Source organism: Cupriavidus sp. GW822-FHT02D05, from assembly GCF_058802485.1.
On the sequence record NZ_JBXAOE010000013.1, the window covers coordinates 113,950 to 168,253 of the forward strand.

The following is a 54,304-nucleotide window of genomic DNA, read 5'->3' on the forward strand; positions in this document are numbered from 1 at the left end:
GTTTCCTTGCGCGGGAACCGCGAAGCCTGGGCCGACAGGCCCAGGTCGTGCCGCACCACGTTCATCAGGTCGGCGGCGTCGCCGCGATCGCAGATGGTGAAGCTGGGCGACAGGCCAAGCGTTTCCGCGTACTCGCGCAGCAGGCGCGCGCCGATGGCGTGGAAGGTGCCGGACCATGTGAGTGCCGCGCGCCCCGCCCCGCAGGCTTGCATGCCCAGCGCCTGGTCGACGATGCGCTCGACCCGCCGCCCCATCTCCGACGCCGCGCGGCGCGAGAACGTCAGCAGCAGGATGCGGCGCGGGTCTGCGCCGCCCAGCACCAGATGGGCAACGCGGTGCGCCAGCGTGTTGGTCTTGCCCGAGCCGGCACCGGCGATGATCAGCAGCGGCGCGGCGGGCTCGTGCGTCACGGCCGCGCGCTGTTCCGGGTTCAGGGTGGACAGGTAAGCCGGCGTCTCGGGGGCGGCGGCATCCACGGTATCGGGCTGCTTGACGGCGGGTGCGTCGCAAAGCACGGCGCTGGGATCGGGATCGAGTAACACGGAGCGGGGGCCTTAGGGGATGCCGGGCGCAAGTGCGCTGGCCGGCATGGGCGGGGAAAGCTGCTGGCAACTGTATATCCATACAGCCGTGCTGCGCAAGCCGGGCATTGCGCGACGGCGCCCGGCAATAAAAAAAGGTGCCATGGAAGGCACCTTTCTGGGCGGAGGCGGCGGGCCAGTCAGTGGGCCAGTCAGTGGCTCAGGCCGCCTTGGCGAGCGCGCCGTCGAGCAGCTTGTGCAGCGCGTCCCACTCGGGCTCGCCCACATAGCGCTTGAGGATATGGCCGTCCTTGTCGATCACGAAGGTGGTCGGGGTCAGCTGCACTTCGCCGAATGCCTTGGCGGCCGCGCCGTCGGAATCCATTGCCACCTTGAACGGCAGCTTGCGCGTTTGCGCATAATTCATCACGTACATGGGCGGGTCATAGCTCATTGCCACGGCGACGAACTCCAGGCCCTTGTCCTTGAACTTGTCATAGGTGCGGACCATGTCCGGCATTTCCTTGACGCAGGTGACGCAGCTGGTGGCCCAGAAGTTGACCAGGTAGACCTTGCCCTTGAGATCGGCGGTGCTGACTTTTTCGCCGGACAGCAGCGTGAACGTGGCGGGCGGCGCCGCATTGGCGGGGGCGATGGCGCGATAGCCGAACCAGCCCAGCACGGCAACCAGCAGCACGGCGGCGATCACAGGCCACAGCTTGCGCGAGGCGGTGCTTGCCGGGGTGGGTGCGGTGGGGGAAGCGGAGGTCGTCATGATGCTCGCCGACAGGTCAGACAAGCCACTATTCTACTGCCGCTGCCGAGGCGCTGCCGGCTGCATTCACCGAGCCGCCGCGGATGCGACGATTGGCCGCAGTCGGGTGCGCCATTGTGCGCCTCAATGCGCCTTGCTTGCCAAGGCCGAGCGGGCCTGGTCCAGCGCCTGCTCAAGGTAGGCGCCATAGAAATCGGGCTGCATGCCGCGCAGCGGCGTGGCCAGGGAGCGGCCGCGCGCGTCGAGGAAGAGCACCGTGGGTGCTACCGCCACATTGCGGCTGCGGGCCCATTCCCGCGCGGTGGTCATGCTGCCATCGGTGTTGCGCAGCGGCGTGTCGGCGGTCATGTCGAGCTCGCGCGCCTCGATTTCTCCCGCCGCGGCTTGCGGGCCGAGATAGTTGCGGCGCACCGTTTCGCAGTACACGCAGCCCGGCAGTGTCACCAGCACCACCAGGGGCTCGCCCCGGCTGGCCGCAGCGGAGGCCTGGGCGGCGAGATCGTTGACGGGGGGCAGGTGGGCCGTGGCGGCCAGGGCGCTCGTGCTTGCCGCGACCAGCATGGCGCCGAGCATCGCCGCGCCGGTACGGCGTGCGGTGCCAAAGACACCCCGGGGGGATGGCTGCATTGGCTGGATCGATGGCTGGGTTTGCATTGGCGGGCAATGTGGATGAGCGCTGGCACGCGGGTTCTACGATAATAGCGGCTTATTTCCGCATTCGCCGCCCTGATGCCCCACGCCTGGTTTCCACGGTTCTTCCGCTTGCCGCAGTCCCTGCTTGCCAAAGCCATCGTCCTGGGCGCGCTCGGCGCCGGGCTGATCGCCTGTTCACCCCGCTATGACTGGCGCACCATCCAGTCCAACGAAGGCGCCTACGCGGCGCTCTATCCCGGCAAGCCATCCGGCGCTGCGCGCGAGGTGGCGATTGCCGGGCGCAAGCTGCCCATGACGATGGACGCGGCCCGGGTCGACGAGACCTTGTTCGCCGTGGGCGTGGTGACCTTGCCCGCCGATGACGCCGAGTTGCGGCAGGCGGCGCTGGATTCCATGCAGAAGGGCTTGCTCGGCAACCTCGGGCCGCATCCCGCCGAAGCGGTCAAGACCCGCAAGGTAACGGTGATGTCGGCCGCATCGCCGGCCGTGGCGCTCGAGGGCGTGGAGGTGCAGGTAGCCGCGGTATCGCCGCAGGACCAGTCGCCACGCAGGCTGACGGCGCGGCTGGTAGCGTCGGGCGTGCACGTCTACCAGGCGGTCGTGCTGGAGGCGGGAGAGGCCGCGCGCGACCAGCGCCAGGCGGAACAGATAGACCAGTTCCTGACGGGCTTCCATCCGTTCTGACCTGGGCGCTCCAGGCTTCCAGGCTTCCAGGCAGATTCAAGACAGTTTATTTTCAAGGAGTAACGCAATGCGTTGGGATGTTTGGCTGGCCTATTTCGCGGCCTGTTGGGTGATTGCCGTGTCGCCGGGATCCGGCGCGGTGCTGTCGATGAGCCATGGCCTGTCCTATGGCCTGCGCAAGACCACCACCACGATCTTTGGCTTGCAGACCGGGCTGGTCATCATCCTGCTGGTGGCTGGCGGTGGCCTGGGCGCGCTGCTGGTGGCCTCCGAGCACGCCTTTGCCGTGGTCAAGACGATCGGTGCGCTCTACCTGATCTATATCGGCGTGCAGCAATGGCGCGCGCGGGTGGACGGCGGCCGGGACGATGCCGTGCCGGGTACGGAAGCGCCGCGCGTCGCCGCGCTGAGTCCGCGCCGGCGTTTTGCCACGGGCTTGCTAACCAATGTGACCAACCCCAAGGGCATCATCTTCATGGTGGCGGTGTTGCCGCAGTTCATCGATCCGGCCCATGCGCTCGGGCCCCAGCTTGCCATCCTGGCCGCGACCATGTGCGGCGTGGACCTGGTGGTGATGCACGGCTACGCGCTGCTGGCCTCGCGCATGCGCGGCCTGTTCCGCAATGCGCGCGCGGTGCGCTGGCAGAACCGGATCTTCGGCAGCGTGCTGGTGGCCGTGGGCGCGGCGTTGTTCTTCGTCAGGCGCCATCCGGCTTGAGGACTTGGGGCCGGCTCCGCGCCGTCCCGATCCGTCCATATGTCTATCTATCGCTGGCTTCCAACGAGTGCGTTTGCTTCAATAAGGTAAGACGAAGACGACCCAAGCGGAGGCAAGCGATGCGAAGCTCTTCCCCCCAGCAGGCTCCATTGCAAGCGCAGCCGGCCCACACCGTGCCGCCGGCCGAAGATCCGCTGCCGCCGGGCGTGCCGCCAGACCTTCCTCCGATCGAGGAGCCCCCGCCGCCGTCGGAACCTCCTGTGACCGTGCCGCCGCGCCGGGCGTGAATGGCTACGGTGTGCGCAAGGCGCGCCGGTACTGGATAGCCTCGCCCACATGGCTTGGCTGCAATTGCTCGGCGCCCGCAAGGTCGGCAATGGTGCGGGCAATCTTCAGTACGCGGAAATAGGCGCGCGCCGACCAGGCTAGTTTGGCCATGGCGCCGCGCAGCAATGCCTGCGCCTCGGGCGCGAGCGGGCAGTGTTCGTCGATCTCGCGACCGGACAGGGCGGCATTGGGCTTGCCCTGCCGGGCCTGCTGCACGGCCCGGGCGGCCAGCACGCGCTGGCGCACGTCGGCGCTGGGCTCTCCGGGCGGGCCGTCGAGCATTTCCTGATGATCCTGCGCCGGCACTTCCACCTGCAGGTCGATCCGGTCGAGCAATGGTCCCGACAGCCTGGACTGGTAGCGCAGCACCTGGTCAGGCGTGCAACGGCAAGGACGGGAAGGGTGCCCCTGATAGCCGCAAGGACAGGGGTTCATCGCGGCGATGAACTGGAAGCGCGCCGGGAAGTCGGCCTGCCGCATGGCGCGCGAGATGGTGACGCGGCCCGATTCCAGGGGTTCGCGCAGCACTTCCAGCACCTTGCGGTCAAATTCAGGCAACTCATCCAGGAACAACACACCTTGGTGGGCCAGCGAGATCTCGCCCGGCCGGGGATTGCTGCCACCGCCCACCAGCGCCGCCGCCGACGCGGTGTGGTGCGGCGAGCGGTAGGGCCGCTCACGCCAGCGGGCGGGATGGAAGCCGGCGGCGGTCAGGCTCTGCACCGCGGCGGATTCTAGCGCTTCGTCCAGCGTCATGGGTGGCAGCAGGCCGGCAAAGCGCTGGGCCAGCATGGACTTGCCGGTGCCGGGCGGACCGACGAGCAATGCCGAATGCTGGCCCGCCGCCGCGATCTCCATGGCGCGGCGCGCTTGCGCCTGGCCCCGCACGTCACGCATGTCCGGGCCGGCCGGGTCTCCTGCCGCGATCTCCACCAGCGGCTCCGCGCGTGCCAGGCGGTCCGTGGGCAGGGGGCCAAGGTGAGCACAGACTTCCAGCAGGGAGCGCGCCGCATATACCGTGACGCCGTCAATCAGGGCCGCCTCGGGCGCGTTTTCCGCCGCCACCACGAAGCTGCGCGCCGGGCCTTCGCCAGCGGCTTGCCGTGCCGCGTTGTCGCGCCCCAGGCCCATGGCCATGGCCAGTGCCCCGCGCACGGGGCGCAATTCGCCGGACAGCGACAGCTCGCCGGCGAACTCGCTGGCATCCAGGCCATCCAGCGGGACTTGCCCGCTTGCGGCCAGGATGCCGAGCGCGATCGGCAGGTCAAAGCGCCCGGACTCCTTGGGCAGGTCGGCTGGCGCCAGATTCACCGTAATGCGCCGGCTGGGAAACTCGAGTTGGCTGTTGAGGATCGCCGCGCGCACCCGCTCGCGGCTCTCGCGCACTTCGGTATCGGCCAACCCGACGATATTGAAGGCGGGCAGGCCGTTGGCCAGGTGCACCTCGACCGACACCAGCGGTGCCTCGAGTCCGGTCAGCGCCCGGCTACGCAGGAGGGCGAGGCTCATCTCACTCCGAAAAGCATCAAGGAAGTGTTAACGAGAATGGCCGCCGGAATACGGCGGCCATTCTGGCGGTCGAGGGCTGCGCCCGGGGTCATCGGGCCCCTGGAGCAAACACGGGACGCGGCAAGGGCTTCAGCCCGAAACAGGCGTGTCGGAGCCGCCTGTCGAGCGGCTTTCCAGCGCCTGCACGCGGGCTTCCAGTTCCTCCAGGCGCGCGCGGGTGCGCGCCAGCACCTGCGACTGGACGTCGAATTCCTCGCGGGTGACCAGGTCGAGCTTGGAAAACCCCTGCGTCATCATGCTGCGAACGTTTTTTTCGATGTCCTTGGCCGGCGAATTGCGCAGGGCTTCGCTGATCTTGGCCTGGAAATCGTTGAAGAGATCGGTGGGTTTCATACTGGTTCTCCTTTTGCACCGCCTTGGTGCGGATAACTGGGTGGGCGGGATTCGGCGTGCTGCATCGCGGTGCACCGAAACGGGGTGTGGGCAAACGCGGTGCGTGCACGGCACTTGCCGCCAGCATGGGCCGATTATCACGCTTCAAGCGTCCCCGGGAAAGCGCCAGCGCGGGCTGGTAACACCTTTTAACGTCAGTAAGTTCGCTGGGAGACAGTCGGCCTCGTCCAATTTGATGTCTTTTTGCGCACAAAATGACGCTTTCACGCCACGGTTCCCTCCTGGCACGGCAGTTGCAGTAATGGTGGCAGGAGCCTCGTTTTACAAACTACTTTCAAACACACGAGTACCGAGCCAGAGGAAAAGGAGAACAAACCCATGAAGAAGTTGGCCCTTGCAGTCAGCGCCAGTGCAGTTGTGCTTTGCGGGCTCGCCCCCGCCGCCTTCGCCCAGAGCAGTGCGCAGGAGGGCGGTGCACCTACCGACGCCGCCGCCGCCGCCGAGGCTTCGCCGCACACCTTCACCGCCAACGTGACCCTGGCCAGTGAGTATCGCTATCGCGGTTTGATGCAGACCAACCGCCGCCCGGCCATCCAGGGCGGTTTCGACTACTCGCATTCGAGCGGCTTCTATGTGGGTAACTGGAACTCGAGCATCAGCTGGCTCGGCGACAGCAATCCGAAAGTCTCGGCACCGATCGAGATGGACTTCTACGGCGGCTTCAAGAACACGGTGACGCTGGCCGGCCTGGAGTGGAACTATGACGCTGGCGTGCTGCAGTACTACTACCCGGGCGATTACCCGAACGGCTTCACCCGCCCGTACACCACGGAACTGTATGTCGGCGCCGGCGCTGGCCCGGTGTTCTTCAAGTACTCGCAGGCGCTGACCAACCTGTTCGGCTTCGCTGACAGCAAGTACAGCTACTACGCCGACCTGTCGGCCAATGTGCCGCTGAACTTCTGGGACCTGACGCTCAATGCCCACGTCGGCTACCAGAACGTGAAGCACGTGAACAGCGCCTCATACACCGACTGGAAGCTCGGGCTGACCAAGGACCTGGGCAAGGGCTTCGCACTGGCGATCGCCTATATCGACACCAATGCGCACAAATCGGCCTATACCAATGTACCGGGCCGCTACGTCGGCAAGGCTACAGCCTGGGCTTCGATCACCAAGACTTTCTAAACACGCATCAGGTCGAGCGGGCGCCGGACGCGAGGCCGGGCCGTCCCGCTCAGAGGAGAAATCGGATGAAACTGATCATCGCCGTCATCAAGCCGTTCAAGCTCGACGAGGTGCGCGAAGCGCTCTCGGACGTGGGCGTGTCCGGCATCACCGTGACTGAAGTCAAGGGCTTCGGCCGCCAGAAGGGCCATACCGAGCTGTATCGGGGCGCGGAGTACATCGTGGATTTCCTGCCCAAGGTGAAGATCGAAGTGGCCGTCCCGGACGACGTGGTCGACCGGGCCATCGAGGCGATCGAGAAATCGGCGCGCACCGGCAAGATTGGCGACGGCAAGATCTTCGTCGCACCGATCGAGCAGGTCATCCGCATCCGCACCGGCGAGACCGGCGGCGACGCGCTGTGACGCACAGCCCAACGATAAGAGGTTAATCACAATGAAATCCTGGTTCAAGCGCATCCTGACAACCGGCGCCATGGCGCTGGCCTTGGGCACGGCCGGCATCGGCCTGTCCACCCACGCCATGGCGCAGGACAAGCCCGCGGCCGAAGCCTCCGCGCCGGCCGCCGCCACCACGGCCGCACCTGCAGCTGCCTCCGCTCCCGCGGCAGCGGCGGCGGCAGCTGCGCCAGCAGAGGCTGCCGCCCCTGCCGCAGCACCGGCACCGGTGCCCAACAAGGGCGATACCGCGTGGCTGCTGGTCTCCACGGCCTTCGTGATCCTGATGACGCTGCCTGGCCTGGCGCTGTTCTACGGTGGCCTGGTCCGCTCGAAGAACATGCTGTCGGTGCTGATGCAGTGCCTGGTGATCTTCTCGCTGGTGTCGCTGTTGTGGGCCATCTACGGCTACAGCTTCGCCTTCACCGAGGGTAACGCCTTCTTTGGCGGCACCGACCGGCTCTTCATGAAGGGGCTCAATGTCGATGCCGTGGCTGCCACCTTCTCCAAGGGCGTGGTGGTACCGGAACTGGCTTACTTCGCCTTCCAGTGCGCCTTCGCAGCCATTACCTGCGGCCTGATCATCGGCGCTTTCGCCGAACGCGCCAAGTTCTCGGCGGTGCTGGTCTTCGTGGTCCTGTGGTTCACCTTCTCGTACATCCCGATGGCCCACATGGTCTGGTTCTGGCCTGGTCCTGACCTGTACACCGACGCGGCAGCCGGCGCGGCAGCCACGGCCAAGGGTGGCTGGCTGTTCCAGAAGGGCGCGCTCGACTTCGCTGGCGGCACGGTGGTGCACATCAATGCAGCCGTGGCTGGCCTGGTGGGTGCCTTCATGTTCGGCAAGCGGATCGGCTTTGGCCGTGAGGCCCTGCGTCCGCACAGCCTGACCTTCACCATGGTGGGCGCCTCGCTGCTGTGGTTCGGCTGGTTCGGCTTCAACGCCGGCTCGGCGCTGGAAGCCAACGGCTCGGCCGCGCTGGCTTTCGTCAACACTCTGCTGGCGACCTGCGCCGCCGTGCTGTCCTGGACCTTCGGCGAATGGATCAGCAAGGGCAAGCCCTCGATGCTGGGTGGCGCTTCGGGCGCAGTGGCTGGCCTGGTGGCCATCACCCCGGCGGCCGGCTTCGTCGGCCCGATGGGCTCGATCGTGATCGGCATCGCCGCCGGCCTGCTGTGCCTGTGGGGCGTGACCGGCCTGAAGAAGCTGCTGGGCATGGACGACTCGCTCGACGTCTTCGGCGTGCACGGCGTGGGCGGCATCCTGGGTGCGCTGCTGACCGGCGTGTTCGCCGCGCCGAGCCTGGGCGGCACGGGTGTCTATGACTACGTGGCCAACAAGGTCTCGGACGATTATTCGATCGCGGGCCAGGTGTGGATCCAGTTCGAAGGCGTGCTCACCACCATCGTGTGGTCGGGTGTGGTGGCCTTCGTCGCCTTCAAGCTGGTGGATATGCTGATCGGCCTGCGGGTGCCGGAAGAAGAAGAACGCGAGGGCCTGGACATCACCTCGCACGGCGAGACCGCGTATGAAGCCTGATCGTAAAGGTGTTGTGCTGGAGAGCTGATTGGGAATCTTCTCTCAGGAGTTTCGCCCGGCCTTGTGCCGGGCTTTTTTCATTTCAGGCGTCCGCCGCGGGCGGCCGGGCCAGGCGGAAAGCGGAGCCGGCGGCTTTTTCGCAAAGTGCTTAAATCCGATCTTAAAAAGCTTCAATTGTTTTTGAGGGGGGGCGCACATACAGTGCCAGTGAGGCAGTTTCCTCCACCTGCAGAACGCTCCCCGTATCTGTCAGGCCATTTGAAAGCGCGGCTCCGGTCGCGCTTTTTTTTGCCTCCCGGCCTTGCTGGCAGGCCGCCCGGAAGTGCTTCGGATTCCTCTTAGGGCCTCCCCCTTTTATTCCGGGCCCCCATCCCCATATCCGTATCCCTTATCCCTTATGCCGGCGCTCGCATATGCTTATTCAGGCGGCGCCAGCAGCCAATTGGCCGTTCCTCTACAATCTGGGCGAACGATAAAGACGATCAATAGGATGTTTATGGTCCCGCATCTCATCACCGCGCTGAACGGTCCACTGCTCGAGCTGGAAAAAAAGATCCTGGATGCGACGCCGTCCATCGAGCGCTGGTTCAGGCTGGAATGGCAGGAACATACGCCTCCGTTCTACTGTTCGGTCGACCTGCGCAACGCCGGCTTCAAGCTGGCCCCGGTCGATACCAACCTGTTCCCGGGCGGGTTCAACAACCTGGCGCCTGAAATGCTGCCGCTGGCAGTCCAGGCGGCGATGGCGGCGATCGAGAAGATCTGCCCCGACGCCAAGAACCTGCTGCTGATCCCCGAGCGCCACACCCGCAACATGTTCTACCTGCAGAACGTGGCGCGGCTGTCGCTGATCATGCGCCAGGCCGGCCTTAACGTCCGCCTGGGCTCGCTGTCCGAAGACATCACCGAACCCACGCCGATCGAGCTTCCCGATGGCCAGACGCTGGTGGTGGAGCCGCTGGCCCGCCTTGGCGCGCGTGGCCGCCGCCTGGGCCTGAAGGACTTCGATCCCTGCTCGATCCTGCTCAACAACGATCTCTCCGCCGGCATTCCCCCGATCCTGGAGAACATCAACGAGCAATACCTGCTGCCGCCGCTGCACGCGGGCTGGTCCACGCGCCGCAAGTCGAGCCATTTCTCGGCCTATGACGAAGTCGCCAAGAAGTTCGCCAAGCTGATCGACGTGGATCCGTGGATGGTCAACCCGTACTTCGCCAAGTGCGGGGGCATCGATTTCCATGAGCGCATTGGCGAGGAGGCGCTGGCCGACTCGGTCGAAGGCGTGCTCAAGAAGATCGCCAAGAAGTACCGCGAGTACGGCATCAAGGAAACGCCGTATGTCGTGGTCAAGGCCGATGCCGGCACCTATGGCATGGGCATCATGACCATCAAGGATGCGTCCGAGATCAAGGGGCTGAACCGCAAGGAACGCAACAAGATGAGCGTCGTCAAGGAAGGCCTTGAGGTCAACGACGTCATCATCCAGGAAGGCGTGCACACCTTCGAGAAGGTCAACGAGGCGGTGGCCGAGCCGGTGGTATACATGATCGACCGCTATGTGGTCGGTGGCTTCTACCGCGTCCATACCGGCCGCGGCAACGACGAGAACCTGAATGCGCCGGGCGCGCATTTCGTGCCGCTGGCGTTCGCGCCCAACGGCATTCCGGACAGCCATGCCAAACCGGGCGCGGCCGTGCCGAACCGCTTCTATATGTATGGTGTGGTGGCGCGGCTGGCTTTGCTGGCGGCGTCGCTGGAACTCGAGAAGACCGACCCCAATCCGATTCTCTGAGACAAACGCTGCGACCGGGACGAGCCAACATGCGCATTCTGTTTATTACCGACCCGCTGGACACCTTCAAGACCTACAAGGACTCGACCTACGCCATGATGGTGGAGGCGGTCGAGCGCGGCCATGAGCTGTTTGCCTGCCTGCAGTCGCAACTGTCGCTGTCGGCCCATCAGGTCGAGGCGGTGGTGCGCCCGCTGCAGCTAACGGGCGACGCCCATGACTGGTACCGCGCGGGTGAGCCGGGCCTGCAGCCACTGACCGGCTTCGATGCGATCGTGATGCGCAAGGATCCGCCCTTCGACATGGAATATGTGACCAGCACCTGGCTGCTGGAGCTGGCCGAGTCGCAGGGCGCCAATGTGTTCAACAAGCCGCAGGCGATCCGCGACCATTCCGAAAAGCTGGCGATAGCCCGCTATCCCGAATACATCACGCCGACCCTGGTCACCCGTGACGCGGATCGTATTCGCGCGTTCCACGCGGAGCATCGCGATGTGATTTTAAAGCCGCTTGATGGCATGGGCGGGATGGGCATCTTCCGGGTTGGCGCGGATGGCCTGAATCTTGGCGCCATCATCGAGACGCTGGGGGAGAACGGTGCGCGCACCCTGATGGTGCAACGTTATATTCCCGAGATCAAGGACGGCGACAAGCGCATCCTGCTGATCGGCGGCGTGCCCGTGCCGTACTCGCTGGCGCGTATTCCCAAGGACGGCGAAGTGCGCGGCAACCTGGCGGCGGGCGGCACCGGCCGTGCCCAGGAGCTCTCGGCACGCGATCGCGAGATCGCCGAGGCGCTGGCCCCGGGCCTGTGGGAACAAGGCCTGCTGCTGGTTGGGCTGGACGTGATCGGCGACTACCTGACCGAAGTCAATGTGACCAGCCCGACGTGCTTCCAGGAAATCACGCAGCAGACCGGGTTCCAGGTGGCTGCCATGTTCATCGACGCCCTCGAGCACGCGGTACAGGCGCGTTCGCGCTGAATCACGGGCGGGCTGCCTGCTACAATCGCGTCAATCCAACGGATTCACCACCATGGCAGGCATCCTGATCATCGCGCACGCCCCGCTGGCTTCGGCATTGCGCGAGTGCGCCGCCCACGTCTATTGCGGCCAGCCCCAACGGCTCGAGGCGATCGACGTCATGCCGGACGCGGAGCCCGCCGCCGTGCTGGCCGAGGCCCGGCGCCGCCTGGCCGAAGTCTGCGAAGACAACGGCGCACTGGTGTTGACCGATATCTTTGGCGCCACGCCGGCCAACATTGCCGCGCGCCTCGCCGAGCCGGGCCGCGTCAAGGTGCTTGCCGGCGTCAACCTTCCCATGCTGGTGCGCGCCATCTGCTACCGTGCCGAGAAACTCGACCAGCTTGCCCTCAAGGCGCTGGCGGGGGGCTCGCAGGGTGTGCTGCAGGTAGGCTCCACCACCGTCCAGAACCAGATCGCAAATCATCCCGACAAATATGCTGCAGAGGGACACCAACATAATCAATAAGCTTGGGCTGCATGCCCGTGCTTCCGCCAAGCTGACGCAACTGGCGGGCAACTTCGTCAGTCAGGTCAAGATGTCGCGCAATGGTCGGCAGGTCGACGCCAAAAGCATCATGGGTGTCATGATGCTGGCCGCCGGCATCGGCTCCACCGTGACCATCGAGACCGACGGACCCGATGAGCAAGAGGCCATGGACGCGTTGCTGGCGCTCATCGCCAATCGCTTCGGCGAAGGGGAGTAGGAGGCCGGGTACGGGATGAAAGGCGGCAGTGCCGAGCGTGGCGGCGGGCCTGGCCGGGGTCGCTTCGCCGCATCCTGAAGCCGTTTCCAAGGTGGCTGGCCCTGGCCAGATTTTTTAAACGTTCCTGACGGAGCGGTACATGCCATTTGCCCTGCACGGCATCCCGGTTTCGCGCGGCGTCGCCATCGGGCGCGCGCATTTGCTGGCGCCTGCCGCGCTTGATGTCTCCCATTACCTGGTCGACGAAGACCGGCTTGATGCCGAGGTCGAGCGCCTGCGTTCGGCGCGCGCGGCGGTGCGGGCCGAGCTGGTCACGCTCAAGCGGGATCTGCCGCGCGAGGCGCCGGAAGAACTGGGCGCCTTCCTCGACGTGCATGCCATGATCCTGGATGACGAGGCGCTGGCGCGCGAGCCCGAGGCGCTGATCCGCAACCGGCGCTACAACGCCGAATGGGCGCTGACCACGCGGCTCGAAGAGCTGATGCGCCAGTTCGACGAAATCGAGGACGAATACCTGCGCGAACGCAAGGCGGACATCCGCCAGGTGGTCGAGCGCATCCTCAAGGTGCTGGCCGGCGCGGCCGTGTTGGCCCCGGCCCCGGTGCCACCTTCCTCCCTGGCTCCTGACGGCGAGCCCGCGCCCGGCGTGATCGTGGTCGCCCACGACATCTCGCCGGCGGACATGCTGCAGTTCCGCCACACCGTGTTCCACGGCTTTGTGACCGACCTTGGCGGGCGCACTTCCCATACCGCCATCGTGGCGCGCAGCCTCGACATCCCCGCCGCCGTAGGCGTGCAGAGCGCCAGTGAGCTGATCCGCCAGGACGATTGGGTCATCATCGACGGCGATGCGGGCCTGGTCATCGTGGATCCTTCAGCGATCATCCTCGAAGAGTACCGCCACCGGCAAAGCGAGCGCGCGCTGGAAAAGAAGCGCCTGCAGCGCCTGCGCCATACGCCTGCGGTGACGCTGGACGGGCTCGAGATCGACCTGCTGGCCAACATCGAGATGGCGGAAGATGCCACCGCGGCGCTGACCGCGGGTGCGGTTGGCGTGGGCCTGTTCCGCTCCGAGTTCCTGTTCATGAACCGGCGCGGCGAGCTGCCCGACGAGGAGGAGCAATTCGAGGCGTACCGCGGCGCCGTGGACGCCATGCACGGGCTGCCCGTCACGATCCGCACCATCGACATCGGTGCCGACAAGCCACTGGATGGCCGCGACGGCCGGGATGGCCGCGGCGACGATTTCGAGACGGCCCTCAATCCGGCGCTGGGCTTGCGCGCGATCCGCTGGTCGCTGTCCGAGCCGGCCATGTTCCTGACCCAGTTGCGCGCGCTGCTGCGTGCCTCGGCCTTTGGCCCGGTGCGGCTCCTGATCCCGATGCTGGCCCATGCCCGCGAGATCGACCAGACCCTGGACCTGATCGCGCAGGCCAAGCGCCAGCTCGACGCGCGCGGCCAAGCGTTCGACCCCAACATCAAGGTCGGGGCGATGATCGAGATCCCGGCCGCCGTGCTGATGCTGCCGCTGTTCCTGCGGCGCATGGATTTTCTCTCCATCGGCACCAATGACCTGATCCAGTACACGCTGGCCATCGACCGCGCCGACAATGCCGTGGCGCATCTCTACGACCCGCTGCACCCGGCGGTGCTGCAACTGATCGCCCGCACCATCCGCGAGGCCAACCACGCTGGCGTGCCGGTGGCTGTGTGCGGCGAGATGGCCGGGGATCCCGCCATGACGCGCCTGCTGCTGGGCATGGGGCTGCGCGAGTTCTCGATGCATCCCTCGCAGTTGCTGCGGGTCAAGCAGGAAGTCCTGCATGCCGACTGCGAGAGGCTGGAGCGGCTGGTGGAGCAGGTGCTGACCGCTTACGAGCCGGAGGAGCTCGCTTGCGCGTTGAAACTGCTCTGACAACCCTGATTCCGTTAAGGTTTTTACGAAAATCCAACGCTGTGAAGATGTATTTTAAGGCACTTTTCTGCGGGTTGTGACGTTCCCTGTCTTTGCAATATCCGGGCTAAGTGCCGCGCTCTTGGCATGTACCTTTTGTAGCTTAATGGGAATTGTTATCATTTTCGATCTCTGATATTCTGGCGTACATCGCGGGTGACATGCCGGTGTCACCCCTCTCCCAAGGAGGGATTTGTGTACGTTTGCATCTGCAATCAGGTTACCGACCGAGAAATTCATGGTGCTGTGCATCTAGGCGTGTCCACGCTCGACGAGCTGGCTGAAACGCTAGGTGTTGGCACCTGCTGTGGCCGCTGCCGCGAATGCGCCCAACAGGTGCTTTGCGAAGGCGTCGCGGCGGTACGCAACGTCAAGGTCTCCACCATCCAGGTCGCGCCCATTTCTTCCTGTTCGTCGTCGGGCCCACGTGCCATAATGGACACTCGGGACCCGGCAGTCGCGAACGACCGGCGCACTGAGCTGGTTGCTTAAACTCGCTGCAACTTTCAGGTTGCGGCGCGTGTTCGCTTGTTTTGACTGCCTGCGGCGCGCCTTGCGCCGCTTCGCGTTTTTGCGGGGGCCCGTTGCAACAAGGAGCCTCCAATGAAAGGTGACAAGAAGGTCATCCAGCATCTGAACGCGCAGCTGAAGAACGAGCTGACCGCGATCAACCAATACTTCCTGCACGCTCGCATGTACCGCCACTGGGGCCTGAAGAAGCTCGGCGATATCGAGTACAAGGAATCCATTGGCGAGATGAAGCATGCTGATCGCCTGATCGATCGCATCCTGATGCTTGACGGCCTGCCCAATCTGCAGGACCTCAACAAGTTGCTGCTGGGCGAAGACACCCCGGAAATGCTCAAGTGCGACCTGAAGCTCGAGCAAGGCGCGCATGCCACCGTCAAGGAAGGCATTACGTATTGCGAATCGGTGGGCGACTACGTCAGCCGCGAGATCCTGGTCGAGATCCTGACCGATACCGAAGAGCACATCGAATTCCTCGAGACGCAGCTCGACCTGATCGACAAGGTTGGCCTGCCGAACTATCTGCAATCGCAGATGGAGCCGGGCGAGCAATAATCCGCCCAGCAGCCGGCCGCAGGTTCGCAAGAACCCAGTGGCCGCAACCGCGCGGCGCCACTCGGTGCTGCCGGTTCCGCCCGCATCCTGGCGGTAACCCTTATCATTCAGATTCCCATTCTTCACCCAGCCTGACCGCCCTTGCCAGGGCCGGTGTTCGCGCCAGCTTGAGCGCGATCCGCCTATGCTGCGCAGAAGGGGGCCGAATCGGCATCGCACCACACCACACCAGACCAAACCAAACGACAGGAGCCAGCATCATGGCAGACCCGATCCGCCTGACGCAGTACAGCCATGGTGCCGGCTGCGGATGCAAGATTTCGCCGCAGGTGCTCGACGTGATTCTTGCCGGCAGCGGCAACCAGCATCTCGATCCGCGCCTGTGGGTCGGCAATGCCTCGCGCGACGATGCGGCGGTTTATGCGCTGGATGGGCTGGAGGAGGGCCGTGGCGTGGTCTCCACCACCGATTTCTTCATGCCGATCGTCGATGACCCGTTCGACTTCGGACGCATCGCTGCCACCAACGCCATCAGCGACATTTACGCCATGGGAGGCGATCCGCTGCTGGCCATCGCCATCCTCGGCTGGCCGGTCAAGCTGCTGCCGCCCGAGGTGGCGCGTGAGGTGGTGGCGGGTGGGCGCCGTGCCTGCGAGGAAGCGGGCATCCCGCTTGCCGGCGGGCATTCCATCGATGCTCCGGAGCCCATCTTCGGGCTTGCGGTGACGGGCGTGGTCGACCGCGCGCACCTGAAACGCAACGACACCGCGACCGCCGGCTGCCGTCTGTACCTGACCAAGCCGCTGGGCATCGGCGTGCTGACCACTGCCGAGAAGCAGGGTAAGCTGCGCGCCGAGGATATCCACCTGGCTCGCGACTGGATGTGCGTGCTCAATCGTCCGGGCAGCCGCTTCGGCAAGCTGGCCGGCGTGCGGGCCATGACGGATGTGACCGGCTTTGGCCTGCTCGGGCACCTTGTCGAGATGGCAGACGGCAGCCGCCTCACAGCGCGTCTTGGCCACGCCGCCGTGCCGTTGCTGCCGGAAGTGCTGCGCTACGTCGAGGCCGGTTGCGTGCCCGGCGGCACCCAGCGCAACTTCGATAGCTACGGCGCACGGATCGGCGCCGGGATCGACAACCGGGGCGGCGCGTTGAGCGAGGTGCAGCGCGCCTTGCTGTGCGATCCGCAGACCAGCGGAGGCTTGCTGGTGGCGGTCGAGCCTGCCGGTGAGGCCGGTTTCCATGCCGCCTGCGTGGAGTTTGGCCTGGCACTGGCGCCGGTCGGCGAGTTCGTCGAGCAGGGCCGGTACGCCGTCGAGGTGATCTGATGCGCGAGGATACGGCCGACTTTCGCCAGCTCTTTCTTTCCGGCGCGCCGCTGCTCGATGCGCGCGCGCCGGTGGAGTTCGCGCGCGGCGCGTTTCCGGGCGCGGTCAACCTGCCGCTGATGGACGATGCCGAGCGGCACCAGGTTGGCTTGTGCTATGAGGAACAAGGGCCGCAGGCCGCGCTCGCGCTGGGCCACCAGTTGGTGACCGGCGAAATCCGCGCGGCGCGAACCGCGGGCTGGGCGGCCTTTGCGCGGGCGCATCCCGACGGCTACCTGTATTGCTTCCGCGGCGGCCTGCGCTCGCAGATCGTGCAGCAATGGCTGCGCGAGGACGCCGGCATCGCTTATCCGCGTGTGACGGGCGGCTACAAGGCGATGCGCGGCTTCCTGATCGAGACCCTGGATGCGGCCGCCGCCGAATGCAGCCTGCTGGTGCTGGGCGGCATGACCGGGAGCGGCAAGACCGAGCTGATCGCTGACCTGGTCACGGGCCCGAGCGGCAGCCGGGACGCCGCCATCGACCTGGAGGGCCAGGCTCGCCACCGCGGGTCCAGCTTTGGCCGGCGCACGGTGGCGCAGCCCACGCAGATCGATTTCGAGAATGGCCTGGCGATTTCGCTGCTGCGCCATCGCGCGGCCGGGCTGCCGGCGCTGGTGGTCGAGGACGAGGGGCGCTTCATCGGCGCGCGCAACCTGCCGCAGGCCTTCTATCAGGCGATTCAGGTAGCGCCGCTGGTCTGGCTGGAGGAGTCCTTCGAGGTGCGCGTGCGCCGCGTGCTGGAAGACTACGTGCTCGGTCTGTCGGGGGAGTTCATGGCGGCACTGGGTGAGCAGGCAGGTTTCGCCGCTTACGCGGCGCGCCTGCGCGATGCCATGGCGGCCATTGCCAAGCGGCTCGGCGGCACGCGCTACGAGCGGCTCTCGGACTTGCTGGACCAAGCGCTGGCGCGCCAGGAGGAAACGGGCGAGACCGACCTGCATCTGGGCTGGATCGCCTTGCTGCTGCAGCAATACTACGACCCGATGTACGCCTACCAGCGCGAACAGCGCGAGGCCAGGATCGTGTTCCGCGGCGAGCGCGCCGCGGTGCTGGCTTTCCTGCGTGAGCGCACCCGCGCCTGAACGCGCGCAGGCCGCCTAGGGGGCGGCCTGCGCGTGCGCGCCACCGCAGACTTCGCAATCGGCCACGCGCGCGAGGCGCATCGTGGTCCATTCCATGCCAAGCGCATCGACCATCAACAGGCGGCCGGCCAGGGTGGTGCCGACGCCCATCAGCAGCTTGAGGGCCTCCGCCGCCTGCACCGTGCCCACCATTCCCACCAGCGGCGCGAACACGCCCATGGTGGCGCAAGCCACTTCCTGCGCCGGCTGCGAGGGCGGGAACAGGCAGGCATAGCAGGGCGCGCCCGGCTGGCGGTGGTCAAACACGCTGATCTGCCCGTCGAAGCGCAGGGCCGCGCCGGACACCAGGGGCACGCTGTGCTGGACGCAGGCGCGGTTGACGGCCTGGCGCGTGTCGAAGTTGTCGCAGCAATCGAGCACCACGTCGGCATCGGCCACCAGGCGCGCTAACTCTGCGGCGCCCACGCGCGCCTGTACCAGGCGCACGTCGATGCCCGGGTTGATGCGCAGCATGCCCTCCCGCGCCGATTCCACCTTGGGGCGTCCGACATTGGCGGTGGTGTGGATCACCTGGCGCTGCAGGTTGGTCAGATCGACCACGTCGTCATCGACCACGGTGATGGTGCCCACGCCGGCCGAGGCCAGGTAGGGCAGGGCGGCAGCGCCCAGGCCGCCCGCGCCGATCACCAGCGCGTGGCTGGCGAGCAACCGGCTCTGGCCCTCGATGCCGAGTTCGTCGAGCAGGATATGCCGCGAATAGCGCAGCAGTTGATCGTCGTTCATGCGTCGTTCATGGCGTGCAATGCAAAAGCGGCCCCGCGGGGCCGCTGTTATTCATCAGGATTTCAGGGGGCCTTGCCGGTCGGCGTGCCCAGCGGCGTGCCCATCGGGGCGCTGGCCGGCGGCGCGCCGGCTGGTGCCTTGCTGGCCGGCTTGGCCGGGGTAGCCGCCTTGGTTGCCGCAGGCTTGGACGGCTTGTCCGACGTGGCCACGGCTTCAAGCTTGGACTTGGAGCGCTTGACCGGCTGGCCTTCGAGCTGGGCAATGGCTTGCTGCAGCATGAAGTCCTCGGCCGAGCCGAACTCGATCGGCTTCTTCTTGCGTTCCTTGTCGCGTTCTTCCGGCGTTTTCTTGGCGTTTTCTTCCTCGAGGCGGCGCAGTTCCTCGACGCGGCGCTGCTCGCGCTCGTTCATCTCGGGCTCTTCCGATTCCTGCTTGTTGTGCAGGTGGCGCTCGGTGTCGATCTCGCGGGTGATCAGCGCGTCGTCAGGATCGCCTTCCGGGTTCTGGTCGACCGGGATGTCCGGGCGGATGCCCTTGGCCTGGATCGACTTGCCCGTCGGCGTGTAGTAGTACGCGATGGTCAGCTTGATGCCGGTGTCGTTGGTGAGCGGGCGCACGGTCTGCACGGAGCCCTTGCCGAACGTGGTCTTGCCCATGATCAGCGCGCGCTTGTGGTCTTGCAGCGCGCCGGCAACGATTTCGGACGCCGACGCCGAGTAGGCGTTGGTCAACACCACCATCGGGATCTTTTTATACAGCGCCGGCAGGTCCTTGAGCGGATCGTCCTCGAGCGAGGACAGCCGGTAGTTGTTGAACGTGGTCTTGTAGACACGCTTGGCATCGGGCACCTGGCCATTGGTCGAGACCACGGTCACGTCGTCGGGCAGGAAGGCTGCCGCCACGCCGACCGCGCCTTGCAGCACGCCGCCGCCGTTGTTGCGCAGGTCCAGGATCACGCCCTTCAGGTTGGGGTTCTTCTGGGCCAGTTCGTCCAGTTTCTTGCCCAGGTCGGCCACCGTGCGTTCCTGGAAGCTGGTCAGGCGGACCCAGGCGAGGCGGTCATTGTCGATCAGCTTGGCCTTGACCGACTGCACGCGGATCTCCGCGCGCGTGATCGACACCGGGAAGGTGCGCTCGTCGCTCTTGCGATAGATGGTCAGCGTGACCTTGGTGCCCGGCTCGCCGCGCATGCGCTTGACTGCCTGCTCCAGTGGCAGGCCGCGCACAGGCTTGTCATCGATGCGGGTGATCAGGTCGCCGGGCTGGATGCCGGCGCGGAAGGCGGGGGTGTCTTCGATCGGGTTGATCACCTTGACGAGCCCTTCTTCCTGCGAGATTTCGATCCCCAGGCCGGCGAAGCGTCCGCGCGTGCCTTCCTGCAGTTCCTTGAAGTCCTTCTCGTCCAGATAGGCCGAATGCGGATCCAGGCTGGCGACCATGCCTTTGATGGCTTCGGTCAGCAGCTTCTTGTCATCCACCGGCTCGACATATTCGCGCTTGATCTGGCCGAAGATGTCGGCCATCAAGCGCAACTGCTCCAGCGGGAGCGGCCCCGGCGAATTCTGCGCCGTGGCCGATAGTTGCAGCGTCGCGAGCACGCCGGCAACGAGTCCGGCAGTAACAAGACTGATGTTCTTGAGCGTCTTACGCATGAGGGCTGCCTGAACGTGTGAGGATTGTGCTGTGTCGGAGCCGGCCTGGCGCATCGCACCGGCCGGATTTGTCCGACAGTATAAGAGGGAGCAGCAAAAAAGGCCTGGTCCACTGCCTGAGACGGCCGGGCGAGCCTCGCGGCGCGCGCCCGGCCTGGGCCTCAGTTTGCCTTGCCTTGGTTCGCCACGGCGGCCAGGGAGGCCGCGATCGCTTCCTGGTCGCCCAGGTAGTAATGACGCAGCGGGCGCAGGTCTGCGTCCAGCTCGTACACGAGCGGGGTGCCATTGGGGATGTTGATGCCAACGATGTCGTCATCCGAGATCTGGTCCAGGTACTTCACCAGCGCGCGGATGCTGTTGCCATGGGCGGCGATTACCACGCGCTTCCCCGCTTTGATGTCGGGGGCGATGGATTCGTTCCATAGCGGCAGCACGCGCTCGACCGTGTCCTTCAGGCATTCGGTCAGCGGAATCTGCTCGCGCGGCACTTGCGCGTAGCGCGGATCGTCGTAAGCCGCACGCGGATCGTCCGCGTCGAGCGCCGGCGGCGGGGTGTCGTAGCTGCGGCGCCATACCAGCACCTGCTCGTTGCCGAACTTGGCGGCGGTCTCGGCCTTGTTCAGGCCGGACAGCGAACCATAGTGGCGTTCGTTCAGGCGCCATTCGTTCCGGACCGGAATCCACATCAGGTCCATTTCGTCCTGCACGTGCCACAGCGTGCGGATGGCACGCTTCAACACCGAGGTGTAGGCTACATCGAAGGCCAGCCCTGCCTCGCGCAGCAGCTTGCCGCCCAGCTTGGCCTGGGCCACGCCGGTGTCGGTCAGGTCGACGTCGACCCAGCCGGTGAAGCGGTTTTCGAGATTCCACGTGGATTCGCCGTGGCGGATGAGAACGAGTTTGTACATGCTGCTTCCAAAGCGTGAGAAACCTGTGTGCGCCCTGCCACATACCGCCGCACATGTGTCAACTAGGAGACAATAGCGGGTCGCGGGCGCCAAACCGTCTATTTTATAATGCCGCCGACTCAACCCACCGGAATGCCAACGTGAATTTCTTCGCCGACTACAACAACCTTGCCTTGATCGCCCTCGCCGTCGTGTCGGGCGGCCTGCTGGCGTGGCCCGCCATCTCGCGCGGAACCTCCGGCAAGACCGTCAACCCGGCCGCCGCTACCCAGCTGATCAACAAGCGCAATGCCGTGGTTGTGGATATCCGGGAAGCCACCGAATACGCCAAGGGCCACCTGCCGCAAGCCAAGAGTGCGCCACTTTCCGACCTGGCAAGCCGTGCCGCCAGCCTTGCAAAGGACAAGTCCGTCCCCATCATCGTCGTGTGCCAGACCGGCCAGCGCTCGGGCAAGGGTCAAGCAGCCCTGAAGGAAGCCGGTTACAGTGAGATCTATTCGCTCGAAGGTGGCCTTGCCGCCTGGCAGCAAGCCGGTCTGCCCGTGGTCAAGTAAGCGGCGCAGGCAAGCGGCGCTGGGGGCACGTCCTCCGTTGCCGCCGCTGTCCCGGCTTGCGAGCACCCGACCAACCTCCGGATTCCGTTTTTCAAGGAGATGCGCATGGCCCGCGTTGTAATGTACAGCACGGTAGTTTGTCCGTATTGCCAGATGGCCGAGCGCCTTCTGAAGGCCAAGGGCGTCGAGGCGATCGAGAAGATCCTGATCGACCGCGAGCCCGGCAAGCGCGAGGAAATGATGAGCCGCACCGGTCGCCGCACCGTGCCGCAGATCTACATCGACGAGACCCATGTCGGTGGCTTCGACGACCTCTCGGCGCTCGATCGCCAGGGTGGCCTGGTGCCGCTGCTGGGCGCCTGAAGCGCAGCCTGTCTCGCCGCGGGTGAATTCGCCACCCGCGTCATGTACCATATACGTTTTCCAACCGGGTGCCGACCCGGGCCGTTCACCCTGGGCCAATCCCGCCCATGGTGCCAATGTCCCGCTCGCCTGGCCCCCAACGCCCATTTTTCCGGAAGCCTTTCATGAGCGACCAGCAGAACAATCAGCAGGAAGACCAGCCGTTCTTCAACATCCAGCGCGTGTACCTGAAGGACATGTCGCTCGAGCAGCCGAATTCGCCCGGCATCTTCCTCGAGACCGAAGCGCCGGCCGTGGAAGTGCAGGTGAACGTAGGTGCCTCGCAGCTCCAGGAAGGTATCTTCGAAGTCGTGGTGACCGGTACCGTGACCACCAAGGTGCAGGACAAGGTTGCCTTCCTGGTGGAAGCCCACCAGGCCGGCATCTTCGATATCCGCAACGTGCCGGTGGAGCAGCTCGACCCGCTGCTGGGCATTGCCTGCCCGACCATTCTCTACCCGTACCTGCGTAGCAATATCGCCGACGTGATCACCCGCGCCGGCTTCCAGGCCATTCATCTGTCGGAAATCAACTTCCAGGCCCTGTACGAACAGCGCCTGCAGGCCGCGATGGAAGAAGCGGAAACCGCGCAAGGTGGCAACAGCGGCATCGTGATGCCCGACGGCAGCCAGGCTCGTCACTGATCCTGCTGCAGGATGTCGCAAAGACGGGGCTTCGGCCCCGTTTTGTCTTTCCGGTTCGCGTCATTCGTGGCGCGCAAGGCTTAAGGCTCAGGGCTTAAGGTTTCGAGGCCGAACAAGCGAGGCAAACCGCCATGAATATCACTGTCTTCGGTGCAGGTGCCTGGGGCACCGCGCTCGCCAGCCATGCCGCCGCGGCCCACGATGTGGTGCTGTGGGGGCGTGATGCCGCCCAGCTGGCCGCTATCGGCGCCGACCGCGTCAATGCTACCTACCTGCCCGGCGTGCCGCTGTCCGGGCGGCTCGTGGTGGAACCCGATTTCGAGCGGGCCGCGGCGCATGCCGATGTCGAACCCGATGGCCTTGTGATCGTCGCCACGCCGGTTTCGGGCCTGCGCGAAATGACGCGCAGGCTGGCCGCGAGCCAGGCCGGGGGCTTGCGCATGCTCTGGCTGTGCAAGGGCTTCGAAGCAGGCACCAATGCGTTGCCGCACCAGATGGTGCGGGAAGAACTCACCGTCGCCGGCCGTCTCGCCGACACCAGCTACGGCGTGCTGACCGGGCCTAGTTTTGCCCGTGAAGTGGCGCTGGGCCAGCCCTGCGCGCTGACCGTGGCGGGCACTTCGCCGGCGCTCTCCGAGTTCGCTCAGCAGGCATTCCATCACCATGCCATGCGCATCTACGGCAGCGATGACCTGGTCGGCGCCGAGGTGGGGGGCGCAGTCAAGAATGTGCTGGCGATTGCCACCGGCGCCAGCGATGGCCTGGGCCTTGGCCTGAACGCGCGCGCCGCGCTGGTGACACGCGGCCTGGCCGAGATGACCCGGCTCGGCATGGCATTGGGAGGGCGCGTCGAAACCTTCATGGGCCTGGCCGGTATGGGCGACCTGATCCTGACCGCCACGGGCGACCTCTCGCGCAATCGCAAGGTTGGCCAGCAACTGGCGCAGGGCAAGACGCTGGCGCAGATTCTGGCCGAGCTTGGCCATGTTGCCGAAGGCGTGCGCTGCGCGCAGGCCGTGGCGGCGCTGGCCGCGGCCAAGGGCGTCGACATGCCGATCACGCGCGCGGTATGTGCCGTGCTCTTCGAGGGGCTGCCCGCCGCCGATGCGGTGGCGCGGCTGCTTCAGCGCGATGCACGCGATGAGTGAGCGCGCAATGGAAGATCGTCGCCGCGTCCTGAAGGCCCTTGCCGTCTGTGCCATGCCTGGCGTGGCTGGCACCGCGCTGGCTGCGCCCGCATCCGCCCAGCCCTGGCCCGTAAAGCCGATCCGCATGGTGGTGCCGTTCCCAGCCGGGTCCTCGCCCGACCTGATCGCGCGCCTGCTGACCGAGAAGCTGGCCCCAGCGCTCGGACAAGCGGTCGTGGTGGAGAACCGTCCGGGTGCCGGCGGCAATATCGGCACCGGCATGGTGGCCAGGGCCGCCCCGGACGGCTATACCTTGCTGCTCACCATCAATGGGCCGCTGGTCACCGCGCCCACCTTGTCGCGCCATCTCGGCTACGACCCGGTGCGCCAGCTCGCCCCCGTGTCGCTGGTGGCGACTTCGCCCAATGTGCTGGTGGTGGATGCCCGCCTGCCGGTGCATGACGTGCGGGAGTTCGTGGCCCTGGCCCGTTCCCGGCCGGGTGTGCTGAACTACGGGTCGGTAGGCAACGGCAGCGCTGCCCACCTGGCCATGGAGCAGCTCAAGGCGGCCGCCGGCATCGACCTGCAGCACATCCCCTATCCTGGGTTCGCGCAGATCACCACCGCCATGGTCGGCGGCCAGGTGCAGGCCGGCTTCATGGTGCCGGCCATCGCCATGCCGCTGGTGACTGCAGGCAAGCTGCGCATCATCGCGGTCACCACCAGCGGGCGCACCAGCCTGCTGCCCGCGGTGCCCACCGTGGCGGAATCCGGCTATCCCGGCTTCGAGGCGATCTCATGGCAAGCAGTGCTGGCCCCGGCGGGCACGCCCGCGCCGGTGATCGACCGGCTCTATCGTGAGCTGGTGGCCATCATCGGCAGCGAGGACGTGCGCGCCAAGATGCGCGCTCAGTATTTCGTGCCGGCCGGCACCGCGCCGCAATCGCTGCGCCAGACCATGGCGAGCGAGAAGGTGCGCTGGGACAAGGTGATCCACGTGGCGGGCGTGCAGCCGGAATAAGGAAGTGCGCCGGTGGCGGCCTCAGGCGCCGCCGGCAAAGCCATTCTGGCGCCAAGCTTCGAACACCACGACCGCGACGGTATTGGAGAGGTTGAGGCTGCGGTTGTCCGGCCGCATCGGCAGCCGGATGCGCTGCGCGGTGGGAAACCATTCGCGCCGCTCCGGCGCCAACCCGCGCGTTTCCGAGCCGAACACAAACCAGTCCCCGGGCTGGAAGCTGACCTGGCCGAAGGGCGTCGAGCCATGCGTGGTCAGCGCGAACATGCGGGTCGGGTCGGGTCGCTCGCTTTCCATCAGCGCGTCCCAGTTCTCGTGCACGCGCATGCTGGCGTACTCGTGATAGTCCAGGCCGGCTCGGCGCATGCGCGCGTCTTCCAGCGGAAAGCCGAGTGGCTTGACAAGGTGCAGGCGCGCACCGGTGTTGGCGCACAGCCGTATCACATTGCCGGTGTTTGGCGGGATCTCGGGTTCGACCAGGACGACATTGAACATGGGGGAGGGGCGGGCCAGGGGCGCCGCAGCCGTGAAACGCTGGGCAGCTTACCCTGCCGTGGGCCGGCTGTCACGCCGGGCCTGTGGGCTGCGCTACGGCGTGCGCAAGGCGACCACCAGCGTCACGCGCGCCGCGCCGTTGGCTTTCAGGACCCGCGCCGCTTCGCCCAAGGTGGCGCCGCTGGTCATCACATCGTCGACCAGGCCGACATGCCGGCCCGCAACGTCATGGCCGGACCCGAGGCCGAAGGCATCCTGCAGGTTGACCTGCCGCGCGGGCAGGTCCAGCGTGGCTTGGGCCGGCGTATCGCGCAGCCTCGCCAGCAGCGTCGGCGCGGCGCGCACGCCCAGCCGGCGTGCCAGCGGCCGGGCGATTTCCCAGGACTGGTTGAAGCCACGCTCGGCAAGGCGCTGCGCGGACAGCGGGATCGGCGCCAGCACATCGGGCAGGGCCACGCCGGATCTTCCGGACTCGGCCTGCCAGCGGCACGCCAGTTCGCCCCCAAGCCAGTCCGCCAGCGGCAGCACGCCGCCGAACTTCAAGGCCAGCACCAGGCCGTCCTGCGGGCTGGCGTAGTCGCCCAGCACCAGCGCGTCGTCGAAAGGCGGCGGCTCGTAGCGGCACTGGGCACAGAGCGAGGTTGCGCCTGGCCCGGCGGTGCGCCCTAGCGGCCGGGCGCAGCAGCGGCAACGCGGCAGCGGCGTTAGCAACTCTTGCGCGCAACCTGCGCAGACGGTTTCGTCCTGCACAGTGCCGCAAAGTGCGCAAGCCGCTGGCAGGAGCGTGCGCAGCAAGCGCCGCGCATGATGGCGCAGGGTGCCTTCGCCCGGGCGCGCCAGGCGGCACGGCACGGGGGCGACTGCCGCATGAGGCACGTCGGGGGCGCCGGCGGCAGGCCTGGCGGTGGACGCGTATACTTGCGATCCTGTTGCGGCGCCCGCTGGCGCGCGCACCGCATGCCCGACCGCCGCCTCACGCCGGCCGTCATCCTCATTCTTAGTTTCTTGCTGCCTGGTTTGACCGTGTCCCTGCATGACGCCGACTCCCCCGATGCCTATTTGCCGCCCACGCGGCTGACCCGCCTCGCCTTCGACCGGCGCAGCGCCGGATTCAGCCAACTGGACTTCCTGCTGGGCGAGATTGGCCAGCGCATGCAGGAGCGCATGCAGATGATCCGGCTGGCGCCGGCGCGCGCGCTCGATATCGGCTGCGGCCACGGGCGCGGCCTGGCCGCGCTGCGTGCCCAGTACCCGGATGCGCAGATCGCCGGGATGGATATTTCCGGCGCCATGCTGCGCGAGGCGGCCCAGCGCGATCCCCAGCGCCAGTCCGGGTGGCTTGGGCGTCTGCTTGGCAAGCGCCCGACCTTCGACCTGGTGCAGGGCGATCTTGCCACATTGCCCTTCGCCCCGGCCAGCTTCGACCTGTTGTGGTCCAACCTGGCGTTGCACTGGCACCCCGAGCCGCACCGGGTCTTCCCGGAGTGGCACCGGGTCACCCGCGACGAAGGCCTGGTCCTGTTCTCACTGTTCGGGCCGGATACGCTGGCGCAATTGCGCGCCGCCTTTGCCGAAGTGGACGGCGACACCCACACGCTGCGCTTCGTCGACATGCACGATATCGGGGACATGCTGGTGCACAGCGGCTGGTCCACGCCCGTGATGGACATGGAGACGCTGACGATCACCTATGAGTCGCCGCGGACCTTGCTGCGTGAAGTGCAGGCCTTCGGCGGGCTGCGCCTGCCGGCTGGCGCGAGCCAGGGAGGGCTGCGCGCTCGCCGCTGGCACGCAGCACTGCTGGCCGCGCTGGAGCGCCAGCGCAATGCCGAGGGACTGATCCCGCTTACGTTCGAGATCGTCTACGGCCATGCCTGGAAGCTGGCGCCGCGCGGCAAGCAGGCTGTCGATGAGCTCGGCAACGCCGTGGTTCCGCTCGACAAGATCGCGCGCGCGCGGCAGCGCAAGTAACGTCCGCGGCGCTGCTGCACGCATCGGCGGCGCAGTCAAGCGGCCGATGGCGAGCACCGTACTGATGCACAAAAACTTGTCGCGCGCTAGCCCCTTGGTCAAGTAGCGGCCTTGTCCGAGTAGGCGAAGCGCCCTATAATGCGCCAGTTTGTCGCAGTGGTCTCCCTGGCACAATTTGCCCGAAATCGCACTTCAATGGTGCGTCCCAGGCGCAATCGTCCAGGCGTGCATCCAGCGCAGAGTAGTTGGCGATGCAAGGTTGGCGATGCAAGACTTGGGTATCGCACTCCAGACGGCACAAGGCAAATCCGGCGGCAGTTCCGACGGATTTGGCCCGCCGGACAAAGACTGGCTGATGAAGCGGAATTGTTCGCTGTCTCCGCGCCAGGTTGGCTGGTTTTACCTCTCAATCGTCAGTGTTTCGCTCGCCATCGCTTTGTTCTTCGCGTGGCGAGGGTCATGGCTCGTGCTTCCCTTTGCCGGGCTGGAACTGCTGGGGCTGGGCATTGCCCTGCTGGTGCACGGGCGGCATGCGTCGGACTACGAGCGCGTCAGCCTCGTCGACGGCAGGCTGGTAGTGGTTTCGGTCAGTGCAGGGCAGCTGACACGGCATGAATTCAACCCGCTATGGGTGCGGGTTGAACCGGGTGAATCATTACGGGCGCTGGTGTTGCTGCGCTCGGGCAAGAGCGCTGTGCGGGTGGGGTGTTTTCTGGACCCGTACAAGCGGCGAAAGTTCGCGCAGGAGCTCGCATCGGCTTTGCGCTGCCTCTGAGAGGCAGCGGGGGCCGGCGAGTCACAGATTTGAATCTGTAAATTGGGTAGATAACAAATGAAAATGTGGAAGAAGGCATCCGCAGCGTGTCTGGTGGGGGCATCCCTGCTCACCAGCTACGCAGCCCTGGCAGTGGAAGACATGCCAGGTGGCCCCGCCGTGCGACAGCTCAATCTGACCGAGCCGGTCACCAAGATCGCCGAGCAGATTCACTGGCTGAACTGGATGATGCTGATCATGTGCACCGTGATCTTCATCGGCGTGTTCGGGGTGATGTTCTACTCCGTGTTCAAGCACCGCAAGTCCAAGGGCGCGAAGTCGGCTTCCTTCCACGAAAGCATCACCGTCGAGGTGATCTGGACCATCATCCCCTTCCTGATCGTCATCGGCATGGCCCTGCCTGCCACCAAGACGGTCGTGGCGATGAAGGACACCACCAACGCCGACATCACCATCAAGGCCACCGGCTACCAGTGGAAGTGGGGCTACGACTACCTGAAGGGCGACGGCGAAGGCATCTCCTTCGTGTCCACCCTGACCACCCCGCGCGAACAGATCAACAACGAGGCCCCCAAGTCGAACACCTACCTGATGGAGGTGGACAACGAGATGGTGGTGCCCGTGAACAAGAAGGTCCGCATGGTGCTGACGGCCAATGACGTCATCCATGCCTGGATGATCCCGGCCTTCGGCGTCAAGCAGGATGCCATTCCCGGCTTCGTGCGCGACACCTGGTTCAAGGCCGAGAAGGTTGGCGTGTACCGTGGCCAGTGCGCCGAGTTGTGCGGCAAGGAACACGCCTTCATGCCGATCGTCGTGCGCGTCGTCTCCGACGCCGACTACGCCAAGTGGGTCGACGGCAAGAAGAAGGAGCTCGCCGCCAAGGCGGACGATCCCAACAAGACCTGGACCCTGGACGAGCTCAAGGCCCGCGGCGAGAAGGTCTACACCGCCAACTGCGCGGTCTGCCACCAGCCTAACGGCAAGGGCGGCGGCGCCTTCCCGGCTCTCGACGGCTCCAAGATCGTCAACGGCCCGGACGCAGGCCAGATGCATATCCTGCTGGAAGGCAAGGGTGCCATGCCGGTGTGGAAGCACCTCTCCGATACCGAGCTCGCTGCCGTCATGACCTACACCCGCAACAACTGGGGTAACAAGACGGGTGAAGTGATTCAACCGAGCGATTTCGTGAATGCGCGTGCCGGCAAGTTCCGCGAAGGCGGCGGCGCACCTGGCGCGAGCGGCGACGCCGCGCCCAAGACGGAAGACAAGCCCGCTGCCAAGCAGGCCAGCGCCGCGGGCGACCGCGCCGCAGGTTGAACAGGATTTCAGGAGTTTTCGCGATGAGTACTGCTACCCCGGACGCGCTCGCCCACCCGCACGACCACGCGCATGACGATCACCACGATCAACCGCATGGCTGGCGCCGTTGGCTGTTTGCCACCAACCACAAGGACATCGGTACGCTGTACCTGCTGTTCTCGTTCACCATGCTGCTGTCTGGCGGCGCGCTGGCACTGCTGATCCGTCTCGAACTGTTCGAGCCGGGCCTGCAGTTCTTCCGCCCGGAACTGTTCAACCAGTTCACCACCATGCACGGCCTGATCATGGTGTTCGGCGCGATCATGCCGGCCTTCGTCGGCTTTGCCAACTGGATGATCCCGCTGCAGATCGGCGCATCCGACATGGCGTTCGCGCGGATGAACAACTTCAGCTTCTGGCTGATGCCCCCGGCAGCGCTGCTGCTGGTGCTGTCGTTCTTCGCACCGGGCGGCGCCACCGCCGCCGGCTGGACCCTGTACGCGCCGCTGTCGGTGCAGATGGGCCCCGGCATGGACATGGCGATTTTCGCCATGCACATCATGGGCGCGTCGTCGATCATGGGCTCGATCAACATCATCGTCACGGTGCTCAATATGCGCGCACCCGGCATGACGCTGATGAAGATGCCGATGTTCTGCTGGACCTGGCTGATCACCGCCTACCTGCTGATCGCCGTGATGCCGGTGCTGGCTGGCGCCATCACCATGGTGCTGACCGACCGTCACTTCGGCACGAGCTTCTTCTCGGCTGCCGGCGGCGGCGACCCGGTAATGTACCAGCACATCTTCTGGTTCTTCGGCCACCCCGAGGTCTACATCATGATCTTGCCGGCGTTCGGGATCGTCTCGCACGTCGTGCCGACCTTCGCCCGCAAGCGCCTGTTCGGCTATAGCTCGATGGTCTACGCGACCGCTTCGATCGCCATCCTGTCGTTCATCGTGTGGGCTCACCACATGTTCACGACCGGCATGCCCGTGACCGGCCAGCTGTTCTTCATGTACGCCACCATGCTGATCGCGGTGCCGACGGCTGTGAAGATCTTCAACTGGATCGCCACCATGTGGCGTGGCTCGATGACCTTCGAGACTCCGATGCTGTTCGCGATCGGCTTCATCTTCGTGTTCACCATCGGCGGCTTCACCGGCCTGATGCCGGCGGTGGCCCCGATCGACATCCAGTTGCAGGACACCTACTTCATCGTTGCCCACTTCCACTACGTGCTGGTGGCGGGCTCGCTGTTCGCGATGTTCTCGGGCTTCTACTACTGGGGTCCGAAGTGGAGCGGTTTCATGTACAACGAAACCCGCGGCCAGATCCACTTCTGGGGCTCGATGATTTTCTTCAACATCACCTTCTTCCCGATGCACTTCCTGGGCCTGGCCGGCATGCCGCGTCGCTATGCCGACTACCCGACCCAGTTCGCGGATTTCAACGCGATTGCATCGATTGGCGCACTGGGCTTCGGCCTGATGCAGGTGTATTTCTTCTTCTTCGTGGTGCTGCCGTCCTACCGTGGCGGCAAGGCAGCCGGGGACAAGCCTTGGGATGGCGCCGAGGGCCTGGAATGGACCGTGCCGTCGCCGGCCCCGTTCCACACCTTTGAAGTGCCGCCGCAAGTCAAGTAAGCCGTAGTCAGGCAAGCCGCAATAAGCACGGAAGGATGGGCACTGCCCGTCCTTCCGCGCCACGCAAGCAAGGTGTTATGCAGGATCCAAACAAAAGTCCATCGCAGGCAGACCGCAAGGCCTCCAATCGTCGTCTCGGCCTGATCCTTTTCTCGATCGTGATGGTTTTCTTTTTGGGTTTCTTCGCCAAGATGATCTTTCTTGGCTGAAGCTGCAGGGTATTGAGATGAGCGCGAACCAGCAGTCAAGCAATGCCACCGACAAGAAGTTCAACCGCGGGATGATGCTGCGGCTGTTGGTGGTGGTGGCGTTGATGTTCTCGTTTGGCTATGCGCTGGTGCCGCTGTACAAGAAGATCTGCGAGATCACCGGCTTGAACGTGGTGACCACGCGGGACCTGTACGGTGGCCAGGTCAAGAACACGCAGGTGGACAAAACCCGCACGATCACGGTCGAGTTCGACTCCAATGCGCGCGGGCCCTTTGCCTTCCGTCCGGTCAAGAGCAGCATGGAAGTGCACCCCGGCGAGATGACCACCATCGTCTACGAAGTGGCGAACGGCCAGGCACGCGATATCTCGGCGCAGGCCATCCCGAGCTACCTGCCCAAGCTGGCCACGCAGTATTTCAAGAAGATCGAGTGCTTCTGCTTCAAGGAACAGACGCTCAAGGCGAAGGAAGCACGCGAGATGCCGGTTGTGTTCGTGATCGATCCGGACCTGCCGAAAGACGTGAAGAACATTACGCTGTCCTATACCTTCTTCGAGATCGGGACGCCGGTGGCGCAAGCGCCGCAAGGTCCCCTCGACGCGCAGCCAGCAGGCGCGGGCAAGGGCATTTGAGTTTGCAGGCGAGGCAAGTTGCAGGGGAAAAGCCGTGGATGAGATGAAGGACGCGGTCAAGCGCAAGCTGTCATTTGCGCAGACGCTGCGCGCGGTGTTCTGGTCGTTTATCGGCCTGCGCAAGGGCAGCGAGCATGAGCGCGACATGGCACAGCTCAACCCGGTCCATGTGATCATTGCCGGCCTGATCGGGGTAGCCATCCTGATCGCGGTGCTGATCACGGTCGTGCGTGTGGTGGTAGGGTGAGGCCACGCAGCGCAAGGCACGGGGCAGGGCAGGAGTAAGTAAAAAGAGCAGGGCAAAAGCATGCCGCCGGCCCCGTCAGGGCTGGATGTGCGGATAACGATTACTGAATCAGAGACTCTGAGCTGGAGAAAAAAGAATGAGTGCGAACCGCGCAAACGCTCCGTACTACTTCGTACCGGGCCCCTCGCGCCATCCGATCACGGCTAGCTTCGGCTTGCTGCTGACGGCTGGGGGTGCTGCTGGCTGGGTAAACGGGCAGACCTGGGGGCCTTACCTGTGCGGCCTGGGCCTGCTGTGGTTCCTGTTCGTGCTCAAGAGCTGGTTCGGCGAGGCGATCAACGAATCCGAGACGGGCAAGTACGGCAAGAACATCGACCTGTCCTTCCGCTGGTCGATGGGCTGGTTCATCTTCTCCGAGGTGATGTTCTTCGCGGCGTTCTTCGGCGCGCTGTTCTACGCCCGCAACATTGCCATGCCGTGGCTCGGCGACCTGAACAACAAGATCCTGTGGCCCGACTTCGCCGCCGTATGGCCGAACCTCGGACCGGCCGGTGTCGTGGAGAGCTTCCAGACCATGGGCCCGTGGCCGATCCCCACGATCAACACCGCCTTGCTGCTGATGTCCGGCGTGACGCTGACCTGGGCGCACCATGCGCTGCTGGCCAACAAGCGCAGCCAGCTGATCCAGGGCCTGGTGCTGACCATCCTGCTGGGCGCGGTCTTCATGTGCTTCCAGGTGTACGAATACCACCACGCGTATTCGGAGCTGAACCTCAAGCTGACCTCGGGCATCTACGGTTCCACCTTCTTCCTGCTCACCGGCTTCCACGGTTTCCACGTGACGCTCGGCGCGATCATGCTGACGGTGGTGCTGGTGCGGGTGCTCAAGGGCCAGTTGACGCCCGACCATCACTTTGCATTCGAAGGCGCTGCCTGGTACTGGCACTTCGTCGACGTGGTGTGGCTGTTCCTCTACATCGTGGTGTACTGGCTGTAAGACACCCGATTGCAGTGCCCGCCGGCTACGCCGGCGGCATCGCGGGGGAGGTTCTCCTCCTTCGCGAGGAACAACAAAAAACAAGCGCCGCAGGGGAAGTAGCCAGCCTGCGGCGCTTGTTTTTTGTGGTTTGAACCTGGCGTAGCCGGGCCGCGCCGGCTTCAGGGCGCCATGCGGATGCCCGTGCTCTGTATCCATCCCATCCAGTGCGAGAACAGGATGAAGACGAACAGGGCCACCGAGAAGCCGACCCGGAACATCAGCGAGCGCATCATGTTTGGCGTCCTGCCGCGGTCGCGCATCATGAAGAACAGGGCGCAGGCCAGGCTACCGATGATGAGGAAGAACGCGATGAGGATGACGATGCGCATGGAGGGCCCGCAAGCGCGGGGTCTGCTAGGGATAGAGTGCCATTATCGCATCGGCGCGCGTGGCAACGCCCTCGGGAAATGCCAGGGAGGCCGCACGTGAAGCTGTGGCGCGCACTGAGCCCGCTGCCCACCATTGCCGCGCTGGTGGTGATCGCGCTCACCTGTGCCTTGGGCAACTGGCAACTGAATCGGGCCCACGAAAAAGTGGCGCGGGCCGCGCGCCTTGAGGCGCTGGCTGCCCAGCCGCCGCTGGAGATCGGGCGCAGCCTGGTGGATGGCGCGCTGGCGGAGCGGCGTGTGCACGTGCGCGGGCGCTTCGATGCAGCGCATACGGTTTTGCTGGACAATCGCCCCCACGGCAACGGCACCGATAGCCGTGCCGGATTCATGGTGCTGACGCCGCTGCGGGTTGCCGGGGGCGATGCGGCTGCGCCGGCCGTGCTGGTGCTGCGCGGCTGGCTGCCTCGCGACGCGCAGGATCGTACCCATATCGCGCCGTTCCCGACGCCGCAAGGCGAGGTGGAGCTGGACGGCACCGCGCTGGCGACCGTGCCCAGGGTCTTCAGCCTGGGCCAGGGCGCGAATGCCGAGGCCGGCCAGAAGATCCGCCAGAATGTCGATCTCGCCGCTTATGCAGCGGAGCTTGGCGTGCCCCTGCAACCCTTTGTGCTGGAACAGCGCAACGACAGCGGCGACGGGCTGGCGCGCGACTGGGCGCCAGCGGACATCGGCGCGGATCGCCACTATGGTTATGCCTTCCAGTGGTTCGGGCTGGCGGCGCTGACCCTGGTGCTACTGGTGGCGTTGAGCTGGCGGCGCGCGGCCCGCATGACGGCTTGAGCATTCACGCGGGTGGCACCCGTATCACCCACGAACCACAGCGGCGCGTTGCGGTCAGATGAGCGCAACCGCCCCTAACGACAGACAGACGACAGACAGACGAAACACTATGCAACAGCCAGATCCCGCTTCGGCCCAGACCGCCCGCGCCGCGCCGCAAGACTCGCGCATCGACGCCCGCACCCGTCGCGGCCGCATCCAGATGCTGCTGCTTCTGCTGGTATGCGCTTCGCCTGTCATCGCTTCCTACCTGACGTACTACGTGTTCAAGCCGGCGGGCGGATCCACCAACTACGGCACGCTGATCGAGCCGCAGCGCCCGATGCCCGCGATACAGATCGGCAATGAGCGTGCCGAGTCCGTGTCGCTGGATAGTTTCAAGGGCAAGTGGCTGCTGGTGACGGCGGACGGCGCGGCGTGCGACGAAGCCTGCGCCAAGAAACTGTTCACCATCCGCCAGATCCGCGCGGGGCAAGGCCAGGACCGCGAGCGCATCGTGCCGGTGTGGCTGATCAGTGACGAAGGCCCGATCGATTCCCGCCTGTCGGCTGCCTACAACGAGCCCTATGCCGGCGTGCGCTTCCTGCGCGCCAACCGCGAGGCCATGCAGAAATGGCTGCCGGCGGAACCGGGTGCCCGGATCGAGGACAGCCTGTTCCTGATCGACCCGCTGGGTAACCTGATGATGCGCTTCCCCAAGGAGCCGGACCCCAAGAAGATGAGCTCCGACCTGAAGAAGCTGCTCAAGTACTCTCACATCGGGTGAGGCGCGCATGCTGCTCCAACTCGCTATCATCGGCGTCCTGATCGCGCTGTTCCCCTTGAGCTACGTGCTGGTCAAAGGGGACCGCAACAAGTATCGCAAGCTGGTCTGGATCACCGCCTTCCTGACGCTGGACCTGATCATGTTCGGCAGCTTCACGCGGCTGACGGACTCCGGCCTGGGCTGCCCTGACTGGCCGGGCTGCTATGGCCACTCCAACCCGCACGCGGCGCAGGAACCTATCCGCGCCGCCGAGACGGCCCTGCCCAGCGGGCCCGTGAGCATCACCAAGGCGTGGATCGAGATGATCCACCGCTACTTCGCCATGGCGGTCGGCGTGCTGATCATCACGCTGATGGTGCTGGCCTGGGTCAAGCGGCGCGAACTCAAGCAGTCGCCCTGGTTCGCCACCGGGGTGCTGCTGCTGGTGTGCGTGCAGGGCGCATTCGGGGCCTTTACGGTCACACTCAAGCTGCAGCCCATCATCGTGGTCACGCACCTGATGCTCGGCATGAGCCTGCTGGCAGCGTTGATCTGGCTGGGCTCGCGCAACGATCCACCCTTGCGGGTGGCGCCGCAGGCGGCCGGGCTGCGCTGGCCGGCGCGCATCGCGCTAGCCTTGCTGGTGCTGCAGATCTTCCTGGGCGGCTGGGTGAGCACTAACTATGCTGTGCTGGCGTGTACCGACTTTCCGCTGTGCAACGGCCAGCTCGTGCCGGACATGGACTTCCACCACGGCTTTACGCTGTGGCGCCAGCTCGGCATGACCGCCGACGGCGACTACATCCCGCACTCGGCCCTGGTGGCGATCCATTGGGTGCATCGCGGCTTCGCTTTCGTCGTGCTGGCTTTCCTGGCCTGGTTTGGGCTGCAGGCACGCCGCCATGGTGGCCTTACGCGCAGCGCGGGCTGGTTGCTGGGCTTTCTCGCGCTGCAACTGGCCACAGGTCTGTCGAACATCGTGTTCGACTGGCCGCTGGGCGCCGCGGTGGCGCATAACGGCGGCGCGGCGGTCTTGCTGCTGCTCCTGGTTCGCCTCAACTACAATATAGGGCTCGCGGCCCGGTCCGCTGACATTGCTACCGACGTGCCGGCCGCCGCGCGCGCCACATGAAAGACAAGAACTCTCCAGTGGTTACAGCTACCCACACACATCCCCTCGGGCGGGTTCGCCACCTGATCCGCCAGTACGCCGCCCTGACCAAGCCGCGGGTGACGCAGCTTGCCGTCTTCTGCGCCATCATCGGCATGTTCCTCGCCACGCCCGGCATGGTGCCGTGGCCGGTGCTGATCGGCGGTGCCGCCGGCATCTGGCTGTTGGCAGGTGCCGCTTTCGCCATCAACTGCCTGGTGGAGCAGAAGGTTGATGCGCTGATGCGCCGCACCGCGTGGCGCCCGTCGGCCACCGGCGAGATCACCACCATCCAGACGCTGGTGTTCTCCGCCGTGCTGGGTGGGGCAGGGATGTGGCTGCTGCACGTCTACACCAACGACCTGACCATGTGGCTGACCGTGGCCACCTTCGTGGGCTACGCCGTGGTGTACACCATCCTGCTCAAGCCGGCCACGCCGCAGAACATCGTCATCGGCGGCCTGTCCGGCGCCATGCCGCCGGCGCTTGGCTGGGCGGCGGTCGCGGGCGACCTGCCGGCGGAAGCCTGGTTCCTGGTGCTGATCATCTTCACGTGGACGCCGCCGCACTTCTGGGCCCTGGCCCTGTATCGCCGCGCCGACTACGCCAAGTCCGGCCTGCCGATGCTGCCGGTGACGCACGGCGAGCGCTTCACGCTGCTGCATATCCTGCTGTACACGCTGATCATGATCGCGGCCACGCTGCTGCCTTTTGTGTACGGCATGTGCGGCTATATCTACCTGGCGGCCGCGCTGATCCTGGGGGGCGGGTTCCTGGCCTACTCGTGGAAGATGTATCGCAACTACTCGGATGCGCTGGCGCAACGCACCTTCCGCTTCTCGATCCTGTATCTCTCGCTGCTGTTCGCCGCGCTGCTGGTCGATCACTACTTCAAATTCCTGCCGCAGGCCTGAGCGGTGCATGCAGGCCTGCAGGCTTGCGGCATCTTGTCGCGGCCTGCGCGCGTGGCGGCCACGATCGGCGATACTGCGTGTCATCTGTTAATGTGACCTTGTCGCGCCTAGCCGCCTGCCGGGCGGCGCCGGCTCGCCAACACCACCCGAACTCGCATGCCAAACCATTTCCCTTCAGGCTTTCTCCCCACCTTCGCGGCCTTCCGCCGGTTTTGCCTGCTGGCCCTGTGCGCGCTGCTGCTGGCGGCATGCGGCCAGCAGAAGGCTTCCTTCAAGAACGTCGATATCACCGGCGGCAGCGAGTTCGGCAAGGACTTCGTCCTTACCGACCACAACGGCAAGGTGCGCTCCATTGGCGACTTCAAGGGCAAGGCGGTAGTGATGTTCTTCGGCTATACGCATTGCCCTGACGTGTGCCCGACCACCATGGCCGAGCTCAAGGCGGTGATGGAACAACTGGGACCGGACGCCGACAAGGTGCAGGTGTTGTTCGTTACGGTGGATCCGGAGCGCGATACGCAGGCGCTGCTGGCGCAGTATGTGCCGGCCTTCGATCCGCGCTTCCTGGGCATGCGCCCGGCCGACGATGCCGCGCTGCAGAAGGTTGCGAAGGACTTCAAGGTGTTCTACGCCAAGGTGCCGGGCACGTCCCCGAATAACTACACCATGGATCACTCGGCGGGCAGCTATGTGTTCGACCCGAGCGGCAAGCTGCGCCTGTTTATCCGCCACGGCCAGGGGCCGGAGCCGATCGTGCACGACCTCAAGCAACTGCTGTCCTGATGCTGTCATGAGGCGGGCCGCCGGCGCGAAGCCGGCAGGCAAAATAAAACAGGGCCGGTCGCGAGACCGGCCCTGTTCTACTTTTGGTGCGCTTAAGCCTTAGGCAAAGGCCTGCAGCGCACCCTTCATCTTCTTCATCGCCGCGGTTTCGATCTGGCGGATGCGTTCGGCGGAAACGCCGAATTCGTCAGCCAGTTCGTGCAGCGTGGAGCCGCCCGAGCCGTCGTCGTTGACCTGCAGCCAGCGCGCCTCGATGATGCGGCGGCTACGGTCGTCGAGCTTGGACAGCGCTTCTTCCAGGCCTTGCACCTGCAGGCGGTCGTGGCGCTGCGCCTCGATCACGCGGGTGGGCTCGTTGTGGTTGTCGGCCAGGTAGGCGATGGGCGCGAAATCCTCTTCGCCATCGTCGATCTGCCCTTCGAGCGCCAGGTCGCCGCCCGACAGGCGGGTTTCCATCTCCATCACTTCTTCCGGCTTGACGTTCAGCTCGCGCGCAACCGCGTCGATCTGTTCCGGCGTGAAGGTATGGGCACCTTGCTTGTGGCTGCGCAGGTTGAAGAACAGCTTGCGCTGAGCCTTGGTGGTAGCCACCTTGACCATGCGCCAGTTCTTCAGCACGTATTCGTGGATCTCGGCCTTGATCCAGTGCATCGCATAAGACACCAGCCGCACGCCCTGATCCGGGTCGAAGCGCTTCACGGCCTTCATCAGGCCGATATTGCCTTCCTGAATCAGGTCTGCGTGGGGCAGGCCATAGCCGAGGTACTGGCGGGCAATGGACACCACCAGGCGCAGGTGCGACAGCACCATGCGGCGCGCCGCATCGACGGAGTCGTGCTCGCGCAACTCGCGCGCGAGCCGCTGCTCTTCCTCGGGGGTAAGCAGGGGAATACGGTGGACAGCCTGGATATAGCTGTCGATATTTCCCAGCGTTCCGGGAAAGGTCAGCGCAAACGTCCCGGCGCCTTGTGGCACCGCAGGCAGACGGTTGGTCATTTGGGTTTGGTCAGCAGATAGGACTGCGTTCACTCGATGGCTCCTTTCGCATCCGGCGGGTGGGTTGCCCGCGTGTGCGGCCCTTTTCGGGGTCTCGCACTGCATTGCAACACATATTAGCACTCAAGCCGGGGGACTGCTAAGTTGGAGTGCCAATAGGGTTGATAGTTCCTGATAATCGAATGGTTCTTCTACATAGTATTTTATTCCGACATCTTGCAGGATGTGACGAGGCCACTATCTCACGCGGGTACGCGAACGATCCGACAGTGGTTAGAGGGCTGATGCCCCTGCCGGTTCTGTCGCCAGTTGAGATGCTGTGTTTCGCTAGCAGCTACACTCTTTTCATTTGTCTCAGTGGCGCTGAGCGTCAGCATCGACCAAATCGGGGAATATCATGTCTGCTATCGAGCACTTGCTAAAGCCGCACACCCGTGACCTCGGCGACTTTGCCGTGAGCCGTCTGCTGCCCGCCGCGGCAACCCAGACTGTCGGCCCATTCATCTTCTTCGACCACATGGGCCCGGTGGCCATGCCGCCAGGGGAAGGCGCCGATGTGCGCCCGCATCCCCACATCGGCCTGGCCACGGTCACCTACCTGTTCGAGGGCGAGATCCTGCACCACGACAGCCTCGGCAGCAAACAGGTCATCAGGCCGGGCGACGTGAACTGGATGACGGCTGGCAGCGGCATTGCGCACTCGGAGCGCTCGCCCCAGTCCGCCCGCGATGCCGGGCCGCGCCTGCACGGCATCCAGACCTGGGTGGCGCTGCCCAAGGAGCACGAGAACGTCGAGCCGTCCTTTCATCACCATCCGGCCGCGACGCTGCCCAAGCTGGAGCGCCCTGGCGTACGCATGACGGTGATTGCGGGCGATGCATTCGGCGCCGAGGCGCCGGTGAAGGTGTTTAGCCGCACGCTCTACGTGGCCATTGAGCTCGAGGCGGGCGCCAGCCTGGAGATTCCGGCGGAGCACGCCGAGCGCGGCATCTACCCGGTGGACGGCACCATCGCCCTGGACGGCGAAGTGTTGCCCGAGCGGCACCTGGCGGTGCTGGTGCCGGGCCAGCCGGTGACGTTGACGGCGCAGGTGGCGTCGCGCGTGATGCTGCTCGGCGGCGACCCGACCGATGGCCATCGCTTTATTTTCTGGAATTTCGTTGCCAGCACCAAGGAAGCGATCGAAGCAGCCTCCCAGCGCTGGGAAGATGACCAGTTCCCGCGCGTGCCGGGCGAGAACGATCGCATTCCGCTGCCACAGCGCAAGCGCTAAAGGCGCTGCCTGGCGGGCGAAGCTCAGACCGGGCTGGCCCAAGCCACGCGCGTGCCTTGCTGCAGGCAGTCGCGGATGGCGTCGATCTGCGTGGCGATCGGGGCAGGCACAGGCGCCTCGCCGTCCAGCACGAGGCGGATCCAGGCCGCGGTCTGGTCCACGTCACTGCCGGGCGGCAATTCCGGTACTTCAACGATAGAGCCCGACGTCGGGTCGACCAAGGTGCGTTGATGCCCGTCGTGCAGCCAGTCGATGCGGCTGTTGCGCCGGGCGTCCGCCACCACCTCGCCCTCTGTGCCTCGCGCCAGCAGCACATTGGCGGGTTCGCGCGAGAAATAATCGGTCAGGGTTTCGCGGTACTCGGGGTGGGTGTAGCTATACAGCCGCAGCGCCTCGGCCGGGCCGTGCGCGCCCACAGGCTGCAACATCTTGACCACCGTATGCGCAGAGTTGCGCAAGCCGATCTGCATGCGCTTGTCCAGCATCCGGGCCAGCGCCGGCGACAGCACGTCGATCGGCAGCACTGCCAGCGGGCCGGGCTGGGCATCCCTGCCGCGCAACTGGGATTCGGCCTGCGCCACGGAGCTGCAAGGCACGATGCCCAGCGCCTCGAACAGCGAGATGCTGGTGACGCGCCCGTTGAACTGGCGGGAGCCGTGCACCAGTACCGGAATGCCCTCGCGCGCCAGCAGCAACGCCAGCAGTGGCACCAGGTTAGGCTGTTTGCGCGCGCCGTTATAGCTGGGGATTGACACCACGACGCGGTCCGCCGGGCCGGCCAGCGGCAGGCAATGCGCGTGCGCGGCATCGAGCATCCCGGCCAGCTCGTGCGGGGCCTCGCCCTTGATGCGATAGGCCATCAGCACCGCGCCCAGCTCGATATCGGCCACGCGGCCTGCCAGCATGGCATCGAACAGCGCCTGGGCATCTTCGCGCGGCAGCGCGCGCGCGCCGTTGACGCCCCGGCCGATTTCCTTGATGTACTTCGCGGCAGCGAAAGCAGGGGCGGCGGGGGCCGCGGGGGAGGTAGGCGTGGTGGTCATGGCGGGTTGGGACTATGTGGTTTGAAGTCCATGATAGCGGAGCGGGCCGGCCGTGCCCATGACAGCCGCAATGCCGGCTCGGCTTCGCCCCTGGCGCGGCAGTGGCAGGCCCGTCATCGCCCCCGCTCAGGCGGCTTCCTTCAGGGCGGGATTGCGCTGCTTGCGGTACAGGAAGTCCAGCACTGCCGTGCGGCATGCGTGGTAATCCTTGTCCTCGGCCAACGCCATGCGCTCGCGTGGCCGCGGCAGGTCCACCTTCAGCACTTCGCCGATGGTGGCCGCGGGGCCGTTGGTCATCATGACGATGCGGTCGGCCAGCAGCACCGCTTCATCCACGTCGTGGGTCACCATCACCACCGTGCTGCGCGTCTTCGCCACGATCTTGATCAGTTCGTCCTGCAGGTGCGCGCGGGTGAGCGCGTCCAGCGCGCCGAAGGGCTCGTCCATCAGCAGCACCTTGGGCTCCATGGCCAGCGCCCGGGCGATGCCCACGCGCTGCTTCATGCCGCCCGAGATCTCCTGCGGATACTTGGCTTCGGCATGCGTCAGGCCAACCAAGGCCAGCGTGTCGTGCGTGCGGGCCTTCAGTTGCGCCTTGCTCTCGCTGGCGCCGAACACGCGCTCCACGCCAAGATAGACATTGTCGAAACAGGTCAGCCAGGGTAGCAGCGAATGGTTCTGGAACACCACCGCCCGATCCGGGCCGGGGCCGGCGATCTCGCGCTCGGCGCAGATCAGCGCGCCGGCGCTGGGCCGGTCCAGCCCGGCCAGCAGGTTAAGCAAGGTGGACTTGCCGCAGCCCGAATGGCCGATCAGCGTAATGAACTCGCCGCTGGCGATGGTCAGGTTGACATCGCGCAGGGCGACGAACGGCCCCTTCTTGGTCTTGAAGGTCTGCCCGACATTCTCGATACGGACGAACTTTTCCATGAGCTTCTCCTTGGGCGCCAGGGCGCGGGTAGCGACTTGGCGTCTTTGCGACTTAGCGTCTTAGTTGCCGTAGCTGAAGCGCTTGGCCAGGCTGAGCAGCGCATATTCGAGCAGCAGCCCGACCACACCGATGATGAAGATCGCGATAACGATGTGTTCCACCTTCAGGTTGTTCCACTCGTCCCACAGCCAGAAGCCGATGCCGGTGCCGCCAGTGAGCATTTCCGCGGCCACGATCACCAGCCATGCGGTACCGATGGACAGCCGCACGCCGGTGAGCATGTACGGCAGCACGGCGGGCAGCAGCACGCGGGTGAACACCTTCCATTCGGAAAGGTCGAGCACGCGCGCCACATTCAGGTAGTCCTGCGGCACGCGGGTCACGCCCACCGCGGTATTGATCACCATCGGCCAGATCGAGCAGATGAAGATGGCCCAGATCGCCGCCGGGTTTGCCGACTTGAACAGCAGCAGGCCAATGGGCAGCCAAGCCAGCGGCGAGACCGGGCGCAGCAGGCTGATGATGGGCGCCATCATCGCGTTGAGAAAGGCGAAGCGGCCCAGCGCGAAGCCGGCCGGGATGCCGATCAATGCGGCCAGCCCGAAGCCCGCCGCCACGCGCGCCAGCGACGCCAGCACGTTCCAGCCGATGCCCTGGTCATTGGGGCCGTTGCGGTAGAACGGGTCGGCGAACAGCGGCACGGCGGCATGCCAGGTGGCGGCCGGCGTAGGGATGGCGGGGATCATGGTGGCGATGCCGTGCCACATCAGCAGGAACAGCGCAAAGCCCGCGACGGGCGGCATCACCTTGAGCACCACGGCGGTGATGGCGTCGCGCCGCGCCGCGCGGCGGGCCTCGGCTTGCGCGGCGAGCGCGCGGAGCTGGGCGCGTTCATGGGCTTGCGTGTCGCCAACCACGGCTAGCTCGGCGGTGATGCCGGCATCGGCGGGGGCGGCTTGGTTGGCGGCATGCGGGGCCGGCTGGGCTAGTGCATTCACGTCAGGCTCCTTCGGTAGCCGGCGTGTCGCCACGCCGGCGTTCAAGCGGCAATCAAAATCGGAATCACGCCGGGGCGCGTGCGCTTCAGGCCTTGATCTTGAAACCGTCGGCGTAGGCCTTGGGGTCCTTGCTAGCGTCCCACACCACGCCGTCGATCAGCTTCGCGGTACGGAAATCGCTCTTGGGCAGTGGCACCTGCGCGGCCGCAGCGGCCTGTTTGTAGATGTCGATGCGGTTGACCTTCTTCGCCACCTCCAGGTAGTCAGGGTGATCCTTGAGCAAGCCCCAGCGCTTTTGCTGCGTGAGGAACCACATGCCGTCGGAGAGGAAGGGATAGTTGGCGGCGCCGTCCTGGTAGAACTTCATCGAGTCCGGGTCGTCCCAGGTTTTGCCCAGGCCGTTGTCATAGCGGCCCAGCATGCGGTCCAGGATGATGTCCATGTCGGTGTTGACGTAGGACTTGGCGGCGATGGTCTCGGCGGTCTTGCGGCGGTTGGAGGCCGATGCGTCGATATACTTCGAGGCGTCGAGCACGGCGGCCACCATCGCGCGTGCCGTGTTGGGATACTTCTGCACGAACTCTGCCGTGGTGCCCAGGGTCTTTTCCGGGTGATCCTTCCAGATCGCCTGCGTGGTCTCCGCGGTAAAGCCGATCTTGTCGGCGATGGCGCGCGCCCCCCACGGCTCGCCCACACAGAAGCCGTCCATATTGCCCACGCGCATGTTGGCCACCATCTGCGGCGGCGGCACGGTGATGGCCTTGGCGTCCTGCATCGGGTTGATGCCGTTGGCGGCTAGCCAGTAGTACAGCCACATGGCATGGGTGCCGGTGGGGAAGGTCTGGGCGAAGGTGTACTCGCGCTTTTCCTTCATCATCAGCGCCTTCAGGCTGGCGCCGTCCTTGACGCCTTTCTCCGCCAGCTTGGATGACAGCGTGATGGCCTGGCCGTTGTGGTTCAGGTTCATCAGCACCGCCATGTCTTTCTTGGGGCCGCCAATGCCAAGCTGCACGCCATAGATCAGCCCGTACAGCACATGCGCTGCATCGAGTTCGCCGTTGACCAGCTTGTCGCGCACGCCGGCCCAGGAGGCTTCCTTGGTGGGCGTGATCTTGATGCCGTACTTCTTGTCGAAGCCGAGTGTGCCGGCCATGACGACCGAGGCGCAGTCCGTCAGCGGGATGAAGCCGATCCGCACCTCCGGTTTTTCCGGCGCGTCGGAGCCTGCCGCCCATGCGCCAGCGCGTACCAGGGGATCGACCAGGGTGATCACGCTGGCGCCAGCGATGGTGGCCAGGGCGCGGCGCCGTCCGTTGCTGGCGGGCACCGCATCGGCTCCCGTGGTGCTGGCGTCGGTGGCAACTGCTGCATGCAGCGACTTGGCAATCTTCAGGCGAGAGGGCATTGACACGGCTCCAAATAAAAAGCGTCCTGAACTGCTCCGCTTTCGCCAGAAATGCGGGGGGGCAGGTCAGGACGCCGTTGTCCCGTGATGCGGCGCGGCCGTCGTTGGCGGCGCACATCGGTATGTGATCGGCCGTCGTTGGCCGATGCTTCGATTATGCAAGCCGCGTGCCAAGGGTTGGGAGGGCTGTTGTCGGGGTCTGACTGCCAGCGAGGGTGGACAAGGAGCCAGAAGCGGGCGCGCCAAAGCGGCGTCCGTGCGCTGCCGGTGCGTGAAAGGTGATGCGGTCGCGCCATCCTTGTGCATTGCACCAAGCGCGTGCGGGGCGCATTGAGGCGCCCGATCATGGTTTGTTCCGGGCTTAGCTCATCACATCGATGACCCGCCGCGCCGCCTCGACGAGCTTGATGCCGCGCTCCATCGCCATGCTGCGCAGCCGCTTGTAAGCCTCGTCCTCGGTCATGCCGCGCTCCTTCATCAGCAGGCCCTTGGCACGCTCCACTTCCTTGCGCTCGGCTAACTGCAGCCGCGTGGCATCAAGCTCCGCGCGCAGTTCCTGGTCCAGTTCGAAGCGCGCATAGGCCACATCCAGCACGGTCTTGACGCGATCGGCGCGCAGGCCGTCGACGATGTAGGCGGTGATCCCTGCGCTCAGCGCGGCCTTGATGCGCTGGGCGTCGTCGTTGTCCGTGAAGAGCACGATGGGGCGCGGCGCGTGCTGGGTCGACACGCACACATGCTCGACTGTATCGCGCGCAGCGGACTCCGAGGCGATGATGATCAGGTCCGGCTGCCGCGCGACGATTGCGTCGGGCAGCCGCAGGTCGGCATCCACCGTTTCGATGTCCGTGAAGCCCGCAGAGACAAGCCCGGCGCGGATCGTCTCGATATTGAGCGGATCCTCGTCATGCGGATCGCGCACCAGCAAAATGCGCAGCGCGCGTGAACCCGACGCGGCGGGCGCGGGGCTGGCAGGACTCGTCGGGGTGGAGGGGGCAGGGGGGCGTCTGTTCATGGCGTCACTTGGAATGCCTCTTGCCATGCAAGATTCGCGCCGAGATGCCTTTCATTGTATTGCGGGGTTTCCCGGATTCAATGGTTGCCGGCGCACGCGGCCAGAACCGCCGGTGTATGCTATTGCCCTGCTGCGCGGCAGGGCGTCTACTGGCGATGCCATCATGCTGGCGCGTAGTCTAAAACACAGAATATGCTTGGAGAGATGGATGACCGAATTCGTATTTGCCCCGCCGGCGCCCAATGGCGTGCCCGTGCGCGGCAGCAGCGCTCAGTTCCCGGTGCGCCGGGTCTACTGCGTGGGCCGCAACTATGCCGCCCATGCCCGTGAAATGGGTTCGGATCCCGACCGCGAGCCGCCGTTCTTCTTCTGCAAGCCTGCCGACGCCGTGAGCTATGTGGCTGACGGTACCGAAGGCGCCTTCCCCTATCCGCAGGGCACCAGCAATTGCCACTATGAAGTGGAGCTGGTCGTTGCCATCGGCAAGGGCGGCAAGGACATCGCCGAGGCGGATGCCGCGAGCCACGTGTTTGGCTACGCGCTCGGCCTCGACATGACGCGCCGCGACCTGCAGAACGAATCGAAGAAGACCGGTCGCCCCTGGGAAACCGGCAAGGCCTTCGACAAGTCCGCCCCGATCGGCCCGATCGTGCCGGTGTCCGCCATCGGCCATCCGGAGAAGGGCGCGGTCACGCTGTCCGTCAACGGTGTGGAGAAGCAGCGCGGCGACCTGTCGGACCTGATCTGGTCGGTGCCCGAGATGGTGTCGTATCTCTCCAAGCTGTTCGAGCTGCAACCCGGCGACCTGATCTACAGCGGCACGCCCGAAGGCGTGGGCCCGGTGGTCAAGGGCGATGTCATGCTGTGCAAGATCGAAGGCGTGGGCGAGCTCACCGTCAAGGTAGTCTGAGTCCATGCTCAAGCTTTACAGCTACTTTCGCAGCTCCGCCTCGTACCGGGTGCGCATTGCCCTGCAGTTGAAGGGCCTGCCTTACGAGTACATGCCAGTTCATCTGTTGCGCGACGGCGGCCAGCAACTGCTGCCGGCCTACCGGGCGCTGAACCCCGATGCGCTGGTGCCGACCCTGCTGGATGATGATCACGTATTGATCCAATCCGTGGCGATGGTCGAGTACCTCGACGAGACGCATCCCGAGCCGCCTCTGCTGCCGGGCAGCGCGCTCGACCGCGCCTACATCCGCGCGCTGGCGCTGGAGGTCGCGTGCGAGATCCATCCGCTGAACAACCTGCGCGTGCTGAAGTACCTCAAGCACACGCTGGGCGTGGCGGAGGAGGCCAAGGACGCGTGGTATCGCCACTGGGTCGAGCTGGGTTTCGAGTCGGTCAATACCAACCTCGTGCGCTCGGGCAAGGCAGGGCGTTTCTGCTTTGGCGATACGCCGACGCTGGCGGACATCTGCCTGGTACCGCAGGTGTTCAACGCGCAGCGCTTCAATATCGACGTGGCCCGCTACCCGGCCATTGCCAAGGTGTTCGACTCCTGCATGGCGCTGCCTGCGTTCCAGCAGGCCGAGCCCAAGGCGCAGCCGGACGCCGAATAAGCTGCCACGCCAGGTTCGGCAGGCCGCAAAAAGCAAGAAGCCCCGCAAGCGATTGCGGGGCTTTTTTACTGGCGAGCCGGGTGGACTGCTCAGCCGAGCAGTGCGTCGGCGAATTCCTCGGCCTTGAAGGGCTGCAAGTCTTCGACCTTCTCGCCCACGCCGATGAAGTAGACCGGCACCGGGCGCTGGCGCGCGATCGCGGCCAGGATGCCGCCCTTGGCGGTGCCGTCGAGCTTGGTCACGATCAGCCCGGTCAGGCCCAGCGCATCGTCGAACGCCTTGACCTGGGACAGCGCGTTCTGGCCGGTGTTGGCGTCGATCACCAGCAGCGATTCGTGTGGCGCGTTCGGCATCGCCTTGGCGATGACACGCTTGACCTTTTTCAGCTCTTCCATCAGGTGCAACTGCGTGGGCAGGCGGCCCGCGGTATCGGCCATCACGATATCGATGCCACGTGCGCGTGCCGCGTTGACCGCGTCGAAGATCACCGCGGCCGGGTCGCCGCTCTCCTGCGATACCACGGTGACGTTGTTGCGCTCGCCCCAGATGGTCAGCTGCTCGCGCGCGGCGGCGCGGAAGGTGTCGCCCGCGGCCAGCAGCACGGACTGGTCATAGCTCTGGAAGTGCTTGCACAGCTTGCCGATGCTGGTGGTCTTGCCGGCGCCATTGACGCCCGAGATCATCATCACCAGCGGCTGCTCGCGCCCCAGCGACATGGTCTTCTCGAGCGGGCGCAGCAGGTCGGTCAGCAGTTCGCGCAGCGCGGCCTTGACGCCTTCGGAGGTATCGATGCGCTCGTTCTTGACCCGGCGGCGCAGCGCGCTCAGCAGGTGCTCGGTAGCCTCGACGCCGGCGTCGGCCATGATCAGGGCAGTTTCCAGGTCCTCGAACAGGTCTTCGTCGACCTTGACGCCAACAAACAGCGTGCCCAGATTGCGGCTGGTCTTGGATAGCCCGGTGCGCAAGCGCTGCATCCAGCCGCGCTTGGCTTCGGCGGAGGCGGCCGGCGGCGGGGTCAGGACCAGTTCCTCGGCAGCGGCCGGAGTCATGCTCTGGACTGGCTGGATGGCGGTTGGCCGGACGGGAACGACGGCGGCCGGGGCAGGCCCGGCCGCGGGAATGGGGCTTGGTGCGCTGGCGGGCGCCGCGGCCGGTGTGGCGGCGGGCGCCGGGCTTTGCACCTCGGGCGGCGCACTGGCCGGTTCGGCCTTGCGCTTCTTCCAGAAACTAAACATTGGGAAAGGGGTCAATACCCCGGTAGAATCAATCGCCAAAATTCTAGCAGACGGGGTCGCATGAACCATTGTGCTGTCAGGTCCAGGTCGGGCGCCGCCCGTACCGCTTCGCTTCTTGCCGGCGCCGGCGCTGTTCGCCCGGCCGCTTTCTCCCGGCGCCTCGTTCCCACCCTTTTGTTGATCGCGATGCCCTGGTTCGGCGCAGCCTATGCGCAGACCGCCGTGGCGCCGCCGTTGCCGACTGGCCAGGCCACCGCCGCGGCGCAGGCCGATACCACCGAGTTCAAGCTGTCCAACGGCATGCGGGTCATCGTCAAGGAAGACCATCGCGCGCCCACCGTAGCCCACCAGATCTGGTATCGCGTAGGCGGCATGGACGAGGTCAGTGGCACCACTGGCGTGGCGCACATGCTTGAACACATGATGTTCAAGGGTACACCAAAGGTCGGGCCGGGCGAGTTTTCCAAGCAGATCGCCGCATTGGGCGGGCGCGAGAACGCCATGACCAACCGCGACTTCACGCTCTATTACCAGCAGATCAGCAAGCAGTACCTGCCGAAGATGATGGAGCTGGAAGCCGACCGCATGGCCAACCTCATCATCAAGAAGGATGAGTTCGAGCGGGAAATGAAGGTCGTGATGGAAGAGCGGCGCCTGCGCACGGACGACTCCGCGCGCGGCACCGTCTACGAGCAGTTGCTGGCCACCGTCTACACCGCCGGGCCCTACCGGCATCCCGTGATCGGCTGGCCGGCCGACCTGGTCAACATGCGCGTGGAAGACGTGCAGGCCTGGTACAAGAACTGGTACGTGCCCGACAACGCGATGCTGGTGGTAACGGGCGACGTCACGGCGGCCGAGGTCAAGGCGCTGGCGGAGCGCACCTACGGCAAGCTCAAGGCCCGCCCGCTGCCGCTGCGCAAGGACCAGCAGGAGCCGGCGCAGAAGGGCATCAAGCGGATCTGGGTCAAGGCCCCGGCCGAGAACCCCTACGTGGTCTTGGCGTACAAGGTGCCGCGCCTGCACGATGTCGAGAAGGACGTCGATCCCTACGCCCTGGAGGTCCTCTCTGCCGTACTGAATGGCTATGACAACGCCCGCCTGACGCGCGACCTGGTGCGCGAGCGCCGCATCGCCGACGACGTCAACGTGGGCTACGACAGCATCAACCGCGGCGAGTCCCTGATGGTGCTCGACGGTACGCCGGCCACTGGCCATACCACCGAGGAGATCGAGCGCGCGCTGCGCGACGAGATCGCCCGTATTGCGCGCGAAGGCGTCTCACCCGCAGAGCTCAAGCGGGTCAAGGCGCAGGTGGTGGCGGCGCAGATCTACAAGCGCGACTCGGTGTTCGGGCAGGGCATGGAGATCGGCGTGGCCGAGATCGCCGGCATTTCCTGGCGCCAGCTCGACCGCATGCTCGACAAGATCAAGGCCGTCACGCCGGAACAGGTGCAGGCGGTGGCGGGCAAATACTTCAATGACGATAACCTGACCGTGGCGACCCTGCTGCCGCAGCCGATCGACCCGAACAAGGCGAAGGCTCCGGCCGCCGCCGACTCGCTCCGCTGAGCTCTCTAGAGGACAGGACCCAAGATGCCTCTCTTTGCCCCGACGATCCCGTCGCCACGCCTGTTGCGCCGCCTGGCAGGCGCGGCTTGCGGTGCGCTTGCCCTGATCGCCTCGCAGGCCGCGCTGGCTGCGATCCCGATCGAGCAGTGGACCACTTCCACCGGCGCCCGCGTGTATTTCGTGCGCAGCCCGTCCATTCCCATGCTCGACGTCAATATGGATTTCGACGCCGGCAGCCGCTACGACCCGGCCGGCAAGGCCGGCCTTGCCACGCTCGCCTCGGCCCTGCTCGACAAGGGCGCGGCCGCGCAGGATGGCCAGCCGGCCCGCAATGAAGCGCAGGTGGCTGATGCCTTCGCCGACACCGGCGCTGACTTCGGCGGCGCCGCCAGCAGCGATCGCGGCGGCATCGGCCTGCGCACGCTGACCTCCGAGCCGGAGCTCAGCCAGTCGCTCGCGCTGGCCGGGCAGTTGATCAAGGCGCCGTCCTACCCGGATGCCGTGGTGGCGCGCGAGAAGCAACGCCTGATCACCGCCATCCGCGAGGCCGATACCAAGCCCGGCGTGATCGCCGACAAGATGGTGTCGCGTGCGATCTATCCGTCGCACCCGTATGGTGTGTCGCCGACCGAGGCCAGTGTCGAATCGATCACGCGAGCCGATATCGAGCGCTTCTGGCGGGATAATTTCGCGGCGTCGCGCGCCGTCTTGACGCTGATCGGCGCCATCGACCGCAAGCAGGCTGAGACCATTGCCGAGCAGCTGACGCGCGGCCTGCCGGCTGGCGCCACGCCGCCCACGATGCCCCCCGTGCAGCTCAAGATCCCGGCCAGCGAGCAGCGCGTGCCGCATCCGGCGCAGCAGGCCACGGTAGCCATCAGTCAGCCCGCCATTGCGCGTGGTGATCCCGACTACTTTGCCCTGCTGGTGGGCAACTACGTGCTCGGCGGCGGCGGCTTCAGCTCGCGCCTGACCGACGAGGTGCGGGAAAAGCGCGGCCTCACCTACGGCGTCGACAGCTACTTCGCGCCGGCCAAGCAGGCAGGGCCCTTCGGCATCGGCTTGCAGACCAAGAAGGCACAGACCAACGAAGCGCTGGCGCTGGTGCGCAAGGTGCTGGCGCAGTACGTGGCGCAAGGCCCCACCGACACCGAACTGAAGGCCGCCAAGGACAATCTGGTCAACGGCTTCCCGCTGCGCATCGACAGCAATCGCAAGCTGCTGACCAATGTGGCCAATATCGGCTGGTATGGGCTGCCGCTGGACTACCTTGACACCTGGACCGCCCAGATCGGCAAGGTCACCCGTACCCAGGTCCGCGAAGCCTTCCAGCGCCACGTGTTCCCGGACGCCATGGCGACTGTCATCGTGGGTGGACCGGAATAACGCAGTGACAGGCGCGGGCGCCGGGAGGCGTTTCCGGCGCCCGCGCTTTTCCGCGCCGCAGGCTCTACAATCACGGCATGAATTCGCGTACCCGATCTCCCTCGCCCGCAGCCAGCGGGCGATCCCCATCCCCCTCGCCGCGGCAGTCTCCTGCCCAGGTCCGCATCATTGGCGGCAAGTGGAAGCGCACGCCGCTGCCCGTGCTCGATGCCGAAGGCCTGCGTCCCACCCCTGACCGCGTGCGTGAGACCCTGTTCAACTGGCTTGGACAGGACATGTCAGGGCTGGCTTGCCTCGACCTGTTTGCCGGCTCCGGCGCACTGGGTTTCGAGGCTGCCTCCCGGGGTGCCCAGCAGGTCACCATGGTCGAAGCCAATCCGCGCGTGGCCAAGCAGCTGCGCGACAACCAGTACCGGCTCGACGCCCAGCAGATCCGGGTGGTGCAAGGCGATGCATTCGCGACCGCGGCACAGATGCCGTCGGCCAGCTTCGACGTGGTGTTCCTCGATCCGCCCTTTGCCGAAGACTGGCTTGGCCCCGCGCTGGAGCATGCGGCGCGGCTATCACGTCCAGGCGGCGCCGTGTATGTGGAAACGGATCGCGCCCTGATCGGCCCCGACGCGCCCGTGCCGGCTGCGCTGGAGATCGTGCGGCATGCGCGGGCTGGCGCGGTGCACTTCCATTTGCTGCAGCACAGGAACCTTTGAAGGGCCAGTGGCCGCGAGCATTGTGACCGGTCACCTGAACGCAAGATGCGGCGGCGCGGCAAAACCGCGATGTGGCGGCTTGCAAGTGCCGCGTTTAGAGTTACACTACGCCGCTGTCGCCAACGCTCGTCACGCAGCCTTGGCTCCAGCCCTCACCATAGTGGGCGGGGTCGATCGGTCCATCCAGGACCGGCGGCGGGCAGAACAAGGAGGAAGCATGGTCGTCGCGGTCTATCCCGGCACTTTCGACCCAATGACCCGGGGCCACGAGGATCTGGTGCGCAGAGCATCCAATATCTTCGATGAGCTCGTGGTCGGGGTGGCGCATAGCCCCAACAAGCGCCCGTTCTTTTCGCTGGAAGAGCGCATAGGCATTGCCCGTGAAGTCCTGGGCCACTATCCCAATGTGCGCGTCGAAGGTTTCTCCGGCCTGCTCAAGGATTTTGTCCGCAAGAACAATGCGCGCGTGATCGTGCGGGGTTTGCGCGCGGTATCCGACTTCGAGTACGAGTTCCAGATGGCGGGCATGAACCGTTACCTGCTGCCGGACGTGGAAACCATGTTCCTGACGCCGTCCGACCAGTACCAGTTCATCTCCGGCACCTTCGTGCGCGAGATCGCGGTGCTTGGCGGCGATGTCAGCAAGTTTGTGTTCCCCTCGGTCGAACGCTGGCTTGCGGAAAAGATCAGCAGCAAAACGGAATAAGATAGAGTCTTGCAACATGTCGGCCGCGGCCAGTCGGGCGCGGGACATGCTGGGTTCAAAGGAAACACCATGGCACTATTGATCACCGACGACTGCATCAATTGCGACGTTTGTGAGCCGGAGTGCCCAAACGAAGCCATTTCGATGGGGCCCGAGATCTATGAGATCGACCCCAACAAATGTACCGAATGCGTTGGGCACTTCGACGAGCCGCAATGCCAGCAGGTTTGCCCTGTGGCTTGCATCCCGCACGATCCCAACCGCATTGAGACGCGCGAGATCCTGATGGATCGCTACCGTCTCCTTACGGCGGCCAAACGGGCAGCCTGAGCTACTGCTGCGGCTTGCGGCACGGAAGTTCGCAGCAAAAAAAGCCCCATGACCTTCGCGGTGATGGGGCTTTTTGTTTGGGCGCGCGCGTTCAGCGGTTTCAGCGGTTCGTATGCAGTTCCAGCATGGCGCGTTCGGACTCGCCTTTGGCCAGCAACCCAAGCGGTGCGATGCTGCGGTCGATGGCTTCGTCGATGGCCTGCTGCTCCTCGCGGCGCGGCGGCTTCAGCACAAAATTGATCACATCCTCGCGCTCGCCGCCGCCACCGGCCGAATTGCGCGGATGGCCGACACCAATGCGCAGGCGCCAGTAGTCCTGGGTGGTCAGGTGTGCGGAAATGTCCTTGAGGCCATTGTGGCCGCCCGCGCCACCGCCACGCTTGAGCTTGACGGTGCCCGAGGGCAGGTCCATCTCGTCATGGGCCACCGCGATCTCGTCCGGCAGGATCTTGTAGAAGCGCGCGAGCGATACCACGGACAGCCCGGAACGGTTCATGAAGGTGGACGGCTTGAGCAGCCAGATCTCCTGGTCCCACAGCCGGGCACGCGCTGCCAGCCCGTGGAAGCGGCCTTCCACGCGCAGGGTGACGCCGCCCATGCGGGCCAGCTGGTCGACCAGCCAGAAGCCGGCATTGTGGCGCGTGGCTTCGTATTCCGCCCCGGGGTTTCCGAGGCCGACGATGAGTTTGATCATGCGTTGTACTTCTTGGTTGATGGGGCTCGACGCACGAGGCGCGGGGCGGCTGGCAACGGCTTGGCTGCAACTACAACTGCAAAGTCAAAATCAACTGCAGTTTCACCACCCCTGCGGGGCGGCGACCTACTTTTTTGTCTTGCCAAAAACGTAGGCAAAAAAGGCGCGCCATACGGCCTTGGCACACCTTGACGGCTCGCTTCGCATCGCGCATGGGTGTGCTGCCAGAAGCCAAGCATACGCGAACCTCGGGACGAAAAAAAACCGCCGGACGCGCCGGCGGTTTTTTCTTGCGGCTGCGAGAGCCATCCTGTTGCACGGCCCAAAGGCCGCGTTCAGGGTACTCAGGCAGCAGGCGTTTCGCCTTCGGCAGCTTCCGACACGCCGCCGGCCGGCAGCGAGATGCTGGCGATAGCGGGGTTTTCGTCACCGTGGGTGATGGCGCTCACGCCCTTCGGCAGCTTCACGTCGGACAGGTGCAGGGTCTGGCCCAGTTCCGCATTGCCCAGGTCCACTTCGATGAACTCAGG

General features: G+C 65.5%; 60 protein-coding genes (2 of these 60 running past the window's edge). 40 read left to right on the forward strand and 20 right to left on the reverse strand.

The genetic code is table 11. From position 1 onward, the window contains the following. The 3 genes from AC1RQK_RS18725 to AC1RQK_RS18735 all read right to left on the reverse strand — a co-directional run. Positions 1–476 carry the beginning of an ATP-dependent helicase gene (locus AC1RQK_RS18725; RefSeq protein ID WP_492810544.1) on the reverse strand. The gene continues 1,594 nt to the left of window position 1, outside the view, so 476 of the gene's 2,070 nt are visible here — the first part of the coding sequence; the start codon lies at positions 474–476; its stop codon lies beyond the left edge, outside the window. A gap of 265 nt (positions 477–741) precedes the next feature. Beyond that, positions 742–1,296: a TlpA disulfide reductase family protein gene (locus AC1RQK_RS18730; RefSeq protein WP_477132629.1), complete on the reverse strand. Its 555-nt coding sequence runs from the start codon at positions 1,294–1,296 to the stop codon at positions 742–744. A 123-nt stretch (positions 1,297–1,419) separates the two neighbouring features. Beyond that, entirely contained in the window at positions 1,420–1,923 is a 504-nt protein-coding gene (locus AC1RQK_RS18735; RefSeq protein WP_492374383.1) for a thioredoxin fold domain-containing protein, read from the reverse strand. 102 nt (positions 1,924–2,025) lie between these two features. On the opposite strand from AC1RQK_RS18735, the gene AC1RQK_RS18740 reads away from it, so the two are divergent. Both AC1RQK_RS18740 and AC1RQK_RS18745 read left to right on the forward strand, forming a co-directional pair. Beyond that, the gene (locus AC1RQK_RS18740; protein ID WP_183032030.1) at positions 2,026–2,634 is read left to right on the forward strand and encodes a hypothetical protein; all 609 of its coding nucleotides are present in this window, start codon (positions 2,026–2,028) and stop codon (positions 2,632–2,634) included. A gap of 67 nt (positions 2,635–2,701) precedes the next feature. Next, positions 2,702–3,352, forward strand: a complete 651-nt coding sequence (locus AC1RQK_RS18745; protein ID WP_492374382.1) for a LysE family transporter — start codon at positions 2,702–2,704, stop codon at positions 3,350–3,352. Positions 3,353–3,643: 291 nt separating this feature from the next. Here AC1RQK_RS18745 and AC1RQK_RS18750 read toward each other — a convergent pair whose 3' ends face one another. Together AC1RQK_RS18750 and AC1RQK_RS18755 are read right to left on the reverse strand one after the other, a co-directional pair. Continuing rightward, complete coding sequence (locus tag AC1RQK_RS18750; RefSeq protein WP_492374381.1) at positions 3,644–5,188, reverse strand: YifB family Mg chelatase-like AAA ATPase; 1,545 nt, start codon at positions 5,186–5,188, stop codon at positions 3,644–3,646. Positions 5,189–5,317: 129 nt separating this feature from the next. Next, positions 5,318–5,581: an accessory factor UbiK family protein gene (locus AC1RQK_RS18755; protein WP_492374380.1), complete on the reverse strand. Its 264-nt coding sequence runs from the start codon at positions 5,579–5,581 to the stop codon at positions 5,318–5,320. Between the two features lie 378 nt (positions 5,582–5,959). Here AC1RQK_RS18755 and AC1RQK_RS18760 point away from each other — a divergent pair, with 378 nt between their 5' ends. The 12 genes from AC1RQK_RS18760 (at position 5,960) to mnmH (ending at position 17,756) form a co-directional block, all read left to right on the forward strand. Next, positions 5,960–6,769, forward strand: a complete 810-nt coding sequence (locus tag AC1RQK_RS18760) for a TorF family putative porin (protein WP_492810447.1) — start codon at positions 5,960–5,962, stop codon at positions 6,767–6,769. 65 nt (positions 6,770–6,834) lie between these two features. Further along, entirely contained in the window at positions 6,835–7,173 is a 339-nt protein-coding gene (locus AC1RQK_RS18765) for a P-II family nitrogen regulator (protein WP_006159494.1), read from the forward strand. A 31-nt stretch (positions 7,174–7,204) separates the two neighbouring features. Further along, on the forward strand, positions 7,205–8,746 hold the full coding sequence (locus tag AC1RQK_RS18770) for an ammonium transporter (RefSeq protein ID WP_492810450.1): 1,542 nt from the start codon (positions 7,205–7,207) through the stop codon (positions 8,744–8,746). A 496-nt stretch (positions 8,747–9,242) separates the two neighbouring features. Beyond that, a complete protein-coding gene (gene gshA, locus AC1RQK_RS18775; protein ID WP_492374377.1) occupies positions 9,243–10,538 on the forward strand; it encodes a glutamate--cysteine ligase in 1,296 nt (431 codons plus the stop codon). 29 nt (positions 10,539–10,567) lie between these two features. Further along, a complete protein-coding gene (gene gshB / locus AC1RQK_RS18780; protein ID WP_492374376.1) occupies positions 10,568–11,521 on the forward strand; it encodes a glutathione synthase in 954 nt (317 codons plus the stop codon). Positions 11,522–11,573: 52 nt separating this feature from the next. Continuing rightward, entirely contained in the window at positions 11,574–12,029 is a 456-nt protein-coding gene (locus AC1RQK_RS18785) for a PTS sugar transporter subunit IIA (RefSeq protein ID WP_150989660.1), read from the forward strand. After that, entirely contained in the window at positions 11,998–12,267 is a 270-nt protein-coding gene (locus tag AC1RQK_RS18790) for an HPr family phosphocarrier protein (RefSeq protein ID WP_035861002.1), read from the forward strand. Before AC1RQK_RS18785 ends, AC1RQK_RS18790 begins: the two co-directional genes overlap by 32 nt. Positions 12,268–12,406: 139 nt before the next feature. Continuing rightward, entirely contained in the window at positions 12,407–14,182 is a 1,776-nt protein-coding gene (gene ptsP / locus AC1RQK_RS18795) for a phosphoenolpyruvate--protein phosphotransferase (RefSeq protein WP_492810453.1), read from the forward strand. Between the two features lie 234 nt (positions 14,183–14,416). After that, the gene (locus AC1RQK_RS18800; protein ID WP_492810455.1) at positions 14,417–14,713 is read left to right on the forward strand and encodes a (2Fe-2S)-binding protein; all 297 of its coding nucleotides are present in this window, start codon (positions 14,417–14,419) and stop codon (positions 14,711–14,713) included. Between the two features lie 111 nt (positions 14,714–14,824). Further along, positions 14,825–15,304 (forward strand): bacterioferritin, encoded by a 480-nt coding sequence (bfr, locus tag AC1RQK_RS18805; protein WP_006159487.1) that lies wholly within the window; start codon positions 14,825–14,827, stop codon positions 15,302–15,304. Between the two features lie 260 nt (positions 15,305–15,564). Further along, entirely contained in the window at positions 15,565–16,632 is a 1,068-nt protein-coding gene (gene selD / locus AC1RQK_RS18810; RefSeq protein WP_492810458.1) for a selenide, water dikinase SelD, read from the forward strand. Further along, complete coding sequence (gene mnmH / locus AC1RQK_RS18815) at positions 16,632–17,756, forward strand: tRNA 2-selenouridine(34) synthase MnmH (protein ID WP_492810460.1); 1,125 nt, start codon at positions 16,632–16,634, stop codon at positions 17,754–17,756. Before selD ends, mnmH begins: the two co-directional genes overlap by 1 nt. A 15-nt stretch (positions 17,757–17,771) precedes the next feature. Here the strand turns inward: mnmH and AC1RQK_RS18820 are convergent, their stop codons facing one another. The 3 genes from AC1RQK_RS18820 to gpmA form a co-directional block, all read right to left on the reverse strand. Beyond that, entirely contained in the window at positions 17,772–18,539 is a 768-nt protein-coding gene (locus tag AC1RQK_RS18820; protein WP_174426586.1) for a HesA/MoeB/ThiF family protein, read from the reverse strand. Positions 18,540–18,601: 62 nt separating this feature from the next. Beyond that, the gene (locus AC1RQK_RS18825; protein ID WP_492374370.1) at positions 18,602–20,191 is read right to left on the reverse strand and encodes a S41 family peptidase; all 1,590 of its coding nucleotides are present in this window, start codon (positions 20,189–20,191) and stop codon (positions 18,602–18,604) included. Between the two features lie 161 nt (positions 20,192–20,352). After that, complete coding sequence (gpmA, locus tag AC1RQK_RS18830; RefSeq protein ID WP_416047507.1) at positions 20,353–21,099, reverse strand: 2,3-diphosphoglycerate-dependent phosphoglycerate mutase; 747 nt, start codon at positions 21,097–21,099, stop codon at positions 20,353–20,355. A gap of 140 nt (positions 21,100–21,239) precedes the next feature. Between gpmA and AC1RQK_RS18835 the strand changes: the two genes are divergently transcribed. The 5 genes from AC1RQK_RS18835 (at position 21,240) to AC1RQK_RS18855 (ending at position 24,847) form a co-directional block, all read left to right on the forward strand. Continuing rightward, positions 21,240–21,653: a rhodanese-like domain-containing protein gene (locus AC1RQK_RS18835; RefSeq protein ID WP_150989682.1), complete on the forward strand. Its 414-nt coding sequence runs from the start codon at positions 21,240–21,242 to the stop codon at positions 21,651–21,653. Positions 21,654–21,758: 105 nt separating this feature from the next. Further along, positions 21,759–22,016: a glutaredoxin 3 gene (grxC, locus tag AC1RQK_RS18840; RefSeq protein ID WP_492374369.1), complete on the forward strand. Its 258-nt coding sequence runs from the start codon at positions 21,759–21,761 to the stop codon at positions 22,014–22,016. 164 nt (positions 22,017–22,180) lie between these two features. Next, entirely contained in the window at positions 22,181–22,699 is a 519-nt protein-coding gene (secB, locus tag AC1RQK_RS18845) for a protein-export chaperone SecB (protein WP_043343340.1), read from the forward strand. Positions 22,700–22,830: 131 nt separating this feature from the next. Then, the gene (locus tag AC1RQK_RS18850; protein ID WP_492810463.1) at positions 22,831–23,847 is read left to right on the forward strand and encodes an NAD(P)H-dependent glycerol-3-phosphate dehydrogenase; all 1,017 of its coding nucleotides are present in this window, start codon (positions 22,831–22,833) and stop codon (positions 23,845–23,847) included. A 7-nt stretch (positions 23,848–23,854) separates the two neighbouring features. Next, positions 23,855–24,847 (forward strand): Bug family tripartite tricarboxylate transporter substrate binding protein, encoded by a 993-nt coding sequence (locus tag AC1RQK_RS18855; protein WP_492374367.1) that lies wholly within the window; start codon positions 23,855–23,857, stop codon positions 24,845–24,847. Between the two features lie 21 nt (positions 24,848–24,868). Here the strand turns inward: AC1RQK_RS18855 and trmL are convergent, their stop codons facing one another. Next, the gene (trmL, locus tag AC1RQK_RS18860) at positions 24,869–25,339 is read right to left on the reverse strand and encodes a tRNA (uridine(34)/cytosine(34)/5-carboxymethylaminomethyluridine(34)-2'-O)-methyltransferase TrmL (RefSeq protein ID WP_492374366.1); all 471 of its coding nucleotides are present in this window, start codon (positions 25,337–25,339) and stop codon (positions 24,869–24,871) included. A gap of 93 nt (positions 25,340–25,432) precedes the next feature. After that, on the reverse strand, positions 25,433–26,215 hold the full coding sequence (locus AC1RQK_RS18865) for a double zinc ribbon domain-containing protein (RefSeq protein WP_492374365.1): 783 nt from the start codon (positions 26,213–26,215) through the stop codon (positions 25,433–25,435). 81 nt (positions 26,216–26,296) lie between these two features. Here AC1RQK_RS18865 and AC1RQK_RS18870 point away from each other — a divergent pair, with 81 nt between their 5' ends. From AC1RQK_RS18870 to AC1RQK_RS18905, 8 genes are all read left to right on the forward strand, one after another. After that, the gene (locus AC1RQK_RS18870) at positions 26,297–27,310 is read left to right on the forward strand and encodes a methyltransferase domain-containing protein (protein WP_492810466.1); all 1,014 of its coding nucleotides are present in this window, start codon (positions 26,297–26,299) and stop codon (positions 27,308–27,310) included. 265 nt (positions 27,311–27,575) lie between these two features. After that, complete coding sequence (locus tag AC1RQK_RS18875; protein WP_253929796.1) at positions 27,576–28,085, forward strand: DUF2244 domain-containing protein; 510 nt, start codon at positions 27,576–27,578, stop codon at positions 28,083–28,085. Positions 28,086–28,142: 57 nt separating this feature from the next. After that, positions 28,143–29,405 carry a cytochrome c oxidase subunit II gene (coxB, locus tag AC1RQK_RS18880; RefSeq protein ID WP_492374363.1) on the forward strand — a complete coding sequence of 421 codons (1,263 nt, stop codon included), beginning with the start codon at positions 28,143–28,145 and terminating at the stop codon, positions 29,403–29,405. Between the two features lie 23 nt (positions 29,406–29,428). Further along, positions 29,429–31,033: a cytochrome c oxidase subunit I gene (gene ctaD, locus AC1RQK_RS18885; RefSeq protein WP_150989700.1), complete on the forward strand. Its 1,605-nt coding sequence runs from the start codon at positions 29,429–29,431 to the stop codon at positions 31,031–31,033. 77 nt (positions 31,034–31,110) lie between these two features. Beyond that, positions 31,111–31,242 (forward strand): cytochrome oxidase small assembly protein, encoded by a 132-nt coding sequence (locus AC1RQK_RS18890; protein WP_006159470.1) that lies wholly within the window; start codon positions 31,111–31,113, stop codon positions 31,240–31,242. Between the two features lie 17 nt (positions 31,243–31,259). Next, entirely contained in the window at positions 31,260–31,874 is a 615-nt protein-coding gene (locus tag AC1RQK_RS18895) for a cytochrome c oxidase assembly protein (RefSeq protein WP_150989703.1), read from the forward strand. A gap of 34 nt (positions 31,875–31,908) precedes the next feature. Beyond that, positions 31,909–32,121 carry a DUF2970 domain-containing protein gene (locus AC1RQK_RS18900; RefSeq protein ID WP_035861042.1) on the forward strand — a complete coding sequence of 71 codons (213 nt, stop codon included), beginning with the start codon at positions 31,909–31,911 and terminating at the stop codon, positions 32,119–32,121. A 136-nt stretch (positions 32,122–32,257) separates the two neighbouring features. After that, positions 32,258–33,118, forward strand: a complete 861-nt coding sequence (locus AC1RQK_RS18905) for a cytochrome c oxidase subunit 3 (RefSeq protein WP_006159467.1) — start codon at positions 32,258–32,260, stop codon at positions 33,116–33,118. 161 nt (positions 33,119–33,279) lie between these two features. Here the strand turns inward: AC1RQK_RS18905 and AC1RQK_RS18910 are convergent, their stop codons facing one another. Next, on the reverse strand, positions 33,280–33,489 hold the full coding sequence (locus AC1RQK_RS18910; protein WP_492374362.1) for a twin transmembrane helix small protein: 210 nt from the start codon (positions 33,487–33,489) through the stop codon (positions 33,280–33,282). Positions 33,490–33,567: 78 nt separating this feature from the next. On the opposite strand from AC1RQK_RS18910, the gene AC1RQK_RS18915 reads away from it, so the two are divergent. The 5 genes from AC1RQK_RS18915 to AC1RQK_RS18935 all read left to right on the forward strand — a co-directional run bounded on the left by AC1RQK_RS18915 (position 33,568) and on the right by AC1RQK_RS18935 (position 37,921). Further along, complete coding sequence (locus tag AC1RQK_RS18915; RefSeq protein WP_492374361.1) at positions 33,568–34,329, forward strand: SURF1 family protein; 762 nt, start codon at positions 33,568–33,570, stop codon at positions 34,327–34,329. Between the two features lie 109 nt (positions 34,330–34,438). Then, positions 34,439–35,095: an SCO family protein gene (locus AC1RQK_RS18920; protein ID WP_492810470.1), complete on the forward strand. Its 657-nt coding sequence runs from the start codon at positions 34,439–34,441 to the stop codon at positions 35,093–35,095. Positions 35,096–35,102: 7 nt separating this feature from the next. Further along, positions 35,103–36,206: a COX15/CtaA family protein gene (locus AC1RQK_RS18925; protein ID WP_492374359.1), complete on the forward strand. Its 1,104-nt coding sequence runs from the start codon at positions 35,103–35,105 to the stop codon at positions 36,204–36,206. Then, positions 36,203–37,138, forward strand: coding sequence for a heme o synthase (locus tag AC1RQK_RS18930; protein WP_492374358.1), 936 nt, complete (start codon positions 36,203–36,205; stop codon positions 37,136–37,138). Before AC1RQK_RS18925 ends, AC1RQK_RS18930 begins: the two co-directional genes overlap by 4 nt. A 156-nt stretch (positions 37,139–37,294) precedes the next feature. After that, a complete protein-coding gene (locus AC1RQK_RS18935) occupies positions 37,295–37,921 on the forward strand; it encodes an SCO family protein (RefSeq protein WP_492374357.1) in 627 nt (208 codons plus the stop codon). Positions 37,922–38,020: 99 nt separating this feature from the next. Here the strand turns inward: AC1RQK_RS18935 and rpoH are convergent, their stop codons facing one another. Then, positions 38,021–38,917, reverse strand: a complete 897-nt coding sequence (rpoH, locus tag AC1RQK_RS18940; RefSeq protein WP_220810654.1) for an RNA polymerase sigma factor RpoH — start codon at positions 38,915–38,917, stop codon at positions 38,021–38,023. Positions 38,918–39,314: 397 nt separating this feature from the next. On the opposite strand from rpoH, the gene AC1RQK_RS18945 reads away from it, so the two are divergent. Continuing rightward, positions 39,315–40,190, forward strand: coding sequence for a pirin family protein (locus AC1RQK_RS18945; RefSeq protein ID WP_492374356.1), 876 nt, complete (start codon positions 39,315–39,317; stop codon positions 40,188–40,190). A 23-nt stretch (positions 40,191–40,213) separates the two neighbouring features. On the opposite strand, the gene ybiB is transcribed toward AC1RQK_RS18945, so the two are convergent. The 5 genes from ybiB to AC1RQK_RS18970 form a co-directional block, all read right to left on the reverse strand. After that, complete coding sequence (gene ybiB, locus AC1RQK_RS18950) at positions 40,214–41,233, reverse strand: DNA-binding protein YbiB (protein ID WP_492374355.1); 1,020 nt, start codon at positions 41,231–41,233, stop codon at positions 40,214–40,216. 126 nt (positions 41,234–41,359) lie between these two features. Further along, positions 41,360–42,163, reverse strand: coding sequence for an ABC transporter ATP-binding protein (locus AC1RQK_RS18955; RefSeq protein ID WP_174426599.1), 804 nt, complete (start codon positions 42,161–42,163; stop codon positions 41,360–41,362). 60 nt (positions 42,164–42,223) lie between these two features. Next, the gene (gene ntrB / locus AC1RQK_RS18960; RefSeq protein ID WP_492374354.1) at positions 42,224–43,162 is read right to left on the reverse strand and encodes a nitrate ABC transporter permease; all 939 of its coding nucleotides are present in this window, start codon (positions 43,160–43,162) and stop codon (positions 42,224–42,226) included. Between the two features lie 85 nt (positions 43,163–43,247). After that, positions 43,248–44,567, reverse strand: coding sequence for a CmpA/NrtA family ABC transporter substrate-binding protein (locus AC1RQK_RS18965; RefSeq protein WP_492374353.1), 1,320 nt, complete (start codon positions 44,565–44,567; stop codon positions 43,248–43,250). 361 nt (positions 44,568–44,928) lie between these two features. Beyond that, a complete protein-coding gene (locus AC1RQK_RS18970; protein ID WP_492810476.1) occupies positions 44,929–45,582 on the reverse strand; it encodes an ANTAR domain-containing response regulator in 654 nt (217 codons plus the stop codon). A gap of 208 nt (positions 45,583–45,790) precedes the next feature. Between AC1RQK_RS18970 and AC1RQK_RS18975 the strand changes: the two genes are divergently transcribed. Further along, positions 45,791–46,492 (forward strand): fumarylacetoacetate hydrolase family protein, encoded by a 702-nt coding sequence (locus tag AC1RQK_RS18975; RefSeq protein WP_043343393.1) that lies wholly within the window; start codon positions 45,791–45,793, stop codon positions 46,490–46,492. Positions 46,493–46,496: 4 nt separating this feature from the next. After that, positions 46,497–47,144 carry a maleylacetoacetate isomerase gene (gene maiA, locus AC1RQK_RS18980; RefSeq protein WP_441632303.1) on the forward strand — a complete coding sequence of 216 codons (648 nt, stop codon included), beginning with the start codon at positions 46,497–46,499 and terminating at the stop codon, positions 47,142–47,144. A gap of 89 nt (positions 47,145–47,233) precedes the next feature. Here maiA and ftsY read toward each other — a convergent pair whose 3' ends face one another. Next, positions 47,234–48,379 (reverse strand): signal recognition particle-docking protein FtsY, encoded by a 1,146-nt coding sequence (gene ftsY / locus AC1RQK_RS18985; protein ID WP_492375313.1) that lies wholly within the window; start codon positions 48,377–48,379, stop codon positions 47,234–47,236. 60 nt (positions 48,380–48,439) lie between these two features. On the opposite strand from ftsY, the gene AC1RQK_RS18990 reads away from it, so the two are divergent. From AC1RQK_RS18990 to AC1RQK_RS19010, 5 genes are all read left to right on the forward strand, one after another. Next, a complete protein-coding gene (locus AC1RQK_RS18990; protein ID WP_492810479.1) occupies positions 48,440–49,951 on the forward strand; it encodes a M16 family metallopeptidase in 1,512 nt (503 codons plus the stop codon). Between the two features lie 24 nt (positions 49,952–49,975). Beyond that, positions 49,976–51,337 (forward strand): M16 family metallopeptidase, encoded by a 1,362-nt coding sequence (locus AC1RQK_RS18995; RefSeq protein WP_492810481.1) that lies wholly within the window; start codon positions 49,976–49,978, stop codon positions 51,335–51,337. A gap of 77 nt (positions 51,338–51,414) precedes the next feature. After that, positions 51,415–52,044 (forward strand): 16S rRNA (guanine(966)-N(2))-methyltransferase RsmD, encoded by a 630-nt coding sequence (gene rsmD / locus AC1RQK_RS19000; RefSeq protein ID WP_183032820.1) that lies wholly within the window; start codon positions 51,415–51,417, stop codon positions 52,042–52,044. Between the two features lie 217 nt (positions 52,045–52,261). Next, positions 52,262–52,750, forward strand: a complete 489-nt coding sequence (coaD, locus tag AC1RQK_RS19005) for a pantetheine-phosphate adenylyltransferase (protein ID WP_043343402.1) — start codon at positions 52,262–52,264, stop codon at positions 52,748–52,750. A gap of 69 nt (positions 52,751–52,819) precedes the next feature. Continuing rightward, complete coding sequence (locus AC1RQK_RS19010) at positions 52,820–53,080, forward strand: YfhL family 4Fe-4S dicluster ferredoxin (RefSeq protein ID WP_150991846.1); 261 nt, start codon at positions 52,820–52,822, stop codon at positions 53,078–53,080. A gap of 100 nt (positions 53,081–53,180) precedes the next feature. On the opposite strand, the gene pth is transcribed toward AC1RQK_RS19010, so the two are convergent. Beyond that, complete coding sequence (pth, locus tag AC1RQK_RS19015) at positions 53,181–53,774, reverse strand: aminoacyl-tRNA hydrolase (protein ID WP_043343405.1); 594 nt, start codon at positions 53,772–53,774, stop codon at positions 53,181–53,183. A gap of 344 nt (positions 53,775–54,118) precedes the next feature. Further along, positions 54,119–54,304, reverse strand: partial view of a 50S ribosomal protein L25/general stress protein Ctc gene (locus AC1RQK_RS19020; RefSeq protein ID WP_150991842.1) — the 3' portion only. The gene runs 417 nt beyond the window's last position; only the last 186 of its 603 coding nucleotides appear in the window; its start codon lies beyond the right edge, outside the window; the stop codon is at positions 54,119–54,121.

Coding starts and splice junctions, on each gene's coding strand:
- AC1RQK_RS18730 (WP_477132629.1), bottom strand. CDS start 1,296: ATGACGACCTCCGCTTCCCCCACCGCACCCACCCCGGCAAGCACCGCC.
- AC1RQK_RS18735 (WP_492374383.1), bottom strand. CDS start 1,923: ATGCAGCCATCCCCCCGGGGTGTCTTTGGCACCGCACGCCGTACCGGC.
- AC1RQK_RS18740 (WP_183032030.1), top strand. CDS start 2,026: ATGCCCCACGCCTGGTTTCCACGGTTCTTCCGCTTGCCGCAGTCCCTG.
- AC1RQK_RS18745 (WP_492374382.1), top strand. CDS start 2,702: ATGCGTTGGGATGTTTGGCTGGCCTATTTCGCGGCCTGTTGGGTGATT.
- AC1RQK_RS18750 (WP_492374381.1), bottom strand. CDS start 5,188: ATGAGCCTCGCCCTCCTGCGTAGCCGGGCGCTGACCGGACTCGAGGCA.
- AC1RQK_RS18755 (WP_492374380.1), bottom strand. CDS start 5,581: ATGAAACCCACCGATCTCTTCAACGATTTCCAGGCCAAGATCAGCGAA.
- AC1RQK_RS18760 (WP_492810447.1), top strand. CDS start 5,960: ATGAAGAAGTTGGCCCTTGCAGTCAGCGCCAGTGCAGTTGTGCTTTGC.
- AC1RQK_RS18765 (WP_006159494.1), top strand. CDS start 6,835: ATGAAACTGATCATCGCCGTCATCAAGCCGTTCAAGCTCGACGAGGTG.
- AC1RQK_RS18770 (WP_492810450.1), top strand. CDS start 7,205: ATGAAATCCTGGTTCAAGCGCATCCTGACAACCGGCGCCATGGCGCTG.
- gshA (WP_492374377.1), top strand. CDS start 9,243: ATGGTCCCGCATCTCATCACCGCGCTGAACGGTCCACTGCTCGAGCTG.
- gshB (WP_492374376.1), top strand. CDS start 10,568: ATGCGCATTCTGTTTATTACCGACCCGCTGGACACCTTCAAGACCTAC.
- AC1RQK_RS18785 (WP_150989660.1), top strand. CDS start 11,574: ATGGCAGGCATCCTGATCATCGCGCACGCCCCGCTGGCTTCGGCATTG.
- AC1RQK_RS18790 (WP_035861002.1), top strand. CDS start 11,998: ATGCTGCAGAGGGACACCAACATAATCAATAAGCTTGGGCTGCATGCC.
- ptsP (WP_492810453.1), top strand. CDS start 12,407: ATGCCATTTGCCCTGCACGGCATCCCGGTTTCGCGCGGCGTCGCCATC.
- bfr (WP_006159487.1), top strand. CDS start 14,825: ATGAAAGGTGACAAGAAGGTCATCCAGCATCTGAACGCGCAGCTGAAG.
- selD (WP_492810458.1), top strand. CDS start 15,565: ATGGCAGACCCGATCCGCCTGACGCAGTACAGCCATGGTGCCGGCTGC.
- mnmH (WP_492810460.1), top strand. CDS start 16,632: ATGCGCGAGGATACGGCCGACTTTCGCCAGCTCTTTCTTTCCGGCGCG.
- AC1RQK_RS18820 (WP_174426586.1), bottom strand. CDS start 18,539: ATGAACGACGATCAACTGCTGCGCTATTCGCGGCATATCCTGCTCGAC.
- AC1RQK_RS18825 (WP_492374370.1), bottom strand. CDS start 20,191: ATGCGTAAGACGCTCAAGAACATCAGTCTTGTTACTGCCGGACTCGTT.
- gpmA (WP_416047507.1), bottom strand. CDS start 21,099: ATGTACAAACTCGTTCTCATCCGCCACGGCGAATCCACGTGGAATCTC.
- grxC (WP_492374369.1), top strand. CDS start 21,759: ATGGCCCGCGTTGTAATGTACAGCACGGTAGTTTGTCCGTATTGCCAG.
- secB (WP_043343340.1), top strand. CDS start 22,181: ATGAGCGACCAGCAGAACAATCAGCAGGAAGACCAGCCGTTCTTCAAC.
- AC1RQK_RS18850 (WP_492810463.1), top strand. CDS start 22,831: ATGAATATCACTGTCTTCGGTGCAGGTGCCTGGGGCACCGCGCTCGCC.
- AC1RQK_RS18855 (WP_492374367.1), top strand. CDS start 23,855: ATGGAAGATCGTCGCCGCGTCCTGAAGGCCCTTGCCGTCTGTGCCATG.
- trmL (WP_492374366.1), bottom strand. CDS start 25,339: ATGTTCAATGTCGTCCTGGTCGAACCCGAGATCCCGCCAAACACCGGC.
- AC1RQK_RS18870 (WP_492810466.1), top strand. CDS start 26,297: ATGCCCGACCGCCGCCTCACGCCGGCCGTCATCCTCATTCTTAGTTTC.
- AC1RQK_RS18875 (WP_253929796.1), top strand. CDS start 27,576: ATGCAAGACTTGGGTATCGCACTCCAGACGGCACAAGGCAAATCCGGC.
- coxB (WP_492374363.1), top strand. CDS start 28,143: ATGAAAATGTGGAAGAAGGCATCCGCAGCGTGTCTGGTGGGGGCATCC.
- ctaD (WP_150989700.1), top strand. CDS start 29,429: ATGAGTACTGCTACCCCGGACGCGCTCGCCCACCCGCACGACCACGCG.
- AC1RQK_RS18890 (WP_006159470.1), top strand. CDS start 31,111: ATGCAGGATCCAAACAAAAGTCCATCGCAGGCAGACCGCAAGGCCTCC.
- AC1RQK_RS18895 (WP_150989703.1), top strand. CDS start 31,260: ATGAGCGCGAACCAGCAGTCAAGCAATGCCACCGACAAGAAGTTCAAC.
- AC1RQK_RS18905 (WP_006159467.1), top strand. CDS start 32,258: ATGAGTGCGAACCGCGCAAACGCTCCGTACTACTTCGTACCGGGCCCC.
- AC1RQK_RS18910 (WP_492374362.1), bottom strand. CDS start 33,489: ATGCGCATCGTCATCCTCATCGCGTTCTTCCTCATCATCGGTAGCCTG.
- AC1RQK_RS18915 (WP_492374361.1), top strand. CDS start 33,568: ATGCCAGGGAGGCCGCACGTGAAGCTGTGGCGCGCACTGAGCCCGCTG.
- AC1RQK_RS18920 (WP_492810470.1), top strand. CDS start 34,439: ATGCAACAGCCAGATCCCGCTTCGGCCCAGACCGCCCGCGCCGCGCCG.
- AC1RQK_RS18925 (WP_492374359.1), top strand. CDS start 35,103: ATGCTGCTCCAACTCGCTATCATCGGCGTCCTGATCGCGCTGTTCCCC.
- AC1RQK_RS18930 (WP_492374358.1), top strand. CDS start 36,203: ATGAAAGACAAGAACTCTCCAGTGGTTACAGCTACCCACACACATCCC.
- AC1RQK_RS18935 (WP_492374357.1), top strand. CDS start 37,295: ATGCCAAACCATTTCCCTTCAGGCTTTCTCCCCACCTTCGCGGCCTTC.
- rpoH (WP_220810654.1), bottom strand. CDS start 38,917: ATGACCAACCGTCTGCCTGCGGTGCCACAAGGCGCCGGGACGTTTGCG.
- AC1RQK_RS18945 (WP_492374356.1), top strand. CDS start 39,315: ATGTCTGCTATCGAGCACTTGCTAAAGCCGCACACCCGTGACCTCGGC.
- ybiB (WP_492374355.1), bottom strand. CDS start 41,233: ATGACCACCACGCCTACCTCCCCCGCGGCCCCCGCCGCCCCTGCTTTC.
- AC1RQK_RS18955 (WP_174426599.1), bottom strand. CDS start 42,163: ATGGAAAAGTTCGTCCGTATCGAGAATGTCGGGCAGACCTTCAAGACC.
- AC1RQK_RS18965 (WP_492374353.1), bottom strand. CDS start 44,567: ATGCCCTCTCGCCTGAAGATTGCCAAGTCGCTGCATGCAGCAGTTGCC.
- AC1RQK_RS18970 (WP_492810476.1), bottom strand. CDS start 45,582: ATGAACAGACGCCCCCCTGCCCCCTCCACCCCGACGAGTCCTGCCAGC.
- AC1RQK_RS18975 (WP_043343393.1), top strand. CDS start 45,791: ATGACCGAATTCGTATTTGCCCCGCCGGCGCCCAATGGCGTGCCCGTG.
- maiA (WP_441632303.1), top strand. CDS start 46,497: ATGCTCAAGCTTTACAGCTACTTTCGCAGCTCCGCCTCGTACCGGGTG.
- ftsY (WP_492375313.1), bottom strand. CDS start 48,379: ATGTTTAGTTTCTGGAAGAAGCGCAAGGCCGAACCGGCCAGTGCGCCG.
- AC1RQK_RS18990 (WP_492810479.1), top strand. CDS start 48,440: ATGAACCATTGTGCTGTCAGGTCCAGGTCGGGCGCCGCCCGTACCGCT.
- AC1RQK_RS18995 (WP_492810481.1), top strand. CDS start 49,976: ATGCCTCTCTTTGCCCCGACGATCCCGTCGCCACGCCTGTTGCGCCGC.
- rsmD (WP_183032820.1), top strand. CDS start 51,415: ATGAATTCGCGTACCCGATCTCCCTCGCCCGCAGCCAGCGGGCGATCC.
- coaD (WP_043343402.1), top strand. CDS start 52,262: ATGGTCGTCGCGGTCTATCCCGGCACTTTCGACCCAATGACCCGGGGC.
- AC1RQK_RS19010 (WP_150991846.1), top strand. CDS start 52,820: ATGGCACTATTGATCACCGACGACTGCATCAATTGCGACGTTTGTGAG.
- pth (WP_043343405.1), bottom strand. CDS start 53,774: ATGATCAAACTCATCGTCGGCCTCGGAAACCCCGGGGCGGAATACGAA.